This is a genomic window from Limosilactobacillus caviae, assembly GCF_014635905.1.
Taxonomy (GTDB): domain Bacteria; phylum Bacillota; class Bacilli; order Lactobacillales; family Lactobacillaceae; genus Limosilactobacillus; species Limosilactobacillus caviae.
On sequence record NZ_BMDS01000004.1, the window covers coordinates 173,015 to 230,685 of the forward strand.

The 57,671-nt window shown below is 36.7% G+C and carries 57 protein-coding genes and 1 tRNA gene (2 of these 58 running past the window's edge); 46 read left to right on the forward strand and 12 right to left on the reverse strand.

Annotated elements, in window-relative coordinates; translation table 11 throughout:
- On the reverse strand, positions 1-662 hold the 5' portion of the coding sequence (locus tag IEU90_RS06980; protein WP_153709968.1) for an AraC family transcriptional regulator. It extends 226 nt beyond the left edge of the window; only the first 662 of its 888 coding nucleotides appear in the window; its start codon is at positions 660-662; the stop codon falls past the left edge of the window.
- A gap of 97 nt (positions 663-759) precedes the next feature.
- Here IEU90_RS06980 and IEU90_RS06985 point away from each other — a divergent pair, with 97 nt between their 5' ends.
- Positions 760-1,389: a sugar O-acetyltransferase gene (locus IEU90_RS06985; RefSeq protein WP_188357914.1), complete on the forward strand. Its 630-nt coding sequence runs from the start codon at positions 760-762 to the stop codon at positions 1,387-1,389.
- A 318-nt stretch (positions 1,390-1,707) separates the two neighbouring features.
- Here IEU90_RS06985 and IEU90_RS06990 read toward each other — a convergent pair whose 3' ends face one another.
- A complete protein-coding gene (locus IEU90_RS06990; RefSeq protein ID WP_153709970.1) occupies positions 1,708-2,277 on the reverse strand; it encodes a sugar O-acetyltransferase in 570 nt (189 codons plus the stop codon).
- Positions 2,278-2,369: 92 nt separating this feature from the next.
- On the opposite strand from IEU90_RS06990, the gene IEU90_RS06995 reads away from it, so the two are divergent.
- From IEU90_RS06995 to IEU90_RS07020, 7 genes are all read left to right on the forward strand, one after another.
- Entirely contained in the window at positions 2,370-2,864 is a 495-nt protein-coding gene (locus tag IEU90_RS06995; RefSeq protein ID WP_188357915.1) for a MerR family transcriptional regulator, read from the forward strand.
- Positions 2,865-3,226: 362 nt separating this feature from the next.
- Complete coding sequence (locus IEU90_RS07000) at positions 3,227-4,108, forward strand: ABC transporter ATP-binding protein (protein ID WP_153709972.1); 882 nt, start codon at positions 3,227-3,229, stop codon at positions 4,106-4,108.
- Complete coding sequence (locus tag IEU90_RS07005) at positions 4,105-4,863, forward strand: DUF2705 family protein (RefSeq protein ID WP_153709973.1); 759 nt, start codon at positions 4,105-4,107, stop codon at positions 4,861-4,863. The genes IEU90_RS07000 and IEU90_RS07005 overlap by 4 nt, the downstream gene beginning before the upstream one ends.
- A gap of 16 nt (positions 4,864-4,879) precedes the next feature.
- Positions 4,880-5,089 (forward strand): hypothetical protein, encoded by a 210-nt coding sequence (locus tag IEU90_RS11315; protein WP_229723622.1) that lies wholly within the window; start codon positions 4,880-4,882, stop codon positions 5,087-5,089.
- A gap of 120 nt (positions 5,090-5,209) precedes the next feature.
- On the forward strand, positions 5,210-5,650 hold the full coding sequence (locus tag IEU90_RS11320; RefSeq protein ID WP_229723628.1) for a hypothetical protein: 441 nt from the start codon (positions 5,210-5,212) through the stop codon (positions 5,648-5,650).
- Between the two features lie 167 nt (positions 5,651-5,817).
- Complete coding sequence (locus tag IEU90_RS07015) at positions 5,818-6,108, forward strand: hypothetical protein (RefSeq protein ID WP_153709975.1); 291 nt, start codon at positions 5,818-5,820, stop codon at positions 6,106-6,108.
- Positions 6,109-6,185: 77 nt separating this feature from the next.
- Complete coding sequence (locus IEU90_RS07020) at positions 6,186-6,824, forward strand: GyrI-like domain-containing protein (RefSeq protein ID WP_153709976.1); 639 nt, start codon at positions 6,186-6,188, stop codon at positions 6,822-6,824.
- Between the two features lie 183 nt (positions 6,825-7,007).
- On the opposite strand, the gene IEU90_RS07025 is transcribed toward IEU90_RS07020, so the two are convergent.
- The gene (locus tag IEU90_RS07025) at positions 7,008-7,772 is read right to left on the reverse strand and encodes an Rpn family recombination-promoting nuclease/putative transposase (protein ID WP_229723630.1); all 765 of its coding nucleotides are present in this window, start codon (positions 7,770-7,772) and stop codon (positions 7,008-7,010) included.
- A 122-nt stretch (positions 7,773-7,894) separates the two neighbouring features.
- Here IEU90_RS07025 and IEU90_RS07030 point away from each other — a divergent pair, with 122 nt between their 5' ends.
- The 3 genes from IEU90_RS07030 to IEU90_RS07040 all read left to right on the forward strand — a co-directional run bounded on the left by IEU90_RS07030 (position 7,895) and on the right by IEU90_RS07040 (position 10,699).
- Positions 7,895-9,220: a dihydrolipoyl dehydrogenase family protein gene (locus tag IEU90_RS07030; RefSeq protein ID WP_153709978.1), complete on the forward strand. Its 1,326-nt coding sequence runs from the start codon at positions 7,895-7,897 to the stop codon at positions 9,218-9,220.
- Between the two features lie 83 nt (positions 9,221-9,303).
- Positions 9,304-9,957: a nitroreductase gene (locus tag IEU90_RS07035; RefSeq protein WP_153709979.1), complete on the forward strand. Its 654-nt coding sequence runs from the start codon at positions 9,304-9,306 to the stop codon at positions 9,955-9,957.
- 217 nt (positions 9,958-10,174) lie between these two features.
- Positions 10,175-10,699 (forward strand): helix-turn-helix domain-containing protein, encoded by a 525-nt coding sequence (locus IEU90_RS07040; protein WP_188357916.1) that lies wholly within the window; start codon positions 10,175-10,177, stop codon positions 10,697-10,699.
- 27 nt (positions 10,700-10,726) lie between these two features.
- Here the strand turns inward: IEU90_RS07040 and IEU90_RS07045 are convergent, their stop codons facing one another.
- Positions 10,727-11,812, reverse strand: a complete 1,086-nt coding sequence (locus IEU90_RS07045; protein WP_153709981.1) for an LLM class flavin-dependent oxidoreductase — start codon at positions 11,810-11,812, stop codon at positions 10,727-10,729.
- A 192-nt stretch (positions 11,813-12,004) separates the two neighbouring features.
- Here IEU90_RS07045 and IEU90_RS07050 point away from each other — a divergent pair, with 192 nt between their 5' ends.
- On the forward strand, positions 12,005-12,943 hold the full coding sequence (locus IEU90_RS07050; RefSeq protein ID WP_153709982.1) for a peptidoglycan recognition protein family protein: 939 nt from the start codon (positions 12,005-12,007) through the stop codon (positions 12,941-12,943).
- A 121-nt stretch (positions 12,944-13,064) separates the two neighbouring features.
- A complete protein-coding gene (locus tag IEU90_RS07055; protein ID WP_153709983.1) occupies positions 13,065-13,616 on the forward strand; it encodes a hydrophobic protein in 552 nt (183 codons plus the stop codon).
- A 62-nt stretch (positions 13,617-13,678) separates the two neighbouring features.
- On the opposite strand, the gene IEU90_RS07060 is transcribed toward IEU90_RS07055, so the two are convergent.
- On the reverse strand, positions 13,679-14,386 hold the full coding sequence (locus IEU90_RS07060) for a Bax inhibitor-1/YccA family protein (protein ID WP_153709984.1): 708 nt from the start codon (positions 14,384-14,386) through the stop codon (positions 13,679-13,681).
- A gap of 261 nt (positions 14,387-14,647) precedes the next feature.
- Between IEU90_RS07060 and IEU90_RS07065 the strand changes: the two genes are divergently transcribed.
- From IEU90_RS07065 to IEU90_RS07090, 6 genes are all read left to right on the forward strand, one after another.
- Complete coding sequence (locus tag IEU90_RS07065) at positions 14,648-14,947, forward strand: MGMT family protein (protein ID WP_188357931.1); 300 nt, start codon at positions 14,648-14,650, stop codon at positions 14,945-14,947.
- Positions 14,948-14,975: 28 nt separating this feature from the next.
- Entirely contained in the window at positions 14,976-15,992 is a 1,017-nt protein-coding gene (locus IEU90_RS07070; protein ID WP_153709986.1) for a DUF3114 domain-containing protein, read from the forward strand.
- Positions 15,993-16,017: 25 nt separating this feature from the next.
- Positions 16,018-17,211, forward strand: coding sequence for an amidohydrolase (locus IEU90_RS07075; RefSeq protein ID WP_188357917.1), 1,194 nt, complete (start codon positions 16,018-16,020; stop codon positions 17,209-17,211).
- Positions 17,212-17,343: 132 nt separating this feature from the next.
- Positions 17,344-18,867: a glutamate--cysteine ligase gene (locus tag IEU90_RS07080; protein WP_153709988.1), complete on the forward strand. Its 1,524-nt coding sequence runs from the start codon at positions 17,344-17,346 to the stop codon at positions 18,865-18,867.
- A 104-nt stretch (positions 18,868-18,971) separates the two neighbouring features.
- Positions 18,972-19,895 carry a lactate/malate family dehydrogenase gene (locus IEU90_RS07085; protein WP_153709989.1) on the forward strand — a complete coding sequence of 308 codons (924 nt, stop codon included), beginning with the start codon at positions 18,972-18,974 and terminating at the stop codon, positions 19,893-19,895.
- A 3-nt stretch (positions 19,896-19,898) separates the two neighbouring features.
- Positions 19,899-20,477 (forward strand): LOG family protein, encoded by a 579-nt coding sequence (locus tag IEU90_RS07090; protein WP_153709990.1) that lies wholly within the window; start codon positions 19,899-19,901, stop codon positions 20,475-20,477.
- A gap of 31 nt (positions 20,478-20,508) precedes the next feature.
- Here the strand turns inward: IEU90_RS07090 and IEU90_RS07095 are convergent, their stop codons facing one another.
- Positions 20,509-20,871, reverse strand: a complete 363-nt coding sequence (locus IEU90_RS07095) for a DUF4828 domain-containing protein (RefSeq protein ID WP_153709991.1) — start codon at positions 20,869-20,871, stop codon at positions 20,509-20,511.
- Positions 20,872-21,030: 159 nt separating this feature from the next.
- Here IEU90_RS07095 and IEU90_RS07100 point away from each other — a divergent pair, with 159 nt between their 5' ends.
- From IEU90_RS07100 to wecB, 4 genes are all read left to right on the forward strand, one after another.
- Positions 21,031-22,050, forward strand: coding sequence for a Gfo/Idh/MocA family protein (locus IEU90_RS07100; protein ID WP_153709992.1), 1,020 nt, complete (start codon positions 21,031-21,033; stop codon positions 22,048-22,050).
- A gap of 11 nt (positions 22,051-22,061) precedes the next feature.
- Entirely contained in the window at positions 22,062-23,369 is a 1,308-nt protein-coding gene (locus tag IEU90_RS07105) for a DEAD/DEAH box helicase (protein WP_153709993.1), read from the forward strand.
- A 59-nt stretch (positions 23,370-23,428) separates the two neighbouring features.
- A tRNA-Arg gene (locus tag IEU90_RS07110) sits at positions 23,429-23,501 on the forward strand.
- Between the two features lie 107 nt (positions 23,502-23,608).
- On the forward strand, positions 23,609-24,730 hold the full coding sequence (gene wecB / locus IEU90_RS07115; protein WP_153709994.1) for a non-hydrolyzing UDP-N-acetylglucosamine 2-epimerase: 1,122 nt from the start codon (positions 23,609-23,611) through the stop codon (positions 24,728-24,730).
- Positions 24,731-24,799: 69 nt separating this feature from the next.
- Here wecB and IEU90_RS07120 read toward each other — a convergent pair whose 3' ends face one another.
- Complete coding sequence (locus IEU90_RS07120; protein ID WP_153709995.1) at positions 24,800-25,237, reverse strand: GtrA family protein; 438 nt, start codon at positions 25,235-25,237, stop codon at positions 24,800-24,802.
- Positions 25,230-25,688 (reverse strand): flavodoxin, encoded by a 459-nt coding sequence (locus tag IEU90_RS07125; protein WP_188357918.1) that lies wholly within the window; start codon positions 25,686-25,688, stop codon positions 25,230-25,232. Before IEU90_RS07125 ends, IEU90_RS07120 begins: the two co-directional genes overlap by 8 nt.
- Before the next feature lie 116 nt (positions 25,689-25,804).
- Here IEU90_RS07125 and map point away from each other — a divergent pair, with 116 nt between their 5' ends.
- Positions 25,805-26,659, forward strand: coding sequence for a type I methionyl aminopeptidase (gene map / locus IEU90_RS07130; RefSeq protein WP_153709997.1), 855 nt, complete (start codon positions 25,805-25,807; stop codon positions 26,657-26,659).
- Positions 26,660-26,718: 59 nt separating this feature from the next.
- Here the strand turns inward: map and IEU90_RS07135 are convergent, their stop codons facing one another.
- Both IEU90_RS07135 and IEU90_RS07140 read right to left on the reverse strand, forming a co-directional pair.
- On the reverse strand, positions 26,719-27,840 hold the full coding sequence (locus IEU90_RS07135) for an aminotransferase (protein ID WP_153709998.1): 1,122 nt from the start codon (positions 27,838-27,840) through the stop codon (positions 26,719-26,721).
- Between the two features lie 13 nt (positions 27,841-27,853).
- Positions 27,854-29,275: a basic amino acid/polyamine antiporter gene (locus tag IEU90_RS07140; protein WP_188357919.1), complete on the reverse strand. Its 1,422-nt coding sequence runs from the start codon at positions 29,273-29,275 to the stop codon at positions 27,854-27,856.
- 317 nt (positions 29,276-29,592) lie between these two features.
- On the opposite strand from IEU90_RS07140, the gene yjeM reads away from it, so the two are divergent.
- The 4 genes from yjeM (at position 29,593) to IEU90_RS07160 (ending at position 33,536) form a co-directional block, all read left to right on the forward strand.
- Entirely contained in the window at positions 29,593-31,098 is a 1,506-nt protein-coding gene (gene yjeM, locus IEU90_RS07145) for a glutamate/gamma-aminobutyrate family transporter YjeM (RefSeq protein WP_153710000.1), read from the forward strand.
- Positions 31,099-31,283: 185 nt separating this feature from the next.
- Positions 31,284-31,712 carry a DUF6978 family protein gene (locus IEU90_RS07150; protein WP_153710001.1) on the forward strand — a complete coding sequence of 143 codons (429 nt, stop codon included), beginning with the start codon at positions 31,284-31,286 and terminating at the stop codon, positions 31,710-31,712.
- 11 nt (positions 31,713-31,723) lie between these two features.
- On the forward strand, positions 31,724-32,497 hold the full coding sequence (locus tag IEU90_RS07155) for a DUF1828 domain-containing protein (protein ID WP_153710002.1): 774 nt from the start codon (positions 31,724-31,726) through the stop codon (positions 32,495-32,497).
- Positions 32,498-32,657: 160 nt separating this feature from the next.
- Positions 32,658-33,536 (forward strand): YihY/virulence factor BrkB family protein, encoded by an 879-nt coding sequence (locus tag IEU90_RS07160; protein ID WP_153710003.1) that lies wholly within the window; start codon positions 32,658-32,660, stop codon positions 33,534-33,536.
- Between the two features lie 61 nt (positions 33,537-33,597).
- Here IEU90_RS07160 and IEU90_RS07165 read toward each other — a convergent pair whose 3' ends face one another.
- Together IEU90_RS07165 and IEU90_RS07170 are read right to left on the reverse strand one after the other, a co-directional pair.
- Entirely contained in the window at positions 33,598-33,825 is a 228-nt protein-coding gene (locus tag IEU90_RS07165) for a DUF2922 domain-containing protein (RefSeq protein WP_153710004.1), read from the reverse strand.
- 19 nt (positions 33,826-33,844) lie between these two features.
- Positions 33,845-34,060: a DUF1659 domain-containing protein gene (locus tag IEU90_RS07170; RefSeq protein WP_153710005.1), complete on the reverse strand. Its 216-nt coding sequence runs from the start codon at positions 34,058-34,060 to the stop codon at positions 33,845-33,847.
- A gap of 102 nt (positions 34,061-34,162) precedes the next feature.
- Here IEU90_RS07170 and recX point away from each other — a divergent pair, with 102 nt between their 5' ends.
- The 18 genes from recX to IEU90_RS07255 all read left to right on the forward strand — a co-directional run.
- The gene (gene recX / locus IEU90_RS07175) at positions 34,163-34,954 is read left to right on the forward strand and encodes a recombination regulator RecX (protein WP_153710006.1); all 792 of its coding nucleotides are present in this window, start codon (positions 34,163-34,165) and stop codon (positions 34,952-34,954) included.
- Positions 34,955-35,032: 78 nt separating this feature from the next.
- Complete coding sequence (locus IEU90_RS07180; RefSeq protein ID WP_188357920.1) at positions 35,033-35,800, forward strand: DUF4422 domain-containing protein; 768 nt, start codon at positions 35,033-35,035, stop codon at positions 35,798-35,800.
- 17 nt (positions 35,801-35,817) lie between these two features.
- The gene (locus IEU90_RS07185; RefSeq protein WP_153710007.1) at positions 35,818-36,747 is read left to right on the forward strand and encodes a glycosyltransferase family 2 protein; all 930 of its coding nucleotides are present in this window, start codon (positions 35,818-35,820) and stop codon (positions 36,745-36,747) included.
- A gap of 11 nt (positions 36,748-36,758) precedes the next feature.
- A complete protein-coding gene (locus tag IEU90_RS07190; protein ID WP_153710008.1) occupies positions 36,759-37,406 on the forward strand; it encodes a sugar transferase in 648 nt (215 codons plus the stop codon).
- Between the two features lie 228 nt (positions 37,407-37,634).
- Positions 37,635-40,355 carry a M23 family metallopeptidase gene (locus IEU90_RS07195; protein WP_188357921.1) on the forward strand — a complete coding sequence of 907 codons (2,721 nt, stop codon included), beginning with the start codon at positions 37,635-37,637 and terminating at the stop codon, positions 40,353-40,355.
- A 66-nt stretch (positions 40,356-40,421) separates the two neighbouring features.
- Complete coding sequence (locus tag IEU90_RS07200; protein WP_188357922.1) at positions 40,422-42,977, forward strand: C39 family peptidase; 2,556 nt, start codon at positions 40,422-40,424, stop codon at positions 42,975-42,977.
- 85 nt (positions 42,978-43,062) lie between these two features.
- Positions 43,063-43,620 carry a CDP-diacylglycerol diphosphatase gene (locus IEU90_RS07205; protein WP_153710011.1) on the forward strand — a complete coding sequence of 186 codons (558 nt, stop codon included), beginning with the start codon at positions 43,063-43,065 and terminating at the stop codon, positions 43,618-43,620.
- 118 nt (positions 43,621-43,738) lie between these two features.
- Positions 43,739-43,843, forward strand: a complete 105-nt coding sequence (locus IEU90_RS11510) for a KxYKxGKxW signal peptide domain-containing protein (RefSeq protein ID WP_371868198.1) — start codon at positions 43,739-43,741, stop codon at positions 43,841-43,843.
- Positions 43,828-48,816, forward strand: a complete 4,989-nt coding sequence (locus IEU90_RS11565; RefSeq protein ID WP_443093931.1) for a glycoside hydrolase family 53 protein — start codon at positions 43,828-43,830, stop codon at positions 48,814-48,816. Before IEU90_RS11510 ends, IEU90_RS11565 begins: the two co-directional genes overlap by 16 nt.
- Before the next feature lie 194 nt (positions 48,817-49,010).
- The gene (glf, locus tag IEU90_RS07215; protein WP_153710013.1) at positions 49,011-50,129 is read left to right on the forward strand and encodes a UDP-galactopyranose mutase; all 1,119 of its coding nucleotides are present in this window, start codon (positions 49,011-49,013) and stop codon (positions 50,127-50,129) included.
- A 5-nt stretch (positions 50,130-50,134) separates the two neighbouring features.
- Positions 50,135-51,565 carry an oligosaccharide flippase family protein gene (locus IEU90_RS07220; RefSeq protein WP_153710014.1) on the forward strand — a complete coding sequence of 477 codons (1,431 nt, stop codon included), beginning with the start codon at positions 50,135-50,137 and terminating at the stop codon, positions 51,563-51,565.
- A 15-nt stretch (positions 51,566-51,580) separates the two neighbouring features.
- On the forward strand, positions 51,581-52,495 hold the full coding sequence (locus tag IEU90_RS07225) for a glycosyltransferase (RefSeq protein WP_153710015.1): 915 nt from the start codon (positions 51,581-51,583) through the stop codon (positions 52,493-52,495).
- 17 nt (positions 52,496-52,512) lie between these two features.
- Positions 52,513-53,463 carry a glycosyltransferase family 2 protein gene (locus IEU90_RS07230; protein WP_153710016.1) on the forward strand — a complete coding sequence of 317 codons (951 nt, stop codon included), beginning with the start codon at positions 52,513-52,515 and terminating at the stop codon, positions 53,461-53,463.
- Between the two features lie 16 nt (positions 53,464-53,479).
- On the forward strand, positions 53,480-54,685 hold the full coding sequence (locus IEU90_RS07235; RefSeq protein ID WP_188357924.1) for an ABC transporter permease family protein: 1,206 nt from the start codon (positions 53,480-53,482) through the stop codon (positions 54,683-54,685).
- Complete coding sequence (locus IEU90_RS07240) at positions 54,654-55,277, forward strand: YveK family protein (RefSeq protein WP_153710017.1); 624 nt, start codon at positions 54,654-54,656, stop codon at positions 55,275-55,277. The genes IEU90_RS07235 and IEU90_RS07240 overlap by 32 nt, the downstream gene beginning before the upstream one ends.
- Positions 55,278-55,289: 12 nt before the next feature.
- Positions 55,290-56,264 (forward strand): glycosyltransferase family 2 protein, encoded by a 975-nt coding sequence (locus tag IEU90_RS07245; protein WP_153710018.1) that lies wholly within the window; start codon positions 55,290-55,292, stop codon positions 56,262-56,264.
- The gene (locus IEU90_RS07250) at positions 56,261-57,010 is read left to right on the forward strand and encodes a glycosyltransferase (RefSeq protein WP_188357925.1); all 750 of its coding nucleotides are present in this window, start codon (positions 56,261-56,263) and stop codon (positions 57,008-57,010) included. The genes IEU90_RS07245 and IEU90_RS07250 overlap by 4 nt, the downstream gene beginning before the upstream one ends.
- Positions 56,986-57,671: the 5' end (the start) of a DUF6020 family protein gene (locus tag IEU90_RS07255; protein WP_153710020.1), read on the forward strand. Its footprint extends 1,327 nt past the window's final position; 686 of the gene's 2,013 nt are visible here — the first part of the coding sequence; its start codon is at positions 56,986-56,988; its stop codon lies beyond the right edge, outside the window. The genes IEU90_RS07250 and IEU90_RS07255 overlap by 25 nt, the downstream gene beginning before the upstream one ends.

The window sequence follows — 57,671 nt, forward strand, 5'->3', positions numbered from 1 at the left end:
TGAAGGTATCGATTAAATAATTTAATGATTTTACTTTTGCTTATGCCGAATTTTTTTACTAGGTCAGATAATGTTAATCTATTTTGATAATTATTTTCAATAAAGGTAAGAATTGACTTTAATAGTGAAAAATCATTATTTTGTTCTGAAAGTTTTTGGGGGGATTTAGGAAGAATTTGATATAAATTGTTCCAAATGGCGAATAGTATAGATTGAATTGCTAATTTGGAATGTGTAGATTTTTTTATCTTTAGTAAAAGTGACAAAATTTCCCCTTGTAGTGGGTCTTGATTATTTAATTTTAGAAATGGTAGTCCATTGTTAATGATGGGCTTAACATACTCTTTTTCAATGATTGAATTGATACATAATAAAGTTGGCTTAAAAACGATACATAAGAATAAACAATTTTGATGTCTTGCGCTAAAACCAAAATGCATTTGTTTAGAATTAACAAAAATTCCGTTTCCTTTGGATAAAGTAATAATTATTCCGTTAATGTTATAGTCCATTTGGCCATCAAAAATATATGTGAGTTCGAAGTCGTCATGCCAATGGTTGATTGCGCGAAAATCTGGGTAAGATGATAGATTATCATATTCAATTAATACAGGATAATCACTGAAACTATAATTGACATTTTCTAAATCTTTTAAATCCATAAACAATTTCCTTATATTTTTAGATGATATTTTAATAGTTTTCAGTTTTATTAGCAAATATAATTACATTATTAAATGATGTAGGGGAGTTATCAAAATGGATAATTTTTATCGACGTGACAATGAGATGGCGTATATTTCGACTAATGAGATTATGCAGGAGCAGCTAAAAGTTAAGAAGATATTTCGTGAGTATAACAGTGTAATGCCGTTTGACATAAAAAGAGGACGAGAGTTAATCGCTAAGTCTGGGATAAAACATGGAACAGAAATATACCTAGAGCCACCATTTTATTGTGAGTATGGAAGTCATATTGAAATTGGGGATTATTTTTATGCTAATACAGGGTGCCTCATATCTGACGTTGGGAAAGTTGTAATTGGTGATCATGTTATGTTTGGTCCTCGAGTATGTATTATTACGGCAGGGCATCCTATCCATCCGGTGAGCCGTAATTCAGGATATGAATATGGAATTCCTATAACTATTGGCAACAATGTCTGGATAGGTGGGAATGTTACTGTATGTCCAGGAGTTACGATTGGCAATAATACGGTGATTGGGGCAGGAAGTATTGTCACTAAAGATATTCCTGATAACGTGGTCGCTGTGGGAAATCCGTGTCATGTTTTACGGAAAATAACTGAAGTAGATAAACCTTATTACTTTAAAAAAAGAAGATTTGATGATGCTGTTTGGAAAATTATTCAGCACAAGGAGGATTGAAAGTTCATGAAGTATTTTTTGGCGTTATTAGTAGTTGTTTTTATTATTGGATTACTTTCTTGGTATGATAGTAAACTCTCTAGGAAATAGTAGTTTATCTTATAATGATGGTTCTATTGTCATGATTAGTGAATTACATTAATAAGTATCTAAAAAGGATAATAAGATAGGAATTATTAAATCTCATCTTATTACCCTTTTTATTGCTATTTTTAGACCTAGTACGCAAGAGAAGAAAGTGCATGAAACAAATAGCCAATTGCCTAACAGAGATGGGCTGATAAGTTATAGCAGGACAAAAATACTTACACTAATAATCTAATCCTCTTGTTCAATCTTCTTAATTACTTTTGCGGGCACGCCACCAACGACAACGTTATCTGGAACGTCTTTTGTAACGACAGAACCTGCTGCCACGACGACACCATTCCCAATCGTTACTCCGGGACAGATTGTTGAATGACCACCAATCCAAACATCATTTCCAATTGTTACTGGCTTACCGATGCCGAGACGTTCTTGTCGTCCTTTAGCGGTCAGCGGATGGTTAACGGTATAAATGTCAGTGTTTGGACCAATCCAAACGTTATTACCAATCTTAACCGGAGCAATATCCAAAACGGTTAAGTTGTAATTAGCGAGGAAATTATCACCAACATGAATATTCGTCCCATAATCAACGTTTAGTCGGCTGTGAACGACTAAGTTCTTTCCTGCTGAGCCAAATATTTCACGAGCTTTTGCTTCCTGTTTTGCTGGTTCATTTTCGGGAATATTATTAAATTCTTGACAGAGGACTGCTGAGTTAATCTTTCGACTAGCCACTTCTGGATCGTTGACCTTGTACCATTCACCATCAATTAACTTTTGTAATTCACTTTTTGGCATTTGAATATCACTCCTTGTAATTTCTTTTAATTTCATGTGCTATCATACAAGTTAAACCATGGTTTAAGTCAACAGGAAAAGGAGAAAAATTTATGCGTTACTCAATTGGCCAAGTTGCTGAAAAATTAAATTTACCGACTTCAACCCTTCGCTTTTACGATAAAAAGGGTCTGCTACCATTTGTTGACCGTGATGAAGCAGGACGACGAAGTTTCAAAGAAAATGATCTGAATTTTTTAGAAGTAATCGAATGTATGAAGAAATGTGGAATGTCGATCAGCGAAATCCGCCATTTTATTGATTTATGTATGGCAGGCGATGTAACTTTAGATGCACGTTACGATTTGTTAGCTAAAGAAGAGGCAACAGTAATGAAGCAAATTGCTGAGTTGCAAGAACAATTAGACTTCCTTCACTATAAGATGTGGTATTTTAAAACTGCTCTTGAGGCGGGAACTGAGGAGATTCATATGGTTGATACTGATGAAGGTGAACGGGTAGCTCCTGATATTCAGGAACAATATCAAGAGGTCCTCGCAAAGTGTCATGATATTAAAGAGTTAATTGATTACCAAAATAATAATTGACTTTTAATAATTGTTAGGATGAAATAATGGTGCTTCAACAAATTTCTGGACTTTAGAAAACGGATCGAAAAGGAGAAATCTCCAGATGCTATTACCGAAGTATGTCGTAGTAAAGGGGCTTGATTTGCTAGACGAAAGGCTTAGGCGATTTTAGCGAGGAGTTGAAAGGCGCTATTAATCAAATTAGACAGCAAAACTAAATTATTACATCGCATATTTCCCAGGAAATATTAATCTCATAGGTCACTAGTTATGGTGAAATTCCAGGCTAGTGGCTTTTATCGTTAAACCATCATTGTACTTTTACCCCCCCCATTTTATAATTAGGTTGTAAAACGGTTACAAAATTAGGGGTGATGAGAATGTTACAGGTTAAAAACCTCAATATCTATTACGGGCGCCATAGAGTTATTAATAATGCATCATTTAAAATTCAATCTGGTGAAATTATTGGCCTAATTGGACCTAATGGAGCTGGTAAGTCTACAATAATGAAAACAATTCTAGGATTAACTAAGTTTACTGGAACGATTATTTTTAATGGACAAAAGATTACGCCGACTAAACATACAGCGCTTCAACATGTTGGTGCTTTAATTGAAAACCCAGCCTTATATCCTTTTTTGACGGGCCGTGAGAATTTATCACTTTATACTAATGACCAGACTGAGCTAGAAAAAATAGTTTCAATGCTTGAAATGGATCAATATATTGATCGACGAGCAGGCGATTATTCGATTGGAATGAAGCAAAAGTTAGGAATTGCATTAGCGCTTTTAAATCATCCCCAATTAGTTATCCTTGATGAGCCAATGAATGGGCTAGACATTGAAGCAACCATTTTAGTCCGCAAAATTATTCATCGTTATGCAACGGCGGGAACAGCTTTCCTTATTTCAAGTCATGTTTTGAGCGAACTTCAAAAGGTGATGACCTCAGTAATTATCCTTAACCATCATGAAATTATTATGGATGTTCCAATTGATCAATTTAAGAATACTCCCGTAAGCAAAGTTAAGTTAAAAGCTACGGACAATTCCGCTGCAAAAGTAATTTTGACTAATAGCGGGCTTGATGTTCATCAGAATGATAACTATTTAATTATTAATATTACTGACGTTGATCAAGTACAAAATTTACTTTACCAGCATCAGATCATGTTACGCGAACTAACTCCGGTTCACCAAAATTTTGAACAAGTAGTTGTTAATGTTCTTAAAAAGAATCGGAGGGATACACAATGAAAACAAATCTTTCCCACGAATTCTATAAGATGATCCACCAGCGGTCTTCTTGGGTGGCGGTGATTGTCCTTTTCGGCTTAATGCTATATTCAGCAACGCCGACTGCTTATATTACTAAAAATCTCATTTCTCAAGGCTTTGGCACTGGTCAGTGGGTGATTATTATCATGATTACGTTAAGCGCTAACTTTATTGCAATGGAATTAAAGAATAATACAATGACCACGTTGCTATACAAGAGTCCCAATCGTTGGGGAGTTTTTGTCGCAAAATTAATTGTCCTAATCGTATATAGCATTATTCTTTTAATTGCCGGATTTATTTTTACTTTAATCATTAAAGCCGTATTGGTTAATAGTCATTTTGCCTGGCAATCGATCTACCACCAGCATACCCTGTTCAATTCCCTATTGCTTAACCTATTAGGTGTTGGAATCTACTTGCTATTTATAATTAGCTTGTCAATGCTCTTAATTTCATTATTTAAATCGAGTGCAGTTGTGATTGTAATTGGTTTATTTATTGGCTTTCTCGGTGCTAATATTTCAGGACTTATAATGCAGACATTTCCTGGCATTAAACCAATAATTGCTTGGAATCCGCTTAATATGATTAATATTATTACCCAATTATCGAATTCGAGCGTAATCCAAAGTTCTGCATTAACGAATAATGAACTGATTATTGGCAACTTAATTTATGTAGTTGTTTTCCTCTTAATTGGGATCCTAGTCTTCAGAAAGATTAGATTATAGGAAAGGAGGGAGACGAATGAGTACTGAGCTATATCGAGAATTATATAAACTTAATCATCGGAAATTACCCTGGTTAATGGTTATTGTCATGGTTATCGTGATGATTATTATTGGGCTGGCAATGGGACGGACCTATAGTAATTTGTTAGTGATGACCTGCTATGATTCGAGTACTATTATCATGCTATTATTAGTGATTGTTGGTTCGACAATCTTTTCTTTATAGTTTCAAAACGGAACGATTATTCCTTTAATATATCGATCACATAGTCGGTCAGTGGTCTTTTTTGCTAAGTTCATTACCTTATTCTTATATAATTTGTTTTTACACGGGATTGCAATTTTGGTGACGGTTCTTCTTAATATTTTTCCAATTATTAATAATCCGGTCTCATGGACTGCTACCTATCAATATCATCAGCCATTAGTTATTAATATGATTGCTAATACTGGTGTGGATTTAATTACTTCCACCTTAATCATTAGTTCAATTTGTTTAACTTCCTGTATAATTAACTCTAATACCGTGGTGATTGCAACTAATGCTTTAATTATTTTTATGGGTAGTGGTTTATCGGCTAATTTATTGTTAGCTCATGTGGGACCTAGTGCGATTATTCGATGGAATCCATTTAATATGTTGAATTTAACTACCCAGTATTATAATTATGCGACTTATCATCAATCATCATTACTTTCTAATCAACAGCTGTTGTGGGGAACTATCATCTATACTATTTTATTTACGCTATTCGGTTATTGGATTTTTCAGCATAAAAAACTATAAACAAGATCAATCTAGAATCCAAGAAACGTTATCGCAAAATGAATACGAGCCTACATATAATTTGTAATCAGGGGCGAAAACTAAAAATAGAGCCTTACAGGACGGAAAATAATGTTAACTGATGATAAAAATTATAGTTTTAACAAAGCGGTAAGGAGAACACGCCAATGAAACTAAGGACACTTCACGATACCATTAAGAAGAAATACGAAAATGGTGATTATAACCACCAAAATAATTTAGGAGAAAACCTAAAATCAAATAAGGAAAAGCAGTATGAGCAGATGCTCGCCAGCACAATGAGTGTTACTTCGCTATTTTTAATTCTTCTTTGTACAGAAATTCCGAACCGTTACGATTGGCTGGAGGATATTTTGATCTTTTTGACGATTGCCAATGGAATTGCTTGTATTTTTTCTGCATCAAAGTTAATTCAACTGAAGAAGTCACCAAAATAGTATCGGATCAGATTAATCTTAAAATGATTTTCAAAGCCTGCAATCACTTATTAATCAGCAAAAAGGAGAAATCAAATATGGCTTATGATTTTAAGAAAGAAGAGAAAAAATTCTATCGACCGAGCAAGAAACCTACTCTAATTGATGTTCCAACTATGACTTATTTAACGGTTCATGGTAGTGGTGACCCTAATCAAGCAGGTGGGGAATACCAACATGCACTCGAATTACTTTATAGTCTCGCCTATACTATTAAGATGAGTAAAATGGGTGAATATCAACCAGGTGGTTACTTTGATTTTGTGGTTCCGCCACTTGAAGGTTTTTGGTGGCAGCCGGGAGTTAAGGGCGTTGATTATCAGCATAAAGAGGCTTTTCACTTCATTTCAGCGATTCGGATGCCAAGCTTTGTAACTTCAGAAGTTTTTCAGTGGGCTGTTAAGGAAGCAACTGCTAAGAAAAAGTTGGATTTTACACCAGTCAAATTAACTTCAATCGAAGAGGGACAGTGTGCACAAGTTATGCATGTTGGTCCGTATGATAATGAGCCAGTAACTGTTGCTAAACTTTATGATTTTATTAAACAAGCAAGGTATCAACTAAATTACACGGATCAGCGTCATCATCATGAAATTTACCTATCCGATCCTCGTCGAACTAAGCCAGAAAATTTGAAAACGATTATTCGGATTCCAATTAAACAGAGTAGTAAATAAGTACGATCAATCATTGGTAAAGTAAAAAACGTCTTTTTAGCTCCAAAGCAGAGGGAAAAGACGTTTTATTCGTTTATCCTTATTTTAAAAATTTTTCAACTTCTTGCTCAGTTAAATGATATTTTTCACTGACTTTTTGTTTAATCACTACAGGCTCTATATTCAGTTCTTGAAGGGTGCTAATCAAAGTCTTAATTCCATCCGATTTTGCTGCTCTTTGTCCTTCTTTAAGCCCTTCTCTAATTCCTTCTTCTTAGCATCCATCAAATTGATTTCGTACTTCATAAAGCCATTTCTCCTTTCTGGATCGTCTTTAATCTGCTTAATCTCATTTTGGATTTGCGCAATAAATCTACTATTATTGTTACTCTTATTACGCATTAAAGCAAGGAAGCTTTTGATTGCTTGGTCATCTTTATCGAATTCGTTGGCAAGAGCGTTGAGGACAACGACTGTTCGTTTATCATTAAACTTTAAATGCTGGTCCTTAGTACAAGTTAGTTCAAATTCATAACGTGCCCATCCTCGACCAAAATAATCAAAATTACAGAACATAATAATATATGTGGGATACTGATTAAGAATTGAGTAGTCTTCTCCTGGATGTAGCAATCCATGGTCAACTTGTTCCTGATAATAACGCAATCGTGCCGGTAAATTTTTTTGATCGTTGACCTGCATTTCAATGACGACGATATTATTTTGGCTATCACGGACATAGACATCAAAGCGAACCCGATGAGAGTTGACAGAATTGACATCTTTTTGAGTCTCTAATTGGACAATTTCCTTAGCCTTGAGATTTGGCAATGCGCGATTAATTAGTTCAAGACAAATTTTCTTATTTTGCATTACCAATCCAAACATAGGATCACTGGTAATAGTCATTTTCTGCCAACAGTCATAGATTAGTGCAATTTGCTGCTCACGACTTAAATTTTTATTCATTTTTTCGTGTCCTCCTTGATTGTTTTTGCAACCTCTATAATATATATACGTAAAGAATCAGATTTTACATTTTTTAATAAGCAATAGTAACGTAATGGTCCGTGTTTTTTGGAGGGACGAGCATGAAAGAATATAATGAAATTTTAATTGGTTCTGGTCCAGCAGCATATAAAATGTCAAACTTATTAGCAAAAACGAATCACAATGTATTAGTCATTGAGGGCTTTGAATTTGGCGGAACCTGCCCGAATTATGGTTGTGAGCCCAAAATCTTTCTTGAAGGCGCAGCACGAACGGTTCTTCAATCACAGCAACTAATGGGACGTGGCATTAGTCAGCCAGCAAAATTAGATTGGCAGGCACTTATGAAAACGAAACTTAGCCGATTCAATCCATGGCCAGATGAAACGCGCTCAATTATTGAGAAAAGTCATGATGTTGAGGAAGGCTATGCTCACTTCATCGGTGACAAAACGGTGAGCGTTAATGGTCGTCAGTACCAGGCTGACCATATTATTATTGCAACAGGACAAACACCCAACATTTTAGATATTCCGGGAAAAGAGTATTTACACACAAATTATGATTTACTATCCTTGAAAACCCTGCCATCGCGAGTTGCTGTTATCGGTGCGGGGTTCGTTGGCCTTGAATTAGCAACCCTAGTGGCGGCTGCCGGTGCGGATGTAACGATGATTATTCACTCTGATCGTGTATTGCGAGAATTTACTCAAGCAGAAGATGAAATGCTTGTTGAGGCAATGAAGGAGCGGGGAATTAAGTTTATTTTTAATGCAAACACGCAAAAAGTTAGTCAATTAAAAGGTGAGTTGATCATAGCAACCGACCAGGGAGAAGTTAGAACTGATTACATACTTAATGCAACCGGGCGCCATCCTAATATTGAGAAATTGGCATTAGATAATACAAATATTAAATATGATCATCATGGCATCAAAGTAGATGACCATATGATGACTTCAGTTGATGGGGTATATGCGATTGGTGATGTAGTCAGCCGCCAAGAGCCTAAGTTAACACCGGTTGCTGAGTTTGAAGGACAGTATCTCTTTGATTATTTAACAGGTGAGACTACCCAGCCAATTACGTACCCGTTGATTGGTCAAGCTGCCTTTACTTTTCCTGAGGTTGCACGTGTTGGTGTTAATGCAGATAGTGTTGCAGATGACTCTCAGTACCAAATTAAGCGAATTCCCCTTAAATATGGAAGTTTATACGCAGGACAAAATGACCAAGTTAGCACCTTAACACTGGTCTTTAAGGGAAGACAATTGGTAGGAGCTAGTGAAATAGGTGATTACGCTGCAGACGATATCAATAACTTTATTCCAATTATTGGTTTACAGATTGATGGTAATGAGTATCGGCAGAAGATAATGGCAATTTATCCAACTTTAGGCGACAAAATAGCAGGACTGTTGCCATAAGTTTTGAAACGGTAGATGTTAAAAATTATTTCCTGAATTATGCTAAACTTTAGTAAGAGCTTTAATTAGGAGGTAATCAAACTATGGAATTACAAGAAGCGATTAATCAACGCCACTCGGTTCGTGAATTTCAGGACAAGCCGGTTGAACATGAAATTATTACTAAAATTGTTCAATTAGCACAGCGAGCACCATCATGGGTTAATTCACAGCCATGGCAGGTCTACTGTGCAATGGGTGATTCTCTTCAGCAAATTAAAAATGCTTATCATGAACAAGATAAAGCGGGGAATCATGGACAGCCAGATCTATCGGTGATGGGGCGTGAAGAATGGGCTCCCCAAGCGCAAGTAAATATGAAACAATGGCGCCATGAGATTGTTCACCACTTTGCTAGTTTTGATGAAGCTCATGAAAAAATGACCAATGCCAGCGATACCTTATATCATTCACCGGTTATCCTTTATATCACAATTCCTAAGGCATCCCCTGATTGGTCGGTCTTTGATGCGGGATTGTTCGCGGAAAATCTTATGCTAGCAGCTACCGATAATGGATTAAGCACTATTCCAACATATAATAGTGTCCGCTTTCCCGCGATCCTTCATCAAATATTGCAGGTTCCAGAAGATGAACGTTTTATTGTTGGTATCTCACTAGGTTACCCAACTGCCGATTCAATCAATACCTATCAATCAAAGCGCCGGCCGGTAAATGAAGTTCTCCATTTCAATTAATAATAAAAAGGATTAATCAGTGATTTATAGCTATTCACTGGTTAATCCTTTTTAGTTATCGAAATACAAAATTCATAAGAGAAAATAGCGATATTTGTATTTCCCGGGAAATTAATTTGCTGACGGCTAATTGACGGGTTATTGTCGCCTAAATGACGTGGCAAGAAAAAATATGAAAGGGTATTATCGAGAGTAAAATTAGAAGGGAGGAATTAAAATGGTTAATAAAATTAAGCAGCTACGAATGGAGAAGCACCTTTCACAAGAGCAGCTTGCTGAAAAGGCAAAGGTTTCTGTAAGAACGATTCAGCGATTAGAAGCTGGCGAAGATGCTAGTATTTCAACCCTAAACTTAGTGGCAGGAGTACTCGGTGTTGAGGTCGGTGACTTATTTCCGCAAACAGAATCAACAAAGCAGAAAGAGAAAATTCAGTCCGCAGATGAGTTGTTACAATCACAGCTTCAGCAACGACACGAAGAATATAAAACTTTCAAAAGAATTTATGATATTTGTTATATTATCTTTATGATGCTCTGGGGATGTCTTTTTTCTGTAATTAAAAATGTGGTGCTATCCTCAGTTATGGGTGTTTTGTGGTTTGAAGGCTGGATGATGTTTGGTCCATTAAGGAAATGGATTGAGATTAAGAAAATTACTCCTAAACTAGATGCAAAATATCCGTTAACAGTTAATCGTATTGATAAGAATCAAGATGAAATATCTAAAACGCGTAATAAATAAGGGACCGAGAAAATTCTCAGTCCCTTATTAGCGTTCCTTCCACTTAATCGAGAAGTCATTTAATTTGCTTTTATTCTTAAAATAATCTTTTACTCGTGGTACTACTTCTTTGCCATAAATCTCGATAGCCTTCATGATATCTTCATGCGGCATGGAAGCAATTGGTAAGTGAAGATAGAAACGCTTTAAGCCAAGTGTTTCCATCATTTTAATGATTTTGTTAGCAACCGTTTCAGCATCACCGACAAAAATTACCCCGTCGTTACCAATGCTTTCGAGGTATTGGTCGTATGTCATGCCATTCCATTGTGGCCGTTCTTTGCTAATAGTATCAACTAGTAATTTGGTTGGGTAAAAGTATTCCTTGATTGCTTTTTCATTATCATCACTTAGCCATCCCCAGGAGTGAGCAGCAACCGGCATCTTCCCCAGATTATGGCCAGTCTTTTCTGCAACGACACGATAGAGTTGAATTAGCGGTTTAAAGTCTGTTATTTTACCGCCAATAATTGCGTAAACAATCGGCAGTCCCAATTCAGCTGCCCGAATTGTTGAGTTAATATTGCCACCGGTAGCTAGTGAAATTGGCAATGGCTTTTTGGCACGAGGATAAATCCCAACATGATCAACTGCTGGGGTAAAATCACCCTTAGACCAATCAAGAATTTCATTGTTGTTAATTTTTAATAACATCTCTAATTTTTCTTTGAAAAGAGCGTCATAGTTATCTAAATCATAACCAAATAAGTCGAATGCCTCAGTAAAGGAACCGCGACCAGCCATAATTTCAACTCGTCCATGAGCAATCGCATCAATTGTCGCATATTGTTCATAAACGCGGATTGGATTAATTGTTGGCAAATTAGTAGTGGCACTCGAAAGATGGATTTGTTTTGTCCTTGCAGCTCCCATTGCGAGAACAATTTCTGGAGCAGAAACGGCAAAATCTTTTCGATGGTGCTCACCAATAGCAAAAGCATCAATTCCCACCTTATCCGCAAGAATAATTTCTTCTAATAGGTTACGAATTCGTTCATCATGGTTGATTGCTTTCCCCGTTTTTTCAAGCGGGGTAGTTTCGCCAAAAGTTGAAATGCCTAATTCAATTGTCATAATGGTATTCTCCTCTCTTACTTACTTTTTACAAGTAATATCTTATCATAAATTTTTTTATTTAACAATCATTTATATTTTAGAGGTAATACCATCTAATTTAGGTCACTATTGGTGAAAATTATCGGTCCTATGAATTAGTGTTTTGTATTTTTCCTAACAAATTTCAAATTCAGCGGTTACAATAGTTATATGCGAAAAAGAAAAAATAAACAGCAACGACAAAAGCAAACATATTTTATAATCGGATTATTATTAATAGTTGGTCTTGCATTTAGTGTGTACCATGCTCATCAAACAAAGACTGTTAGCAACTCCTATCCCGTTGATGAGACAGTGACGCTTACTAATACTGCTAAAATATATGATTCTCTTTCAGCAATAAGGGAAACGAATACTAAATTTAACACTGCCTCAACGTACAAGGTTAACCGCTATTATCTGATAGATAAAGATCCCCATAAAGTATATGCCCAAATCATTTATAGTGGGAAAAACTACTTTGTCCGCTCTACTGATACCAATATCGTAATGACCAACGCCATCAATAAGTATATTGCGCAAGCAGGCTATCCTCATGCGGATATTGAGCATCAGGTATCTTCGCGCTTTACTCAGCAGCAGTATGGGACGACATCGGGTAAACCGCGGGGAGTAATTATTCACGATACGGGGAATGAGAACTCAACGATTAATAGTGAGGTTTCATATATGGAGAAAAATTATGGTACCACCCGGGTATTTGTTCATACCTTTATTGATGCCCAACAGATTTTGAATATCGCTGATACCAAATATATGGCTGAGGGAGCAGGCCCCAATGCCAATCCATACTTTGTTCAATTTGAAATGCCGCATGAATATACCGCCACTGCATTTGCTAATCAAGTTGCGAATGCTGCTTATTATACTGCCTATAATTTAAAGCAGGGCAATCTTCCGGTAACAAAGGGAAATAAGGATGGTGGCGGCACGGTTTGGACTCATGCAATGGTCTCAAGTTATTTGGGTGGTACTGACCACCAAGATCCAATCTCATATTGGTCGACATCAGCTAAAAAACTTTTTGACACCTCATACACCATTAATGACTTTATTGTATTAGTACAAGCTTATTACAATAAGATGTAAGTAATTAATAGCAATGTTGGATAGCATCTAATGATAAATCTTTTTACGGTAAATCACTCATAAGTATAATGTTGGAGAGTCATGCCCATCTATCGTATAGTTACACTAGGAGGGATAAATCATGACTCTCTTATTAATTTTTTGTTTATTAGTTATGTATAGTTTCATCAAAGGGACCTTTCAACTTGAACCCGTAACTAAGACTAGTTTCATTATTATTCCGATTTATGCTGTTATAATGACGATAATCTCGATGTTTACTGAATCAAACGAATGGCACTTATCTGTTACGATTATCTTAATTCTGATTGGAATTATGCTAGGCTGGTTTCAGACTTTCAGTGTCCGCGTTGTTAAAACCGCCGCGAAGGATAAGTATGGTAACCATATTTTCAAGTATTGCCGGGGATGGGCTTATTTGTATGGCTTTGGACTTGTTTTTGTTGTTGAAATTGCTACCAATTATTTATTAGGATTAAAAGTTACTTTTAAAAGTGTTTTATTTGAACTCTTAAATGAGGTATTGCGGGAACGGTTTAAATTCTTGCCTGATAACGGATGGATAATTTGGCTATTGCTTGCTGTAACGACGAGTGTATATACAATGATCCTTGTTCGTCGTTATCCCTGTATCAAAGAAGCACTGTATTGGAAAAAATATAAAAAAGAATAATTATAAGCAAATAAAAAGCGCCTAGTTATAGATGGTATTTACCACATGACTAGGCGATTATTTTAACGTTCGCTATCAGAACCAAAGATATCTAAGAAGCTAACAAAAAGATTAATAAAGTCGAGATATAATTGCAAAGCACCTAGAACCGCGAGACCGTTAGAAGATATCTGACCGTCACATTCAAGGTAGATGTTTTTCATTCGCTGAGCATCCCAGGCTGTTAATGCGGTGAAAATAATTACTGCAATTATTGATAAAATATAACTAATCATCGGACTTTGAACGAAGAAGTTGACAAGCAATGCGATAATTAAACCAATTAAAGCAGCACTGGCATATGAACCTATTCTTGTAAAGTCACGGTGAGAGAAGGTGCCGATTATTGCCATCGTTAAGAATACGCCGGCAGATGAAACAAATGCAGTAGCAATATCTGTTCCGGCATAAGCTCCTGCAATAAATGCAAACGAAATTCCATAGATAATTGCGGTAAGAATAAGTAAGAAGAAACAAAGTCCTGGACTCCGTGTAGCGTTAAAACTAATTCCAAAAGTTAGAATAATAGGCAGGAGGATAATTAACCAAATCCCCCAGCGATTATTAACCATAAATGCAGTGAATTGTTTAGCAAAAACATTCATTACAAGCCAAGCGGTTAGTGCTGAAAGTAGTACCGCCAGGGTCATTAAACCATACATCTTTGTTAAAAACCGGTTTAAGCCTGTAATATCAGCAACGTTTCTACGATTAGGTGAGAAATCATCCATAATTAAGCGCTCCTTTCCATAGTAACTAGTTGCCTACCTTTATTATATTCCATAACTTTAATAATAAAATTAATTTGCAATAAATTAGCAATGACGGCTTCTATGAAAAACTTGTAGCACTTGTTATTATTCTTTATTATAATTAGCAAAAACAAGGGGGCTTTTTGTAATGTAGTGGCATGATGAGCAATTTAGGGAATTAATAGTTGATAATTCATCATTCACTAACTTCAAGTAAAGAGGTGACTAACAACGACTAAAATAGATGAACAGTTTGTTCACGCGGTTTTGAATATTGTTGATATAATTCCGAATGGTCGCGTGGCTACTTATGGACAAATTGCACGGATAATTGGTCGTCCTCGTAATGCCCGTTTAGTAGGGAAAGTCCTTGGTAAATTTGGCGGTCGCGGGCACCATCCTTGTCATCGGGTTGTCACTGCTAATGGGCGCTTGGTTCCGGGATGGTTTGACCAGCGTCCAATGTTACTAGCAGAAGGTATTCCATTTAAAGACGAAAATCATGTTGATATAAAACGTTGTTACTGGAGAGGAATATAATTTCCTGGGAAATAAGATGGAGAAGGTAATGAAAAACGATCAAATAGGATCAGTTGATTATATGAGATCACTAATAAATAGCGGGTTAACTGCTCGTGATCAATTAGACTTAATCCTTAATCACCACCTGAATGCTGAAATTGATGAGAATCGCTTCCTGCAGTTATTAAGTAAGAAATATCAGTTAGCACCACAATTAGCGCCAATTAGTTACTTTTATCCTTATTTCCGTGACTTAGTGGTAGATGCTTATGACTCTCCTGAGGGACTGTCAACTGATTTATTGGGGAGAAAAATTCACCTATTTCGTAGCTATCTTGACCGGCAAAATATTGCTTATATTCGTAATTATCATAGCCCGCGACTTGATTCTAATGCGAATGACCTTCAGCGATTACTTTGCTATTTGCATGATAACCACTTAAGAGCTGATTTTAATACAGGGGCAAACTTTCATAACCGTTATCATCAGTCATTTACTTATCCTCACAACATGAAAATTCAGTTATTTCGTAATTCAATTCGTTATAAAAAGAACCCGGCAAGAATGATTGAATTTATTATTGATATCGACAGTGGCAGTTTTGTTAGTCAATGGAATATTTATCGTCAGACTGCCACCGGGCTAATTGATACTAATCCTGATCATTATTCACTTAACCAGTTGCAACAGGTTGCTAATACTGAATCCTTTAATTATGGTATTCCCTACGGCGGACGATTGGTTGTTGGGAAATATCGTCATACGCACCAGTACCTGGATGTTAATCAACCGTTAAATAGCAAAGTTCGTCGTGTAGCAAAGGATTATTGGCGATTTCCTCATGACTATGACCATAATGGTAACTATGCTGACTTGATTAAAAGACCGCAAGACATCATTGCTTGGCGTAAGGTCCCTAAAAATCAACGGTATTCGATCTATATGAATTATGTTGAGTATTTGAAAGAACAACGTTTAAAAAATAAGGGGATTAATTCTTATTTTTCAGCTACTCCAAAATATCATCAATTCTGTGCTCATTGGAAAGCGGGGTTGCTATAATGGTAACTAAAGGGAGAGCGATATTATGAATAATGAGCTTCAAATAGCATTGATGAAGAAATTGGATGAACATGAGGATGAAATTATCAAGATTCGGCGCTATTTGCATGCACATCCAGAAACTTCCTTTCACGAAAAGAATACAGCGCGATATATTAAAGAATTTTATCGGCACTTGGACTGTGATTTACGAGACTGTGGTGATGGCTATGGAATTCTTGTTGATATCCACGGTGCGCGCCCTGGTAAGTGTTTGGCTTTGCGTGCCGACTTTGATGCATTAGCAATTCAAGAGGATAACAACCTGCCATTTAGATCACAAAATCCTGGAGTAATGCATGCTTGTGGTCATGACGGTCATACAGCATATATGATGGTTTTGGCTAAGTGTTTGATTGAATTAAAAGAAATGCTAAACGGAACTGTGCGGATTATCCATCAACCAGCAGAGGAAGTTTCGCCAGGCGGTGCATTATCAATGATTCAAGATGGTGCATTAGATGGCGTTGATAATGTTGTCGGTATCCATGTGATGAGTACGATGCCAACAGGAATAATTCAGCTTCATCCAGGGCCAACCCAAACCGGGCGCGCTAATTTTGATTTGACTTTTGTAGGTAAGGGCGGTCATGCATCAATGCCGCAACTAAGCCATGATGCAATTGTAGCAGGAAGCTATTTCGTTACTACCGTTCAAACTGTAGTGTCGCGACGACTAAACCCATTTGATGTTGGCAGTGTTACAATTGGTTCCTTTGACGGCGCTGGATCATATAACGCAATTAAAGAAAGCGTCAGTTTAAAAGGTGACGTTAGGATTATGGATGAAAAAACACGGGGGATTATTAAGTCATCAATTCAAAAAGTTATTAAGGGGATTGATGATTCCTTTGACGTTCATAGTAAATTAAAGTACGATGATAATTATCCGGTTTTGGACAATAGTCGGTCCTTTACAGCTGAAATTGAAAAATGGCTTAAAGAAGCGAAACTGCCACGAGTAACGGCAATCAAAGATAGTGGTTTTGTAAATGCATCAGAAGACTTTTCTTATTTTGCCCAGGTTGTTCCGAGCTGCTTCTTTTATGTGGGCTGTCAGCCGGCTGATGGTGGTAGCTATCCCCATCACAGTCCAGAATTTATGCTGAATGAAAAATCACTTTTAATTTGCGCTAAGGCAATGGGGACAGTAGTAACAAATTATTTTGCCCTTCGTTAACAAAAACTAAACATTCTTTGATATATGTTAAAGTGATTATCTGGATAAAATAATTAAGTAATTATTGTCTATTATGTTTCAAAAGTGTTATGGTTGATTTTGAATAAAATGAATGATTGGAGGGATTCTTGGATGGGAACCGATTATGATCAACTTAAAGCAGCTTTAAAACAGCCGTCATTAAATGCCAAACTCTTTTCTTCAAAGTTTGGTTTAGAGGCAAAGAAGCACCGAATCTTGACTAATGGGCGGGCAAGTCGTTATCCATATCCTGAAAATCTGCGTTCACGGCAATATAATATTTATTTGAACTCAGGCTTTACAGATGACATGATGGATTTTGAAACTGCGCCAGTTGTCGGAGCCAAGAATGCAGTACGTCAGTTAAAAATGCTAGAGCAGATTGCAATTTCAAATTTACGAAGCGACGAACGATTATGGCCGCTAAGCATGGCACCAGGCCCAACTTATCAGCATGATTTGGAATATTTACAAACTGCTTTCACTAAAACATGGGATCAGCAGACTCATGATTATTTAGGTAAAAAATATGGTATTGTTCAAGAAATTTTAGGAGACGTTCATGTTAACTTTGGCTTAGATGATGAGCTAATCAACGAACTTTACCAGCGCTTTTATGTGGAGCAGTATCCTAATCGCATTGACTTTCAAAATCACCTATACTTCAAATTGGCACAAAACTTTTACCTTTACCAATGGTTGTTTACGTACTTATATGGGGCAAGCCCGGTTTCAATGGATATGCCGCACAGTATTCCTGAAGACCTGCAGTTGCCTGTTCGGAGTTTGCGTTGCAGTGACTATGGGGATGACAATTTTGCTGATGAACAGGTTACCTATGCTTCATATGATCAGCATTTTGCAGAACTAAAACAGTTCATGAATGATGGGACCTATTATAGTATGAAGGAATTCTTTGGCCCGGTTCGTTTACGACGTCATAATACACGGAATATCGATGATGCTTTGCGTGAGGGAATTAACTATCTTGAATTTCGTAACTTCGACCTTGATCCCTTATCACGAACGGGAATTAGTGATGATACGATTAATTTCCTTGAATTGCTGCTTTTAAATAGTATCATTTCACCATTACCGGATGATTTACCTGCAAGGCTGGCAGAAGTAAAGAAACGCAATAATGAAGTGGCGTTGCAAAAGCCGAAAGATCAACTGCCATGGATGCATGAAGCTGCGATAAAATTAATTGCAGAATTACAAAATTTCATTATTGAATTTAATGCGCCTCGTGAGTATCAGCTTGCTTTAAAATTTGTTCGTCGCCGTGTAGATGACCCGTCTTTAACAATCAGTGGCCAGTTGGCAGACCAACTTGATGATGGAGATTTATTATCCTTTGGTTTGAAGATTGCAAATGACCGTTATACTAAAAATATTAACTTCCAGCATCCGCTACAAGCCATTAGCGATGCATACTCTGATGATGTTCAACGGCTGGTTAAAGCTGCAATTGAGTTAGGAGTTCAAGTAGATTTGCAGCCCGGTCAAGTGATCTTACATGTAGGTGATCATGAGGAAAGTTATGATGCACAGGCAGACTTTGATTTTTCAAGGGGCGCTCGTGATGTAATTATTAGTGATTTTCCAGAAGTTAAAGATTTTCAAGAAAAATAATAATGTAAAAAGGTCCAGATTATTGATGATTCAATGCTCTGGACCTCATTAGCTAGAATTTTAATTTTAGATTATTACCCGGGAAATAGAAAGAAGATCTAAAGATGAGAAAAATTGGAATCATTGGCCTTGGACACGTGGGACAAATGCTTGCCAATCAACTAGTCATGAATGGAAAAGTCGACGAACTAGTATTAATTGATGAAAAAGATCAATTGGCAGTTGCTATTCAAGCTGATTTAAATGATGCCCAAACAGTGCTTGCCGTACACACAAAGATAATCATTCAGGACTATGCTGCCTTGGCAGATGCAGATATTCTTATTACGGCCTTTGGTAACAGCGCCTTATTAAAGCAGCAACCAATGGCTGAACTGGAGACCAGCTATCGTCAGGCAAAAGAGATCGGCAATAAGATTTTTAAAAGTGACTTTAGCGGGATCCTAATCAACTTAACAAACCCTAATGAAGCTATTACCGCCGTTCTCCAGCAGTCAGTTGGCTTACCGCAAAAGCAAGTGATTGGGATTGGCACCGTAGTTGAAACATCCCGCCTTTATCGTGCAATTGCGGAGGCAGCAAATGTCGCGGCTGCGAATGTTACTGGCTTTGTTTATGGACAACATGACGGACACCAGGTATTTGCATGGTCAACAGTGCGGGTTAACGGACAGCCATTAACAGCTGCAATTAATGGCCACCATCTTGACCAAAGCCAGTTAAAGATTAAGGCTAATCTTAGTAATTGGTACACACTTGATGGTTTAGGCTATAATGTAAGTGCTGTGACAGCGTGGACATTACGGATTGTAACGGCTATTTATGCTGATGAACAGTTGGCTTTACCAGTTGCAATTTATCAGCCGCAATATTCCACGTATATTAGTTTTCCCGCGTTAATCGGTCGTCAGGGAATAGGCAATTTGTTACTGTTGAAGCTTTATCCTTTAGAAGATGAGGAAATAAAAAGCGCCGCAGCAACAATCAAGCATCAATTAGATTCCCTAAAAAATATTGAAGGAGAATAATTAATGATCAAACGAATTGCAGTATATTGCGGAGCACGCGATGGAAATGATCCTGTGTTTAATCATGAAGCTCAACGTTTGGGTAAATGGTTAGTTAGCCATAACATCGAATTAGTTTATGGTGCCGGCGCCTTTGGCTTAATGGGGACTTTAGCACGAACCGTTTTACAAAATGGCGGAATGGTTCATGGGGTTATTACCTCAGAATTAGCTGAGCGTGGTGCTATTTATAATGAGTTGCCGGATGTAAGAATCGTCCCTAACATGGATATTAGGAAACAAACGATGATGAGCCTTGCCGATGGATTACTGGCGTTTCCTGGTGGCTTTGGAACGCTTGAGGAGATTAGCGAAGCAGCTTCATGGACAACGGTTGGAGATAATAACAAACCAGTTACGTTTTATAACTTTAAAGGATTTTATGATCCGTTATTGGACTTGTTTAAGCAAATGAATAAGGCGGGTTTTGTTGAAGATTCTTATTTGAATAGTGTTTATTTTGGTGATCAATTTGACCAGATTTTAGCATTTATGCAGTCTTATAAGGCCCCTGCCCATCGGCAATATACTAAAAAAATTTAAAAATAAAAAACGCTGAATCACAGCGCCAACATTATTTTAAGGGGTGAATGGTGTAAACTTGATCATCAGCTTCATCAGTTAGTGAAACTGGTCGTTGTTCATTTGCTCGGATAGTAATATGATAACCAAATCGATCAAGGAAAACTAACTTATCGGGCTTGATCTGTTGAACCGTTGCTGGAATGATTTGATTATCGATACCGAGCTTTAATTCAGGAGAGATTGTTATTTTATGAGAGCGATCTCGTTCTTTATCATAATATTGCCATGTGCCGGCATAAAAGATAGGCAACGAAATCGTACTATTGCTTTTCTTTGCACGACTGAACCCTAAAGTACTAGTGAGTCCAGCCATTAGTCCCGCGCCGAAAAGTAACATTCCTTTTTTCCTCATATTTTATCAGTCTCCTCAATTAAGTGATAAGTCATTTATAACATAACTAATTATACACACATTTCTATTATCAGAAGATTTCATTTCTGTTAAAAACGCGCAATAATTGTTAAAATTAGATGTAACCAAAGAAATAATTGAAAAGGAAGAGTTGATTTTATGCTAAAACTTGGCGTTATTGGAACACATATTATTACTGATCAGATGCTAGATGCAGCAAAGACGACTGGTAAGTACAAGTTAACAGCAGTTTATTCGCGGACATTACAACGGGCTGAAGAGTTTGGTAAGTCTTACGGTGCTACCGAGTTTTATGATGATCTTGACCGTTTCTTTGAAGACGGTGACTTTGAAGTAGTGTACGTTGCTTCACCAAATAGCCTGCACTATCAACAAGTACGAAAAGCAATCGAAAATGATAAATTTATTATTGTTGAAAAGCCGGCTTTTGTTAATCCGAGTGAATACAGTGCGATTGAATCTTTGCTTGCTGCCCATCCTAAGGCACGGTTGGTGGAAGCGGCTCGGCATATTCATACAAAGATCTACCAAGCTGCTTTGAAGAAAGTAGATGAGATGAAAGACCACCATGTTCAGGGTGCAACCTTGACTGTAATGAAGTATTCTTCACGTTATGACAAGGTCTTAGCTGGCGAAGAACCGTACCCGAATATTTTTACTCTTAAGTATGCGGGTGGAGCATTGATGGACCTAGGAGTTTATGCTGTTTACGGTGCTGTAACGATTTATGGCGAACCTGAATCAGTTGTATACTTCCCAACCCTTGCTAAGACCGGGGTAGATGCAAAAGGTGTTGCAATCCTTAATTATGATAAATTTACCGTTACATTAAACTTTGGGAAAACTGCCAACTCCCACCTTGATTCTGAAGTTTACGGATTAAAGGATACATTGGTATTTGATAGTATTTTTAATACTACTAAAGTAACTTACTATGATGCAGATCAAAATGCGCACCCAATTGAAGCACCAGTTGAAAAGAATTCAATGACTGATGAGATGAACGATTTTGCGGATCTTTTTAACAATCCTGACGATGAAGAAGAAATGAAGAAGTACAAGCACTGGTTAGAATTATCGAAGACTGTAAACTCAGTGATGTATTCCTTACGCCAGTCTGCCCAATTAGTTTTCCCCGCTGATAACGATCAAGAATAGGATGGTTTAATTTGATCGAACAATTTCAAAAACACTTTGATGAAAAATATAAGCAACCGACAGCAATTCAAACTGCTGTTGCACCGGCATTACAAACCGACCAATCTGTCCTTGGAATAGCACCAACTGGTTCAGGCAAGACCCTTGCTTTTACGTTACCGCTTTTGCCTAAGATTATGCCAGGCGAAGGAACCCAGCTATTGGTTCTTGCGCCTTCACAAGAATTAGCGATTCAAACGACAAAAGTAATGCGTGAGTGGGCATCCTTAATTGGAGTTAGTGTTCAATCTTTGACAGGGGGTGCTAACTTACGCCGGCAGGTTATGAAGCTTCATCAGCATCCTGATGTTGTTGTTGGGACACCAGGACGAGTTCTGCACATGCTTGATAATCATCATTTGAAACTTGGGCATTTAATGACGATGGTGGTTGACGAAGCTGATGATATGCTTCAAGATGATACGCTTGCAGTAGTTGAAGATATTGAACGTGCGACGCCATTATCCGCTCAATTAGCATTCTTCTCTGCTACTAAGTCACCGGTTTTAGATGAATTAAATGTGATGTTTGGTCGGGACATTGAGGTTATCGATGTTCGTGATGAAGATACATCGCAGGGGCCGGTTGAACATGGTTATTTAAGTGCTCGGACCAATGCGCAAAAAGCGGCAACATTACGGCGATTAACCAGCATTAAGGACTTTCGTGCATTAGTATTTTTCAATAGCACGCGTACGCTTAACTATGCAGCTAGTCGTCTTCGCCATGAACACATTCCCGTTGCAACGCTTGGTGGTAAGCAAAAACAAACGCAACGAGAAAAAGCAATGCGGATGTTTCGGAAACGCCAAATCAAGTTATTGTTAACTACTGATTTAGCAGCTCGGGGGATTGATATTCCTAAGCTACCAGCAATAATTAATTTTGACTTGCCAACCGCCTTGAATACTTATATTCACCGCGTTGGCCGAACCGGACGGCAGGGTGAGCCGGGATTAGCGCTTAGTCTAGGTGATGATCATGATATCCGTGACCTTAAGAAATTGCTCGCCGACAGCGATTATGAGCTAACAAAATTATATGTCGGTGATAATAAATTAACGAAGCAAAAGCCGGAAAAAGGGCAGCAAGTAGTTTCAATTAATAAACAAGCTAGTCGCCATTTGCAAAAAGAACAATTAACTGGTGAACCACGCTTGCAAAAGAAAATGGATAAGACGCTTAATGGCTTTTCAAAACCGAAAAAACGACGAAAAAAGAAGAACCGGAAAAACAAGGGGATTCGACTAAAACACCGTCGTCAAAATGGAGAAAATTAAAAAAGAATGATTATCGTCTTTACGAAGCGCTTCGTAAATGCGATAATATTCTTTGACTTGGTCCTATAGTATAATTGGATAGTACATCCGCCTCCTAAGCGGTCGATTCCGGTTCAAATCCGGATGGGACCATTAATTGCTGACGTGGTTGCTTTGTAGAGTGATTACGTCTTTTTTTATTGCAGAAAATTATAAAGTTTCTTAAACTGGGAGTATGACAGTAGAAAGGGGAGTGGAGGATGCAACCGCCATATAAGGTTATGTTTTTATTCGGCACGCGGGCTGAGGTTTTGAAGTTGGCGCCAATTATTAACCTCATGCACCGTGATACCGAGACGTGGCAAACAGTGCTTGTTTCAACCGGGGATTCTCAGCTATTAAACGATACGTTAGCATACCTGAATTTTAAGATTGATTTTAGTGTTGACGCATCTAATATCGCCAGCACCAATGAAGTTGAGTTATTAAGTCAGCTTTTGCATAATTTAAATAACGTTATTAATGCTGGACAGCCTGATATGATTCTTGTAGCTGGTGACGCGACAACGAGTTTAGCTGCCAGCTTGATTAGTTTTTATCATCATATCTCACTTGGGCACGTTGAGGCTGGTCTGCGTACTTATGAACGATATTCGCCTTTTCCAGATGAGATGCATCGCCGGCTTACTGATAACCTAGCTGACCTTTACTTTGCGCCGACTACAAGGGCACGGGATAATTTGTTACAGGAACATCATCCAGCTAAACGGATTTATGTCACTGGTAATACTTCAATTGATAATGTTAACCATACTCTACAAGGCGATTTTACGCATCCTTTACTTCAGAAAATTCCAGAAGATCATCGCATTTTATTGATGACGATGCGTCGTAAAGATAATATGGGATCACCGATGAAACGGGTTTTCCATACGATGCGTGACATTGTAGAAACAAATAGTAATGTTGATTTGATATTTCCTATTTATCCTTATTCAGAAGAGGTATCGCTTGCCAATGAGATTTTAGGTGATCATGAACGAATTCATCTCATTGAGCCGTTAAATCATCATGATTTCTTAAATATTGCTGCAAGGAGTACGATTTTACTTACCGATTCAGGTGGTTTACAGGAAGAAGCGCCAGCATTGCATCGTCCGCTTTTACTCTTACGGGATGAGACAGAACGACAAGAAGCAGTTAGCCTTGGTGGGGTAAAGATTGTTGGGACAGACCCGACCACAATTCAACAAGCAGTTTTTGAATTGTTAAATGACGAAAAAAAGTATCGGCAGATGGAACAAGCAGAAGTACCATTCGGGGATGGTCACGCCAGCGAGAAAATCCTTAAGATCATTGCAAAATATTTGCAGCTTAAATAAAAAGCTTTCATTATATAAAAATGGCATCTAGAGTCCAATACTGAACGCTAGATGCCATTTGTGCATACTCTATTTATCTGCAATGTCACGGTTATCTTTGAAAATTAACCACTTTGAGAAAACATAGTTAGCAATTACAACAATTACGTTATCAATAAACTTAACGATAAATTGTTGGAAGGGAGTATCAAATTTAAGAACTTTAATACCAACGTAAGTAATAATTAAGTCAATTACCAATGTTAGTCCCCGATAGAAAAAGAAGCGTAAAATTTCAACGATAAAGTCACTTATGGTCGTATAATGTGAGCCGAATACCCAGACCTTATTAGTAAAATATGCAACTAAAACGGATGCAAACCAAGCAATTACGGTAGAAAGCGCAACGTTCCAGTGTAACCCTGGACTTAGGATCTGGAATACTGCTAAGTTAACCACCGTTGTTACAACGCCCCAAAATAGGTAGGCGATGATTGACTTATACTTTTCCCATAAATCCTTAATCATTAAGTTTAGCCGCCTTTTCTACTAATTGCTTAGCGAAAGCATCAAGTTTTTGAATATCTTCCTCGTCAGGTGCAAGGTTGACTTTAACATTTTCTGCGCCCTTAATTGCACCGGTTCTTGCGAGTGCATCGCCAAATTTATCAACAGCAACACAGAAATCGTCGCCATAGAAAGTATCGCCTGAACCAGCGACTCCATAGACTTTACCTGCTAATTGTTCTTCTTGCAGGTCTTCGTAAAAGTCAAGGCCTTCTTCTGGTAATGCTCCTTCATCATAAGTATAAGGGCAGATCACACAAATATCAGCGTCTTCAAAGTCAGCTGGATCAGCCATGGTCATTTCAACTTCATCGACTTCCGCACCTAAATCTTCTAGTGCGTCCGTGATAATATCCGCAACGTCTTCATTATTACCAGTAATTGTTGCGTATACTACAAGTGCTTTTGCCATTTTATAACCTCCATTTAATTCTTAACGTTCATATAGTATAGCACGGTTTACGATATCACGGCAGACAAGTGGTATACTATTAATGTTAGATTGTAAATAAGGAGCAGATTGCGAAAATGATTAGTTTAAAATCACCTCGAGAAATCGATGCAATGGAAAAAGCTGGGGCAGCCTTAGCAGGAATGCACCTTGGCTTACGAAAAATTATTAAACCAGGCATCTCAAGCTGGAAAATTGAAGAATTCGCGCGGAAATACTTCAAAGCAGCTGGTGCTAAAGCAGAACAGATTGGTTTTGAAGGCTACAAGTATGCTACTTGTGTCAGTGTTAATGATGAAATCTGCCATGGCTTTCCCCGCAAGAAGTTAATTTTAAAGAAGGGTGACCTTGTTAAAGTAGATACTGTTGTCAGTGTTGATGGTGCTTTTAGTGATTCTTGCTGGTCCTATGCCGTTGGTGAAGTTTCCCCTGAAATCCAAAAATTAATGGATGTAACCAAGAAGTCATTATTCATGGGAATCGACCAATGCATTCCTGGCAATCGGATTGGTGATATTGGTGCTGTTATCCAACATTACACAGAAGATGAAAATGGGTACGGGGATGTCCGTGAATTCGTTGGCCATGGTATTCAACCAACAATGCATGAAGATCCAATGGTTCCGCATTATGGTGAGCATGGTCAAGGCATTCGGCTTCGTAATGGGATGACGATTACCGTGGAACCAATGATTAATACTGGTACTTGGGAAGCAGATACTAGTGATCCGAGCGGCTGGCTTGCAAAGACGGCTGATGGTGGTTGGAGCTGCCAATATGAACATACCTTGGTTATTACCAACGATGGTCCTAAGATTTTGACTTCTCAAGATCCAGAAGCAGATGCTGATTACATGTATGATGATAATTATGCTAAGTACCTTGAACATTACCGTGAGATTGCGGAAAAAGTGGCAAAACAGTTTGAATAATTTAAATTAACAAAAGGGTTAGGAAACTACTATTGGTCTTCTAACCCTTTTATTAATACTTAGTCATATTGGTGCATGTATTTTGAAAGACGCTTCAATCCTTCTTTTAGTGTTGCTTCAGGAGCACAGTAACCAAGGCGAACATGCTCAGGAGTATCAAAGGCGGTTCCCGGAACTAAGAGAACTCCCTCATCGTGTAGGAGATTCTCACAGAAAGTATGAATATCAACGGGAACATCAAGCTTAGGGAAAGAAGTTGAGACCGCTTGTGGCATAACAACGCTTGCACGGTCTTCATGTTCAACCCAATCCCTGTAAATTGCGAGGTTGCCAAGAACTAGCTTTCGGTTGCGGGCCAGGACTTGGTCGCGGTGACGGAGAACATAAGTAGCGAGCTGGTCGTTAAATACCCCGCCGCAAATCATTGTATAATCACGGAACTTGCGGAAAAGCTCTGCTAATTCAGCGTTAGTGGCTGTCCAACCAATTCGCACGCCAGGAACGGAATAGGTCTTAGAAAGCGAATTAGTTGAAATTCCTTTATCATAAAGATCAATGATTGGTGTGAACTTTTCTGGGTGGTCAAGTGGTAAGTAGACTTCATCGACTAAAATATAAGCACCGACAGACTTAGCAATATCGACAACCTGCTCAAGAAATTCCTTATCAAGAACAGTCCCGGTTGGATTATTGGCATTGTTTAGACAGATCATCTTAGTGGTTGGTTTAATGAGCTTCTTTAGTTCTTCAATTCGAGGGTACCAATCATCCTCTTCATGAATATGCCAGTAGTCAACATCAGCGCCCAATGACTTTGGAATATCATACAATTGCTGATAGGAAGGGTACTCTGCGATTACATGGTCGCCAGGATTAATGAGGGCATAAAGGGCTAAGATATTGGCACCGGTTGCCCCATTAGTCTGTAAGACGTTTTCCGGGTCAACATGTTGATAAAGTTTGGCAACTTCTTTCTTGAACTCCGGTGATCCTTCAATCCAGCCATAATTCATTTGCTGCTTATCGAGCATCTCATAAAATTCTTGGCCATTATTTCCGTCAAGATTTAATAAATCATGCATACTAAGAGAAGCAATTGTACTTTGTGAGATATCATAAGTTGCACTTTTTTCCCATTTGTTTAACCATGCTTCAACGCCAAAATGTGCTATTTCAACCATTTTTGTGTCCTCCTTAATTAATCGAAATTGTGCCGTTAATAACCAATACTAAGGAAATTACAGCAAAGATTGCGATAATTCCCATTGCCCACTTTTCCTTTTTGGAAATTACGTGGTTGAATTCTTTACATGCTTGGATATAGAAGAAAAAGCCAGGAATGAATCCAACTGAAACGACCATTACTTCTTTCCACCCTGAAAGAACCATTGCCATCAATTCAAAGAGGGTCGCAATTAAACCAATAATGAACTGACCCCATTCTTGGTGTTGCCAACTGTACATCATTTGATAGATTCCGACGAGTAGGTAACAGATCAAAATTGCTGCAGTACACAAGGTGTAGGCGAAGTTGTAAGCATATGATGTGAACAGTAACGAAAAGAGGAAAATTGATTGCAAAATTCCCGTGATAACCAAAGCACGAGTTGGTGCCTTTTTATCGTTTACTTCACCCCATGATGTTGGAAGGGTTTGATCGTCTGCCATTAGCATTAGTGATTCAGCTGGAAGCATTGTCCATGAAAGCCAGGAGACTAATACAGAAATAATTAAACCAATACTAATGAGGGCTGCACCCCATGTTCCGACAAGGTGTTGCATGATGGCACCAAGGACAGGTTGTCCGCCAGCCGCTAACTGGGCCCGCGTCATGACTCCATATGGCAAAATTGAAACGACAATGTAGATAACAAGCAAGCTAATTAGACCAAAGATTGAAGCTCGTTCAGCATCGGTCCGTGTTTTAGCCCGGCTGGAAAGAACTGAGGCACCTTCAACCCCGACGAATAGCCACATCATTACCATAATGGAGGCTTTTATTTGGTCAAAGATTGAGCCGGTTTCAACTTTTGATCCTAGGTTTTCTGTCACATTACCCCAAAAGTCAGCCGTAAAGATTCCGGCCTTAAAACCGAGAATGACACAAATAACAAAAACAACTAAGGGGATGATTTTACAGATTGTTCCGATTGAATTAATGAAGGCAGCTGATTCAATCCCACGGTTAACTAAAAATGTTAAGAACCACGTTAAAATAATTGCAACAATAATTGAGAATAAGTTCTGTCCATTTGTAAATAAACGTGGGAAAAATGTCCCCAGGGCACTCATCGTAATCGTAGCAAAAGCAATATTACCAAGCCACGCGGAAAGCCAGTAAGCCCATCCGGAGATAAACTCACCTAATGGGCCAAATGCGGCAGCTGCATAGCTAAAAATACCTGAATCAAGGTCTGGCCGCTTTTGGGATAGGTTTGTTAGCGATAAGACTAGGGTTAAAACACCAATACCAACAATTACCCATGCAACCATCGCTGGTCCGGGAGCGGCCGCACTAGCTAAATCACTCGTTATTCCAAATACTCCGGAACCAATTGTTGAGCCGACAATCAAAAGGGTTAGTTCCATTGTATTAATACCTTTTTTCTCACTCATTTACTCCACCTCACAATCATATATTAGAGTGAAAAAATCACGGCTTAATTATATCAATGCTAGAAAACGCTATCAATACTATTAAGGTTAAATGTGAAATTAATTATTAATTGGTAAAAAGGGCATACATCATTTACCGTTAAATATACAAATGTGCAAATAAATTCGTGAAAAATAGCATAAAAATACAATAAATGGTATGAATGTAATGTGAAATTTTGTAAAAGCCTTTTCTTTTTTTTAAAGACGACTATACTAATAATTATTAAATAGTTTCTTATTTTTATTTAAGAATTTTAAGCTTTGGAGGCATTATTTTGGACGAACAGAGTGGTAATAAGAAAATGATTACTACCTTTGGACTAGTGACGATGATCATTACCGCCATTTTTGGCTTTGGGAATGTTTCAAACGCCTACTTGCAAATGGGCTATGGTAGTATTATTTGGTATGCACTGGCAGGGATTTGTTTCTTCTTTCCCTGTGGTTTAATGATGGCAGAATATGGTTCAACTTTTAAGGACGCTAAAGGTGGGATTTATTCCTGGCTTGCCGGTTCAGTTGGCGAACGGATTGCCTTTGTCGGTACTTTCGTATGGCTTGCGTCCTGGATCGTGTGGATGGTGTCAACTGCTTCACGGATTTGGATTACTTTTTCTGCATTGCTTTTTGGTAAAGATACGACCCAGCAATGGCATGCATTTGGACTGACATCTACTCAATTGATTGGGGTGTTAGGAATTATTTTAATTCTTGGCGCAACCTGGTGTAGTTCACGGGGAATGACAGCAATCGCCAAAGTTGGTTCACTTGGTGGAATCTTTACAATTGTTGTTAATGTTATCTTTGTAATTGTCAGCATTATCGTTTTAATCGCTGATAAGGGGATTTTAAAGCAGCCGATTCATGGCGCTTCAACTTTTATTACTTCGCCTAATCCACAATTCCAAACACCAATTGCTATTATTTCATTTGTTGTTTATGCTATTTTTGCTTATGGTGGAATGGAATCATTGGGTTCAGTTACGGATAGTATGAGAAACCCTGAACGGACATTCCCACGGGGATTAATTATTGCAAGTATCTTTACAATTGGTACCTATGTCTTAATGATTTTCATGCTCGGCTGGTCAGTCAATTACCAACAAACTTTGACTAAGAGTAGTGTTAACCTTGGTAACGTTACTTACGTTGTCTTTAATCAATTAGGGGTTACCATGGGTGAATCACTTGGCTGGTCTCACAGCGCGGCCCTAACATTTGGGGTCGTTATGACGCGGATCGTTGCTTTTGCACAAACGTTAGGATTCTTGGGTGCATTGTTCATCTTGCTTTATTCCCCAATTAAAGCTTTCATTCTTGGTTCAAACCCTAACTTATGGCCAAAGAAACTGACAAAGCTCAATAAGGCGGGGATGCCTGCTAATGCGATGTGGCTACAGGCTACCATTGTCTGTGTAATTGTCTTCCTTGTTGCCTTTGGGGGTAATGCAGCCCAACAGTTTTACTTGATTTTGACGGATATGGCGAATGTTTCGACTTGTTTCCCATACATCTTCTTAATCGGGGCATTCCCATTCTTTAAGGCTAAGAAAGATCTTAATAGACCATTTGTTGTCTTTAAGAACCGCTTTTGGACAAATGTTTTAGTTTGTTTTGTTGAATTAATCTTGATTGTTGGGATTGTCTTCACATTCGTTCAACCATTGATGGACAAAGATTATCAAACAGCATTCTGGACACTTGCCGGACCAATCTTCTTCGCCATTGTTGCGCTGGTCTTCTACCAAATTTCGGCTAAGCGTAATCATGTTGAAGAATAACAATTAATAATGATATAAAAAATCCTCTAGTCAGTGGTATATAGCCATTGGTTAGGGGATTTTTGGGTATTCCTTATGATAAAATAAGATGCAAAAGATAATTGATTTTGTGTTTTCAGTATGAAATGTCGAGTGTTGCAAATTTGCAAGATAGTATGATCCCTTTAATGAAAGGATAGAAACGAATGAAAGATAAAGAGTATCAGCAGTTACATGATTTACCTAAGGAATTAGATGATTATAATGTTAATATTGCTGCTCAATTTACTCAGTCTAAGATACAGGGCCATGGTAAGTTTACTGCAAATGAAAAATTTATAGTAATTCAAAACCGCAAAGGACATCATAGAAAAGACAACCTGACTTACGTACTGCGGAGTAAGAAGGGGTTGATGATTCGTATTGATATTAATGGGAAAACACATGAGCATATTCCTACACCACATGTTCATATTTTTGATGAAACCCATAATAATGGTATTGATGCTATACCGCTGTCAGTTTTTAAGAACTATCCCGATCTATCTGATGATGCAACGAGATCATTAATAGCATTTTTAGATTATAATAATTTTGAAACTCAAGGATTGACTTTTTCACAGAACCTTGTATAGGAGGTGCAAAAATGCCCCTAAGCACTAAAGAACTACTTAATAATTACTATCGATTTTTAAGCAAAAGTTATCAGATTAATAAGCTAGATGATACTGATGAGATTATTACTCCTTTTACAGATAATATTGGTGATAAGATTACTCTTTATCTGTCGCGAAGCAAGGATAATAAAATTAAATTAGACGATGATGGTTATACCTTAGATAATTTAGAAATGATGAATGTCAATTTATCAGACGCACGTCAACAAGTACTTAGGAAAATCTGTAGTCAATATGAAGTATCGTTGTCCGATGATGGAATTTTATATAATATTGGTACGACTGCAGACTTTCCAAGAATGAAATTAAATATAACATCAGCAATCTTAAAAATTGGTGATCTCTCTTTTACACAACATTCTCAGGTTAAAAAAATGTTTGTTGATGATGTAATTGCTACTCTAAACCAAAATGATCTAGGGGGTCTTCCCAGCTATTTTATGGGACGTAGCGGTGTCAAGTATAATTTTCCGTATGTTGTTGCGCAGCAGAAGACACATCCTTTAAAAATTGTTGATGTTACTAATCATATTAATAATAGAAATATTATGCAGACTGCCTTTCAATTTTCAGATATTAAAAACAATTCATCATTTCAATATAATTCTCCTAAGCTAATGCTAATTTATAACGATAAGATATCTTCACCGAGCGATCAAGCATTAAGAATTGCTAAAGATATAGGCTTTATGCCAATGCCATTTAGTAAATTAAGTAGTATAAAGAAACAATTAACAGCATAAAAGAAGGCGCTAGAGTTCAGCTTTACCGAGCACTAGCGCCTATTTTTAGGTAATATATCATTTGCGAGTTTTAGCAAAACCGTTGCGTAGTAATAATGTAATATTTGTCGGGGAGGCATTTTGTTATAATTGAACCTATAAAATATTTTCGGAGGTTATTATGGACAAGGAACCGGGCAAAGGTAAAACTTTTATTGCGTTATTAATTCAACATATTACAATGGCCCAGATTTCAAGTTCTGCTGCTGTTTTGGCATACTATACTTTACTATCTATTTTTCCGGCAGTGATGGTAGTCGGAAATTTACTGCCAATGATTGGAATTGATGCCAAGACGATCTTAGCCTACCTGTCAACTGCAATCCCTGAGTCGGTTTACGATTTTATCCAGCCGCTGATTTATGATTTCTTACGGCACGGGAGTGGTGGTGTCTTAACAACCGGGGCCTTGATTGCACTATGGTCCACTAGTCAGGGAATTGCCGCTTTTCAGCGAAGCGTTAATCATGCTTATGGAATCGCCGAAAATCAAAATCCCGTGATGAACCGGATTGTTTCATTTATCTGGATGATCGTATTGTTGGTAGTTATCTTTATTATCATTATTTTATACGGTTTTGGGGAACAGGTTCTTAAAAGTATTCAACCGATTTTTAATTTCCGGCGTGATTATATTGCCCTGTTTAGTTCTTTGCGGTGGCCGGTAACTTTTGCGGTGCTGTTCATTGCTTTAACATTGTTGTACTATTTTGTGCCTAATGCGAAGGTGCGGTTACGATATGCCCTGGCTGGGTCGTTCCTCTCCTCATTACTGTGGATGGGATTATCGCGACTGTTTTCTTTCTATACATTAATATTTAGCCATGGGGTTATTTCTTATAAGACGATTGGAGCCTTTATTGCAATGATGGTATGGCTGGATTTTTCCGGTTATATTATCATGTTAGGGGCTGCGTTAAATGCTGCTCTGCAAGAGTGTCATGAGGGAGAACTGCACGCTAAAAAGCACTTTTGGCAGTTGGTGGAAAGAAAAAAATAAAATGGAAACCGGAAAATTTCCAGTCTCCATTATTGAAATCTTTAGTATGCTTACTTAGTTTTTACTTATGTTCATCGTTAAAGATAACAGTTGAAACAGTATCAACGTATTTTGCAGATACGGGTAATTGGTAAAGTTCTTCGCCATCCTTAACGAAAATATGTGTTTGAGCAATTTCTTCCATTGCTTTCCGAACTGTTTTAGCATCGAGATCGCCACTAGCATATGATAGCTTTAATGAATGCTTTTTGCCAAGACTGCCTTTAAAAGTTAAGTTTAATGTACGCATATGTTATTCCCTCCACTGATTACTTGTTCATTGTGACTTGGTTAGTAACGATGATATCTGCACCAAGGCATTTTTCCGCGGTGAGCATTTCAATCGCAGAGCTAAATCGTGCAACCTGATCATTAGTAACACCATCGCTAGCATTATTAAAGGGATGCTTAACGCCTTTGGGATGGTCATTATTAGTGATAGTGAGTTGGATTTTGGCGGATTTGAAATTACGAACCATTTGCATGATAAAAACTTCCTTTGCTTGATTTACTTTGTTAAGTAGCGGCCACTGCTTACACCTTTATAAACGGTTGAGAACAGAAAATGTTAAGGAGAAATTTTAAAAATGGCAAAAATTTCTAAAATTGAAGCACAAAAACGGAAGGGTCGGTATAATGTATATCTTGATGGCAAGTATGCATTTCCGGTTGCTGAAAACGTTTTAATCCAATTTCATTTAATGAAGGGAACGGAATTAGATGAAAAACAAATTGCAGCGATTACGACGGCTGACCAGCAAGCCAAAGCATATTCCCGGATGTTAGACTACCTTTCCTATCAAATGCGGACTGAGAGTGACATTATAAAGAAGCTAAAAGAGATCGATACTCCAGAAGAGTTTATTGAACCAATTCTTAGTAAACTCCGTGCGCAACAATTGGTCGATGATCATGCTTATGCGGATTCTTATGTGCGGACCGTGATGAATACGGAATTAAAGGGGCCGACAGTTATTCGCCAGCATTTACGGCAGAAAAAGATCGGTGAAAATGATATTGATGATGCGTTAGTTCAATTTACTATCGAAGACCAAGCCGAAGTAGCAAAGAAATTAGCGTTAAAGCTTTTTCGACGTTACCGCAATCAACCAGAGCGGCGACGAGCGCAAAAGGTACAGCAGGGACTAATGACAAAGGGATTTGCCAGCAACATTTATGACATGATCAAGGATGAGGTGGTTCCACAGCCGGATACTGAGCAAGAAAATGAATTACTAGTTAAAGAAGCCGAAAAGCAATGGCATCGTGCTCGCCGTTACCAGGGTTATGAACGAGAACAGCACTTTAAACAATCAATGTATCGAAAAGGTTTTGACCTTGATGACGTTCAGACTTGGCTTGATGAGCATGAATTATAATAATCGCTTTCCAAGATAGGGAATAACTGGTATTATTTTAATGATTATGTTTAAAAACTATTAATTAGGAGTACGACAGTGAATATTAAAATCTTAGTGGCTGTCCATAAAAATTATCGGATGCCAGATGATCCCATGTATTTACCAGTCTTTGTTGGTAAAGAGATTCACCCGAGTGTAAACCATACATTTCAAGGTGACAATACGGGAGATAGTATTTCAAAAAAGAATCCTCATTATAATGAATTGACGGCCCTTTATTGGGGATGGAAAAATCTTGATGTTGATGCGTTGGGACTGGTCCATTATCGCCGTTACTTAACGATGGGGCACTCGAAGGACTTATCAACAATCTTGAATAAGGAACAAGTTGAAGAATTATTTAAAGCTGTAGATGTAATTTTACCTAAGAAACGGCATTATTACATTGAAACAAACGAGTCTCACTACCTTCATGTCCATGAACATGAGCCGCTTGAAATAACTCGCCAAGTCCTAAAAGATAAGTATCCGCAATATTTGCCAGCCTTTGAAAAAGTGATGAAGCAAACTTCCGCTCATTACTTCAACATGATGATTATGAAAAAGCAGCCGTTGGATGAGTACTGCACATGGCTATTTGACGTTCTGGGTGAAGTTGAGAAGAAAGTTGATTATTCAGCTTATACTTCATATGAACAGCGGGTTTTTGGCTTTTTGAGTGAACTGTTATTGGATACATGGTTAATGACAAATCCACAGTATAAGACAGTGGAAGTTAACCGGGTATTTCTAGAAAAGCAAAATTGGCCATTAAAGATTGCGAAGTTCTTAAAACGTAAAGTTACCGGCCATGGTGAACATTAACGATTGGAGAAATAAAAATGCCCAAATTATCAATAGTTGTTCCTTGCTATAACGAGGAAGAAGCTATCCCGCTTTTTTATCCAGCTGTTGAGAAAGTGGTAAAAAAAATGCCGGTAGAGATTGAGTATTGGTTTGTTAATGATGGGTCAAGTGATGGCACATTAGCTGAAATGCGAAAGTTGCATAAACAAGATCCAGAGCGGGTTCACTATGTTTCTTTTTCCCGTAATTTTGGAAAGGAAGCAGGACTGTACGCTGGGTTACAGGCAGCCACTGGGGATTACGTAGTTGTAATGGATGCCGACTTACAGGATCCGCCAGAATATTTGCCTGAGATGTATCAGGATATTTCAACTGGCGAGTATGACTGTGTGGGAATGCGGCGGACTGATCGAAAAGGGGAGGCGAAGTTTAAGTCTTTCCTTTCAGATCAGTTCTATAATGTCATTAACAAGATTTCTGATACGAAGATTATCTCAGGGGCCCGTGACTATCGGATGATGACTCGTCAGATGGTTGATGCAGTACTGTCATTGACGGAGTATAATCGTTTTTCGAAAGGAATTTTTAACTGGGTTGGTTTTAAGACCAAGTACCTTCCTTATAAAAATGTTGAGCGAGTTGCTGGAACGACTGATTGGTCGACTTGGAAACTGTTTAAGTATGCGATTGATGGAATTACTGATTTTTCTGAAGCCCCACTGGCAATTGCTACATGGGCTGGCGGTTTTACAGCTTTTGTCTCTATTATTGGGATGATTGTTGTCATAATAAGAAAGATTATTGAGCCTGCTAGTAGTGCTTTTGGCTGGGCTTCAATGGTTTGTATTATCTTATTCCTTGGCGGTATTCAACTGTTGTGCCTTGGAATAGTTGGTAGGTATATTGGACGCATCTATATGCAAACAAAGAAACGACCGATCTATATTATTAAAGAGAAAAAGTAGGATTGAGGATCATGAATGAGAAGGTAAAAATTAAACAACAATCTAAGGGCTACCTTTTCTGGAAAAGGTTCTTTGATATTACGCTGTCGTCATTAGCAATGATTGGTTTTAGTCCAGTTTTTCTGACTATTTTTATAATGAATCGGTTTGGTGATAACAAAGGTCCATTATTTTATAAGCAGGAACGAATTGGTTGGCATGGCAAACCATTTAAGATTTATAAGTTTCGGTCAATGATTGTGAACGCGGATAAGATTTTAGAAAATGATCCAGAAATGTATGCTAAGTATGTTGCCAATAACTATAAACTGGAGCCAGAAGAAGACCCACGGATTACCAGTTTAGGTCGGTGGTTACGAAAAACATCAATTGATGAAATTCCACAGTTTATCAATATCTTGCGTGGCGATATGAGCATTATTGGCCCCCGCCCTATTGTAAAAAAAGAACTTGAAGAATATGGTGATCGGGTTGATAAGTTTTTATCAGTAAAACCAGGTGCAATGGGATTGTGGCAATCGAGTGGTCGGAGCAACATTCCATATCCAGAACGCTGTGATGTCGAGTTAGAGTATGTTGATAAGGCTTCACTTGCTTTTGATACAAAGATAATGTTTAAGAACATTATTAGTATTTTTAAACGTGATGGCGCGTATTAGTTACAAGAAAACGTTTTCTTTGATTGCGTAACGATTAAAAATGAATTATTAACAATTGTTACAATTAAGTTAAATATATATATCCGGATAATTACGAAAGTCTCTAAAGGTTGATTTAACAACCATTTAGAGGCTTCTTTAGTAGGTTGCAACAAAACAATGTAAACAGTATGATATTAATCGTTAGAAAAATTTAAGTATTCAAATTTCAATTCGGTTTTATCTTTAATGGAGGACAAGCTTATTTTTAAACCTAGTCATTTAAAATCAAAAGTTTTATCAACTCTTACTGTTTGTGGGGGAGCATTATTCTTATTAAGTGGGAATGCTGCAGCTGATCAAACCACTGATGCACAACAATCCACTACCCCTCAACAAGCAACAAATGAACAACAAACTAATGCTAAAGTTGATGTTCAAGCACAAAATACATATAACGGTGTAGCTGTCAATCCTCAAGCAGCTACAGTTCAAGAGACAGAAAAGTATAATGTTGTTCCTGCACAGACAAATCAGCAAGAACAACAAGCGGTAAAAAATCCTAATAATTATGGTTATTTAGATTCTGTTAGTTTATCCAATAACCAACTTCAGGTCAGTGGATGGCAAGCAACTAACCAAGCTGAGGATAAGCCATATCATTACGTAATTGCCTATGATAATACTGCAAAGGCTGAATTAGGTCGCCAACAAGTTGAAAATGTAAGTCGCCCGGATGTTGCCAAAGTACATCCTGATGCTACTAATGCTGCTACTTCTGGCTTTAATTCAACAATTAAATTAAATACTGCTAACGAGGATTACACTAACCACTCAATTAGTGTAATTAGTCGTTACAGTGATGCTCAAAACGGTGAGGGTAACCGTGTGGATTACTGGTATCCTGCATTCACTTTTGACCAAGGAAACCATGCATATTTAGATGATATGCATACCGAAAACAACCAATTACATGTTACTGGTTGGAATGCAACTAACCAAGCAAATAATAAAAATTACCACTATGTAATTCTTTATAACAAGACAAAGGGCCATGAACTTAGCCGTCAATTGGTTGATGAAAAGAATAGTCAACGTCCTGATGTTCAAAAGGTTTATCAAAATGTAAATAATGCCGCTAAGTCTGGCTTTAATGTAACATTTGATTTATCAAAGTTATCATTTGACGCTAGTGATCAATTACAAGTAATTAGCCGTTACAGTGATGCTCAAAACGGAGAAGGTAACCGTGTAGATTACTGGTTTGCACCAACAAGCCGTGAAAACCAAGGTAATCTTGATAGTGCTAACTTTAGTAATGGGCAATTAGTTGTTAATGGATGGCATGCAAACGATGCATCAACCATCGCACCTAACCACTTCTTGATCCTTTTTGATCGGACTGCTAACAAACAAGCTGCTTCTCTTTCAGCGGGTCAAGTTAACCGTCCAGATGTTGCCAAGGCATTTGGTGCTATTCAAACTGCAGGTAAGTCAGGATTTACTGGCACATTTAATGCTAATGTCATTATTCCTGGTCACGAATATGCGTTAGTTAGTCGCTATTCTACTTCTGCTAATGGTAACGGGGATCAAGGTCACTATGTAGACTATTGGTTTAATGGCCTTAAGTTCAATCAAGCACGCTACAGTGTAGATTCATTTACTCAAAATGATAAAGGATTCCATGTAACAGGATGGATGGCGAGTGACTTTGCGGTTAATCGTCCAAACGCTTATGTTATTTTACTTAACAATGGTAAAGAAGTTACTCGTAGCAAGGTTACTTTAACTGACCGTTCAGATGTAGCTGCTGTTTACCCAAGACTTTATAACAGTCGTAACAGTGGATTTAGTACTGATTTAATAGTAAATCCAGCAAGTTTAACTGGCGAACTTTCAATGATTCTTCGTTTTACTGGTTCAAATGATGGTAACAGTAATTACACCGATCAAAATACTAATAAGTACGCTACAAATGCGGGTAGTTTTGATACGGTAAATGTTTCTGGTAACCAAATTAAGGTTGCTGGTTGGCACGCAAGTACACAAACTGCCGGAAAGGACTACCAATTTATTATCGTATTGGATCAGAATGGTCATGAATTAACTCGTCAAGCGGTAAACACAAAGAACATCACTCGTAATGATGTTCAAAAGGTATATCCATGGTTAGCTAATAGTGCTAAGTCTGGTTTTGATACTTCTGTAAGCATTAACGATCAAATTAATCATAAAGCTGTTCGCTTGATTCATCGTTACTCTAACCAAGCTAATGGTGAAGGCAGTTATGTAGATTATTACTCAAATCCAGTTTCTATTAATTCAGAATTCCAAAATGAAAATGGTACTACTTTATACTACGATCCTCGGACTGGTGCTAAAAAGACTGGTTGGGCTAACATCAATAATAATAATTACTACTTTGATCCATCTACAGGTGCTATGTTTACTGGTACCCATACCGTTGATGGCAAATCCTATGACTTCGGTAGTAATGGTGTAGCAGTTGAAAATGATAAGTGGGGATGGCCGTTCCCTAACGTTGGTGAAGGTCACTTTGGCGGTGCGCAGTTATTTGGTGTAAATCCTGGTGGACAATTCCGTCGAAATGGCTTCCACGATGGTCTTGACTTTGGCTCAATCGATCATCCAGGCTCAGAGGTTCATGCAATTCACGGTGGTAAGGTTACCCAAATTGGTTATACTGCTGGTTTAGATTGGTATGTATTAGTTGACACTGGTGAATACCTTACTGTTTATCAAGAAGCATTCTCAAACAAGAACAATATTCAAGTTCAAGTTGGTCAACAAATTAACACTGGTGATGTAATTGGTCGTCGTGATACGTCACACGTTCATATCGGTGTTACCCGTCAACATAACTTTAATATTGCTTTAGCTAACTCATTTAACAATAATGGTACTTGGTTAAATCCATTAGACTTAATTCGGAATGGTTCTAAGTAATAAAGAAAAGCTACTTATTGTTAATAAATAAGTAGCTTTTTTATAGGGGAATTTTGGGAGATAACAATGGAAATTAAAAAACACTATAAATTATACAAAGATGGCAAACAATGGTGCTGCATGGCATTAGCTGCCGCTGCCGTATCGGCTGGTTTAATGCTTGGTAACACTAGCGTAAAAGCTGCTACCACAACGACTGCTGATCCACAAACAGAACAAGTGGTAACGCCAGCTGCTGATAGCACAAGTCAGACCACAGACTTAGCTGCTCAAGAAAAGGTAGCCCAAGTAAAGGATAATGGTAATTATGGCTGGCTTGATTCAGCTAACGTGGTTAATAACGGTAACTTACAAGTTAGTGGCTGGCAGGCTACCAACCAAGCGGCTGGTAAAGATAACCGGTATGTAATTGCTTATGATAGTACTACCAATACAGAATTAGGGCGGACCAAGGTAAATAGAAATCTTGCCCGTCCCGATGTTGCGAAGGCTTATCCTAATGTAGTCAATGCTAAGGATGCTGGCTATCAAGCAACGATGAATAACCTTGATTGGAGCAAGGTTAAGAATGTTGATGACCATCTTCAAATCGTTAGCCGTTACAGTAATGCTGCTAACGGTGAGGGAGACCACGTTGATTCATGGTCGCAACCAATCAATTTAGATAAGAGCAACAATGCCTATCTTGATAATTTCAGTATTGTTAATAACCAATTACAAGTAACCGGATGGAATGCCACTAATAAAGCATTGGGCAAGAATAACCATTACATTATCTTATTTGACCGGACTGCCGGTCATGAATTAGCACGGCAAAAGGCAACAGCTGTTGCCCGTCCGGATGTTGCCAAGGTTTACCCGCAGGTCATCAATGCACAAAACGCTGGTTTTAATGTTAGCTTCTCATTGGCTAATGTGGACTTAAATCATGAATTACAAGTTATTAGTCGTTACAGTGATGTCCAAAATGGTGAAGGCAATAATGTTAATTATTGGTATGCTCCAAAGAAATTTACCCCAAACAATACCAGCAATCAAGGCAACCTTGATAACTTTAACCTTAGCAATGGTGAATTAACAGTTGCCGGTTGGCACGCTACTGATTATTCTCAAGTAGAAAGTAACCACTACCTAATTCTTTTTGATAAAAGTAACAATACTCAAGTTGCTTCAATCAAGGTTACTAATGTTGCGCGTCCAGATGTAGCGAAGGCTTATCCCGCCGTTCAAAGTGCTGGTCAATCTGGGTTTAATGCTAGTTTTGGTAAAGTTAGCCTGACTCCAGGTCACGCTTACCAAATCGTTAGCCGTTATTCAACTTTAGCTGAAGGCAACGGTGATAATGGACAAAGCAAGTTCACTGATTTCTGGTCAGCACCAGTAACATTAAACCAGCAGGCTTACAACATTGATAATTTCAGTGCGACTAAAGATGGATTTAATGTAACCGGTTGGGTAGCTAGTGACCAGGCCATTAATAAGCAAAATCCATACTTGATTTTATTAAATAATGGCAAAGAAATAGCGCGGACTAAGTTAAACTTAACTGCTCGTCCAGATGTTGCCAAAGTCTACCCAAGTTTGTACAACTCGCAAAAGAGTGGCTTTAATGTTAATTTAAAGGTTGACCCGGCAACGGCAAATGGTACCTTAAAGATCTTGCTTCGTTTTGCTGGATCAACAGATGGTAATAGTAATTACAGTGATCAAGCTAGTCAAGATTATCCAACAAATATCGGGAATTTTGATAATGTTCAAGTGACCGCTAGTAATATTACAGTGAGTGGTTGGCGAGCAAGTAACTTAACAACGAGCAAGCCATATGAATATTTGATTGTTCTTGATAATGGCGGTAAGGAACTTTACCGTCAGCAAATTACTGATAAAAATATTACTCGTAACGATGTTCAAAGTGTTTATTCATATGTTTTAGGAACTAATAAGTCTGGTTTTCAGGTTACGTTACCAACTCAGGCAAGTATGATGCATAAAGTGGTTAAATTAATTAACCGTTTAACAGATGACCCAAATGGAAACGGAAATTATATTGATGTTTACTCTGGTCCAGTGTCAGTATTTTCTGGTGCCCAAACGGAAGGAAAGAAGACAACTACTTATAATGCTGACGGTCAAATCATTGCAGTATATAATGATGCTGAGGTAATCAGTCAATTGCCAGAATTACCAACAGGGTGTGAGATTACAGCAGTTACGATGATGTTGCGCTATGCAGGATATAATGTAAATAAGGTTCAATTAGCAAACGAAATGCCTCGTAGTAATAATGGTGATTATGGATTTGTTGGAAATCCGTTTAGTCCAAGTGGTTGGTGGATTTTTCCTACTGGTATTGCGCCAGTTGTTAACAAGTATGTTGGTCACAGTGATATCATGACTGGGGCTTCAATGGAACGAATTAAGGATAAGTTAAATCAAGGACACTTAGTTGTTGCGTGGGTTGCTAATGTTAATGGTTTTGTCAATCATGCGTTAGCGTTAACAGGCTATGATGCAAGCCGATTGTTCTACAATAATCCATGGACTGGAAGAAAAGAAAGCATGACTTATGGTGAATTCTATCAGCATTGGAACGCGGATAGACAACGAGCAATTAGTTATTAAGATTAACTTTAATTGGTAGCACAAATAATCAAGATGGTTTACAATAAAGTGTAAGATATATGATCCTAAACGGAGGAATTATTAAATGAAAATAAAACGACTTTTACTAAGCAGCTCTGTTTTATTAATGACAACTTTAGGCTTAGCTGGTTGTGCAAGCAGTACAAACAAATCTGCTTCTAGTGACAGTTCGTCTAAAGTCAAGACTTCAAAAGTAACTGAGAGTCATAAAAACAGTACAAAAGAAAATAATTCTGCAAACTCTAGCAGTAAAAAGAATTCATCATCATCTAAGGTTAGTGATAATGATGTAGCCAAGATTGATTCTAACAGCAATTCAAGTACTTCTTCGCAAGGAAGTAGTGCTAAGTCCAATGCTTCATCGCAAACATCTACTAAGGCTGCTAACGGAACGGCAACTTCTGCTGGTCAACAGTCTACAAGTGGTACTAAGGCCAACCAAAGCAGTAATATTCAACTTGGTCTAAGTGATGTTGCAGTTTGGACAGATGAAAATGGTGTAACTCACCATGTTGATAGTGATGGTATGGATCGTCAGACTACAAATGGAAGTAACCAAATTACTTATAACGACTGGTCAGGTGATTTACCAAGTAACGCAAAAGTTGTTCAAGCACACTAATTTAATATGAAAAGAATGTACAAGTATAATTCTGGTACATTCTTTTTTATTAGATTTAATTTTTGTTACTTGCGTGCTAAAATAAATTGATTTACTAAGAATATAGGAGAACAATTAAATGGAAACAAAAAGACATTTTAAATTGTATAAAAGCGGGAAGCAATGGATAACCGCTGCAATTACTACGGTAGCAGTATCTACTGGAATATTAATGGGGGGGTAGCGAACGCTGACACGGCGACCCCTACAGACGATCAGTCAATTACAACGACGACAAATTCATCAACAGCTAATGATGAAAAGCCGGAGCAGCCATTAAAGACTACTGATTTGGTAAAACAAGATGGACAGCAAGAAAACGGTTCAATAGAAAAAGTAGCATCAAAAGCTAATAATACTGATTTACAAACATCTAATTATGATCATAATGATAATGGTAGCTATGGTGCTTTTGATTCTGTAACAGTTAATGATAACCAGCTTCATGTGGCCGGTTGGCAGGCTACTAACCAAGCTAGTCAGTACGGTAATAAAAATCGTTTCTTAATTGCAATTGGACATAATGAACAGGGACAACAAACAGAATTAGGACGAACAAAATTAGATAGTCAGACAATTGTGGCTCGTCCTGACGTAAAGAACGTTCATAACGTTTACAATGCTGAAAATTCGGGCTTTGATGCTAACATTAAGTTAGATGTAAATAAGCTTCAAACTTACCGTAATGCCATTCAAATTATTAGCCGGTACAGCGGATCAGCTGATGGAAATAGTCAGTATATTGACTATGTTTCAGCACCGGTTGTTTTAAATCGAGATAATAATGCCTGGCTTGATGAAATGAAGGTAACTAATAATCAGCTTCACGTTTCTGGGTGGAATGCTACTAATAAGGCATTAGGTAAACAAAATCACTACCTTATTTTATTTGATCGTACCCTTGGTCATGAGCTTTCACGAGTAAGAGTTAATGGAGTAGCTCGTCCTGATGTTGAGGAAGCATATCCACAAGTAATTAATGCAGATATTTCAGGATTTGATGCGAACTTCTCATTATCAAATATTGACTTAACTCATCAATTACAAATCATTAGTCGTTATAGTGATGTAACCAACGGTGAAGGAAATAATGTTAATTACTGGTTTGCCCCACAACAACTAATGCCTGCTAATCCAGCTAATCAAGGAAGTCTTGACCAATTTAATATTAGTAAAGCGGGAGAAGTAACAGTTACCGGTTGGCATGCGACAGATGCATCGAGTGTAGAGAATAATCGTTTCCTAATCCTATTTGATCAAACGGCTGGGCATCAAATTGCTTCTCTAAAGATTACTAACGTTGCTCGTCCAGATGTTGCTAAAGTATACCCAAATATCAAGAATGCTCAAGATTCGGGATTTAATACAACATTTAAAGTAAATCCTAGTGATATTATTTATGGTCACCAGTATTCAGTTGTAAGTCGTTATTCCACTGATCCTAATGGTAATGGAAACGATGGTAAGCATATGGATTACTGGTCAGCACCGATCACTCTAAATCACTCAGCAAATAATATTGACCAGCTTGGTGTTACTGATAAAGGACTTCAAATTAGTGGATGGATGGCAAGCGATGCATCAGCTAAACAATCCCATGCTTACATTTTAGTAATGAATAATGGCAAAGAAATCACTCGCCAAGAAGTTAAGTTGAGTTCACGTCCTGATGTAGCAAAAGCTTACCCATCAATGTACAACAGTGAATTAAGTGGCTTTAACACAACGATCGCACTTCCTAATGATATTGCTCAACTGAATAACTTACAATTGCTTCTTCGTTTCAGTACCGCAGCTGATGGTAATCCATATCTTAACCAACCCGTTACGGACCAATGGAGTGGGAAATATAATTTAACTGCTAATGAAGGTAGTTTTGATTATATCAAGGTTAATGGATCAACGGTTGAAGTCCAAGGTTGGCATGCAAGTAACTTATCAGCCGCAAAGCCATACCAATACTTAATTGTTCTTAAAAATGGTAAAGAAGCCGGTCGTTCACTAATTATGGGCTCTGAAGGGAAGCTTGGTCGCCCAGATGTTAACCGTGTATATCCTAGTATTTTGAATAGTGGACAATCTGGCTTTGAGGGTTCAGTAGTCTTAGCTAATAACCTTAGAAATACTAAAGTACAATTAATTCACCGCTTTACTAATGATCCAGCTGGCAATGGTAATTATGTTGATTTAACTTCACCAGTGTTAACGATTGATAGTAACTATCAGACTGGTATCCTAAATATTAATTCAATACGTGCTAAGCGTGATATGACTGCTCAGCGGATTGCTCAAAAATTAATGGCTCAGCGTCAAGCAAAAGTTTTATATGATTGGACAAATCAAGATAATAATTATCAGGAATTAGCGATTTATGATATTGCTCAGGAATTAGCACAAGGCGACGTTAATAATGATGCTCAAGTTATTGCTAAAAAACTAAAAAATAATGCCTTACTTGATGGTAAAGTAGTATCTACAGCTATTTTTGATCTTCCCAAGACAATGGATTATGATCAAATTACTGATAACTTTATCAATAATATTCCTAATAATTCAATTGTAAATAATAGTGTTGTTGGTGTTGGAGTAGCTAATAATAACTTAGCAATTGTTCTCTTTGCACCCGGTACCAGTACGGCCACAGAACAAGCTACTTCTAAGTTAACTGCTCAAATTTCAGATGTATACAAACATGCAGGAGTTACTGTTGATGTCAAAAACGGGCTCACAAAAGGGGTAAGTGTTGATAGTACAGATTTAGGAACAGCTCTTATACAACCAAGTGTAATGTTATTAAAGGGTGATAAGGGGACTGTAATTAGTCTTGATACACTTAAGACCATTTTTGCGGCCTTACCAGGAAATACAACCGCCCTAGAAGGAACAAAGAATTATTATAACGGAAATGATGCTTACCATTATCAATTCTGGCTTGATGGTCAGAGTGCAGACGATAAGTTAAATAACTTCCTTGCTTTAAATAAGAATGCTAAGTATGGTGACCAACTAAAGGTAAATTACACGGCAACGCTTGTATATGGTTCTGAGACAGGATCAAATACTGAAAATATTGATGAGACACCAACTAGCAAAAAGTCTGCAGATGAAGTTTCATTAGCTTACCAAAATGGAACTGAAACAGGTGCACGTTATGAGACGGTAAAAGTAAATCCAATTCCAAATATGAAACAAGATACAATTCGTGGTGTTGATGTATCTAGTTATCTTGCATTGGTTAAAAATGGGGTTCAATTCTATGATTTCAATGGTCAGCCAGCGGACTTAATGAAGGTCCTTTCTGATGCTGGAGTTAACTACATCCGAATTCGGATGTGGGTTGATCCATATAATGCTGCTGGTGAATCATATGGTGGTGGAATCGATGATGAAGCGACTGTTCTTCAAATTGCTGAAGACGCTAAAAAGTACGGAATGAAAGTCCTACTAGGATTACATTACTCTGATTTCTGGGCTGATCCTGCAACTCAATTAGTGCCAAAGCAATGGAAAAACTTAGATGATCAAGATTTAAATGCTGAAGTTTACCTTTATACGAAGAAGCTTGTCAATGACTTTACTAAGGCTGGTGTTAATATCGATATGGCCCAGCTTGGTAACGAAATTACTAAGGGGATTCTTGGTGTTCATGATGAAAAATTAGGAGCTAATATTTGGCAAACAGAACCACAGGCAAGTCGAATTACTAGCTTATTAAGTTCAGCTTCCCGTGCTTTTCGTGAGGCTGCTCCAAAGACTCAATTAGCGGTTCATATTGAAACACCTGATATGCATAATTATGATATGATTATGAACTCGCTAAAGATTCATGGTGTTGACTACGATGTATTAGGTTCTTCTTACTATCCATTCTGGGGATGGGGTGGTAATAATCCTGATAATATTGCCAATGTTGAAAAGATGGTCAAAGATAAGTATGGTAAGAAGTTTATGATTGCTGAAAGCGGTTGGCCATTTACCCTCCAAAACTCTGATGGAACACCAAATAATGTTAGCTGGGAGCCAGGTCACTACTCTGTAAGTCCACAAGGCCAAGTTGATGAAATTTCAGCAATGTACAAAGCAGTATTAAGTAACGACAATGGACTCGGTGCCTTTTACTGGGAACCAGCGTGGATTCCGGTAAAAGCCGGTTGGGATAACTGGGAATACAACAAACTGATGGGAGATGTTCAAGGCACTGGTTGGGCATCAATCAATTCTCGTGGTTATTACCCCGACTCTAAGATTATGTACCAAGGTAAGTCTGCTTCAGGTGGTACTTCATGGGACAATAATACGTTGTTTGATGATCATGGCTACCCACTTCAGTCACTAATGATGTACAAGGGCTTCCTAAATGGTTACCAATCTCCAGCAAGTGTTACTAGTAGTTTCACCGCTAAAATCAATGCCTTATATAAGACTGACGGTGTTGAGTTAACTAATCCGCTAAAGATTGGTGATGGTTTAGACATAAATGGTATCTTTAGTAAGGATGGACAGCAACTACTAAATGGAATTGAAAATACTACAATCAGTGATGCCTCATTAAAAGCAATCTTTAATGACCTACAAGAAGGAATTAAGAGTCAAACTTATACTGATAAAGCTGGCAATAAGTATCATTATGAATTCTGGCTTGATGGTAACAACGCTACAGATAAGTTAAATAATTTTCTTACATTAAATAGTAGAGCTAAGTACGGTACTCCACTGACTGTAAATTACAGTGCTACATTGGTTCAGGATGAGCAAGTCGAAATGGCAACATCATTTATCAAAGCAACCGTTTCAGAGGTATATGGATTAGATGGTGTAACTATTGATTCGCCATTAAAGATGGGTGATTCATTACCAAGTACTGATTTAGCAGTCATTCAGAAAGCTGTTGATTCTGCCTTAACTGGTGAAAAAGGTGCGGTAATTAGCAGTCAATCATTTAAAGACTTAGCAAAGGCTCTCCCGGGAATGTATGGTTCTACAGGTGCCTTATCTGGTAGTAAAGTCTATACGATGAAAGACGGCAACCAATATCACTATGAATATTGGCTAAAGACTGATGATTTACAAGGTGCAAATAAAGATGCTAAATACGGTGATCCAATTATTGTAACTTACTCAGCATCATTAAAATGGATTGATCCTAAAACTAAGTAATTGATCAAAGGTAGTTTCTCCTAAAAGGTGAAACTGCCTTTTTAGTAAAATTGCTATATTGCAGGACTTTTACTAAAATGTTACAAGAGTTATTAAATAATCTTAAATTATGGTAAATATTTCTAAGCTTCACAAACACTGTAGTAATGTAGTATTATACAAAAGTATGTAAAAGTTATGATATGGAGAGAACAATGAAAAATTATGACTATCTAGTAGTAGGTGCTGGCCTGTTTGGGGCTACTTTTGCCTACGAAGCAGCTAAACGAGGTAAGCGCGTTAAAGTAATTGAAAAGCGCGATCACATTGCTGGTAATATCTATACAAAGGAAGTAGACGGGATTCAAGTTCACCAATATGGTGCCCACATTTTCCATACATCTAATAAAGAAGTTTGGGAATACGTTAATCAATTTGCGGAATTTAACCGCTACACGAATAGTCCTGTAGCTAACTATAAGGGGCATATGTATAACCTGCCATTTAATATGAATACATTCAGTGAAATGTGGGGAGTTCGTACGCCGAAAGAAGCAATGGCTAAAATTAATGAGCAACGGCAAGAAATGGCTGGTAAGGAACCAAAGAACCTTGAAGAACAAGCTATTTCTCTTATTGGCCGCGATATCTATGAAAAGTTGATCAAGGGCTATACTGAAAAGCAGTGGGGACAAAAGGCAACTGAATTACCTGCCTTTATTATTCGGCGTCTCCCAGTGCGTTTGGTATATGATAACAACTACTTTAATGACACCTACCAAGGGATTCCAATTGGCGGTTACACCCAGATCGTTGAAAAGATGCTTGATAGCGACTTAATTGATGTTGAGACTGGTGTGGACTTCTTTGATCAAAAGGCTAAGTACCTTGAAGATTATCCGAAAATAGTATTTACCGGGATGATTGACCAGTTCTTTGATTATCAATTAGGTGAACTTCAATATCGGAGCCTTCGCTTTGAAACAGAAGAAAAGAATGTCGGTAACTATCAAGGTAACGCGGTAATTAACTATACCGATGCCGAAACACCATATACACGGATTATTGAACATAAACACTTTGAATTTGGCAAGGGTGATAAGGATAAAACGATCATCACTCGTGAATACCCTGCTGATTGGCATCGTGGTGATGAACCATATTATCCAATCAATAATCAACGGAATAACGACCTTTACAAGCAATATACCAAGTTAGCTGACGAAAAGGCTGATAATGTTATCTTTGGCGGCCGTTTAGGACAATACCGTTATTACAACATGGATCAAGTATTACATGCAGCTTTGACAGCTGTTAATAAGGAGTTTGATTAGTAGCCATGAAGGTTATTAAAAATTATTTGTATAATGTGGTCTATCAGATTCTACTTCTGTTAGTACCCTTAATTACAGTTCCATATATTGCCCGTGTATTAGGGCCTGAACTTGTGGGAATTAACTCTTATACAAACAGTTGGATGACCTTCTTCATGCTTGTTGGACAAATGGGAATTGCCCTTTATGGAAACAGGGAAGTGGCCTATCACCGTGATGATCCAATTGATCGGTCTAAGATCTTTTGGGGAATTGAAATGCTTCAGGGAATGACGATTTTAATTGCCCTTGGTGCTTATCTTGCTGCAGTATTACTGTTTAGTACAACCTTTAAGCATTATTTTCTTCTTCAGTCATTCTGGATTATTGCAGCTGGGGTGGATGTCTCATGGTACTTTATGGGAATGGAAAATTTTCAACGAATTGTTTTTCGGAATATGGTTGTAAAACTAGCTTCTGTAGCACTAATTTTCCTCATTGTTAAAGACCATAATGATCTTGGAAAATATATTGCTTTACTAGGTTTATCAAATTTGGTTGGGAATTTAACCTTGTGGCCATACCTTCGTAAAGAAATTAAATGGGTGCCGATTTCCACTTGGCATCCATTTAAGCACTTTTATCCAGCCTTGTTGTTATTTATTCCAACAATTACAACACAGGTATACTTAGTTGTTAATCGACTTATGTTGGGACGAATGTCAACGCAAAATCAATTAGGTCAGTTTCAAAATACTGATCAGATAACTAAGGTTGTTTTAGCAGTTGTTACTGCTTCTGGACAAGTAATGCTCCCCCATATTGCTAATAAGTTTTCTAAAGGGGATGTTAAGGGAATTCGGGAAAGCTTATATAATTCCTTTGATTTTATTACTGCATTAGCTGCACCAATGATGTTTGGTATCATGGCGATTGCTGAACCGTTTGCTCCGTGGTTTTTAGGGGCAGAATTTAATGATGCTGGGCGCTTAATGATGATTGAAGCACCAATTATTTTGTTTATTGGTTGGAGTAACGTTACTGGTACCCAGTACTTAATGCCAATTAATCGAACAAGAGAGTATACTATTTCTGTGACAATTGGAGCTGTTGTCAATATTCTTGCTAATTTCCTGCTCATTGCAAAGTGGGGCGCTAGTGGTGCTGCGTTAGCAACCGATATTTCAGAATTTGCAGTCACTGCGGTACAGTTAATATACATTCGAACGACAATTCGTCGTCGCCGTTTGTTTGCTAGTACGTGGAAGTATTTGCTGAGTGGATTGATTATGTTTATAATTGTGTATCGGTTAGCTGCTATCATTAATATGACAGTAATGAATTTGATGATTGAAGTTATTGTTGGAATAGTAGTATATTTACTTGGAATTATTTTATTGAAAGCACCTGTTGTGGAAGAAGCAATAACATTAATTCAGAAGCGACAAAAAAAATAAGAGTGGAGAATTTATATGAAATATCAATCAGTGATTGTTACGTATAATAGAAAAAATAAGCTTATAGAGGCCGTTAACTCCCTTTTAAATCAAACAGAGAAACCAATAAGGATAATTCTTATTGATAATCACTCAACAGACGGTACAAAACAGTTACTTGAAACTTTGGGCTTCCTAGACAATCCTAGAATTAAGTATCTTCAAATGCCGAAAAATTATGGGGGATCTGGGGGATTTTATTATGGAATTAAAGAAGCAATGAAATATAAAGATTTTGATTTTCTATCTTTATCTGATGACGATGCTATTTATAAGTTCACTTTTTTTGAATTAATTTCTAAATATCAACAAGCGCATCCAAATATAAAAGCCTTTAGTGGAACTGTTCAATACGAAGATGGTACTATTCAGATCGATCATCGAAGAAGAATCTTAGATGATCGGTGGTATCGACAAGATGATATTCCAATTACTGAATATCATCAAAATTTCGAAGTTGATTTACTATCATTTGTGGGATGTGTAATTAGTAGAGATATCCTTGAAAAAATCGGCTTGCCAGAAAAAGACTATTTTATATACTATGATGATACGGAATATTCTTTACGTATCCGAAAATATAGTAAAATCATTAATGTTTCAAATGCGATTATTGTTCATAAAACGCCTAAAAAAGATCCTGCTAAACAGAATGTAATTACATGGAAAAATTACTATGAGTTAAGAAATTCAATGTTGATGAAGAAAAAACATTCTAATTGGAAATGGCTAAGATTTTATTTTTACCAATATTATATAAAATTAAGCATAAGAATTTTGTTTAATAAAGTATATAAAGGACAAAGGAAAGAAGCATTTTATATTTATAATCAAGCTTTTAAAGATGCTTTGAAAAATAGAAAAGGAAAAAATAAACTATTTATGCCCTAATTAATTTGGAGAAAATAATGAATGAAAATACAGTTGCAATTTTAATGTCAACTTATAATGGAGCAAGATATTTAAAAGATCAGTTACAATCTATTATTAATCAGAGCTATAGTAATTGGCATCTGTATATAAGAGATGATGGATCAAGTGATGAAACTGTCGAAATTATTAAATCATATGCAAAAAAAGATAGTAGAATAAGCATTCTTCACGATACCTTAGGTAATATTGGTTCAGTAAGATCATTTTTCTATTTATTAGAACAAGTAGATAGTAATTTCTATATGTTTTCTGATCAAGATGATTATTGGAAACAAAGTAAAATACAGAAAAGCATACTTTTACTAAAACAGCATAATCATAAACGAAAGCCAATATGCGTATATACAAACCTTCAAATAGTTGATGATAATTTAAAAGGAAATGAATTACTATTAACAAAAACTTGGCAAGATTTTCCAAAGCTATTTTTTACAAATAATTTATATGGATGCACAATGTTATTTAATAATTTTTTGAAAGAAAAAATTAAATTCGATCAACTTAACTATGATAATATCTATGTTCATGATTGGTGGTTAGCGTTGGTTTGTGCTATTTTTGGTGAAATTCATTATTTGGATGAGCCAACAATTTTATATCGGCAGCATTATGGTAACCAAATAGGCGCTACTTCAAAAAATATTAGCGTGCTTATAAAAAGATTGTTTAATAAAAGTAAGGATGAAAAGTTATTGCAGAGTACAATTCTTTTTGCTGAAGAACTTGAAAAGTCATATGGTAAGGAATTGAAAAATATTAATATACAGGGATACGTGAAAAATTATGCAATGATTTCGAGTAAAAGTTCTTTCTTTAATAATTTAAAAGTAATACTTAAATTTCCACCTAGATCAGTGCATCTTAGTAAGGAGCTGTTTTATATGTATATTTTAGTCTTTTACTCACGTTTATTTTTCTTGAAATAGGAGAGGGGACAAAGTAGTGGCGTTAAATAAATTAAAGAACAAACGAATATATGGCGAACAATTATATTTCATAGCTTTGTCATTAAGCCTTGTTGCCTCTTTCATAATTAATACGACCTTTATGATTTACTTTAATGTAAAGCATCTGAATTGGATTAATTATTTTTCTTTTGGGCTACTTATGATTAAAATTTTTGTTTTTGATCGTTTTAATATAAAACAGTATTTATCTATTATAATAATTATTTTCTTAGCGGTATTATCGTGGCGAAATACACAAATAAATACAGTTATGATAATATTTGGCTTTATTCTTGGTGCGCAAGGCGTAGAATTTAAAAGGATAATACAACAATACTTTAGAATAAATTTTAGTTTGATTTTGTTGACAATGTTGTATTCTTTGTTAGGTATTATTCGTAATTTAGTTTTCTTTCGAGAAAATATTTTCAGGTATAGTTTTGGAATAGACTATCCTACAGATTTAGCAGCATATATATTTTATTTATGCCTAGCGTATTGTTATTTAAATTATAAGAAAATGAATTTGCAACGTTGGCTTTTGATAATAGGGGTTGCTTTATCCACATACTTAGTTACTAATACTAGACTTGATACTCTATTAATTATACTTATAGTACCAACTATTACTATTGCGAAAAGAGCAAAAGCTACTAGTAATCAGTATTTAAAATTTATTGCATCTTCTTTTTGGTATCTAAGTATAATTCTTCCATATACATTCATCTTATTAACGGTTAATTTTACTTTTAGTAGCCCTATCATGGTTAAACTTAATCAATTTTTTTCAGGTCGACTAACCTATGGGCATCAAGGTTTGAATAGTTATGGAATAACTTTATTTGGTCAAAAAATAGTAGAACATGGTTGGGGAGGAATAAAAGGATTAAAAATGATGCAGCAAAATCCCTTTAATTATTTTTTTATAGATTCATCATTTGTAAGAATGCTATTAATAAATGGAACAATTATAGGAATGATAGCTTTTATCATTTTGATATCTATTTCAATTCATGAAACTTTTAACCATGATTATATTCTACCAGCATGCATATTTTTAGTTGTATTAAGCAGTATAATAGACCAACATATGTTAGAAATAACGTATGATCCATTCATATTATCATTTTTATCGATTGTCAGTAAGAAAGTAAATGGGGGATTTAACCATGACGAAGCAAAGAAATTATACATTGGGTAGTATGAGCAAAATTATAACAAAAAACATTCTAATAATTGGAATTTTAACCATTTTAGGCGCTGTAATAGGTGGCTTATACGCGAATAATAAAAAGACGACGAATTATTTTGCAGACTCTACTGTAATGATAAACGCAGATTTAAACAATACTGATTATAAAAATTCTGCACTTTTAGCAGAAAAAGGAATGATGAAAACATATGAAGAAATTGCAGGCAATCAAGAAAGTATGTTAACAGCCAAGAAGTACTTACCTAAAGAAATGCGTAAATCATTAACTGTTGAGGAAATGATGTCTGCTGTAAAAGTCAATTCTTCACCTGACTCTTTAATACTTAATTTTAGTGTAAAGACAGAAAACAGTACAGATTCTGTTGAAATTGCGAACGCAGTTGCCAAGGCAGCAACACTTATATTGCCAAAATACAGTCAAAATAATAATACTGTCAAAGTTTTAACAAGAGCAAATAAGAAAAACATTAATAGTAATACGACACCATCAGTAAAGAAATATATTGTAATGGGAGCCTCGTTAGGACTATTGGTTGGGCTGATTTTTTCTTTTAGTATTACAACTTGGAAGCATATGTAACTGAGGTGGAAAATGACAACTCCTAAGATTGCAATTTTAATGTCGACTTATAATGGTCAAAAGTATTTAAGTGAACAAATTGAATCAATTCAAAAACAATCCTATTCTAATTGGCGACTTTATATTCGAGATGATGGTTCCACTGATGCTACTATTAATATTATTAAAAGATATACGACTAGGGATCCTCGAATTATATTTTTTAATCAGAACCATATAGAAAATCAAGGTGTTGCTAAATCATTTATGACATTATTAGAGAATATAGAAGCTGACTATTACATGTTTGCAGATCAAGATGATTACTGGAAAAAAGATAAAATTGCAAATACATTAGATGTAATGAAATCCAGTGAGAAAGTGAATGTTAATAAACCGATTTGCGTCCATACTAATTTGACACTTGTTGATTCAAATTTGAAGGGAAATTTATTAATGAATGAAAAAAAAGTATGGTCAACTTTTAAGGAACTTTTATTTGCTAATTGTGTAACGGGATGTACAGTAATGATTAACTCAAAGTTAAAATCATTAGTAGACTTTAATAAATTAAGATTTGTTAATATATATCTTCATGATTGGTGGATTGCTCTAATTGCAGCTGGCTTTGGAAAAGTTGTGTATCTAGACCAGGCAACAATGCTTTATCGGCAACATCCAGGTAATTTGGTGGGAAGTGACAAGCCAGGAACAAAATGGCATAACAAAACCACTAAACATCCATTTAGCGATAGGATAATGCAAACTGTTCGAATGGCTTGGGACTTTTGGAAGGTATATAACGAAAAAATTCAAGGTAGCGATAGACGTTATGTGAAGGAATATGCGAGTCTGGTTAATCACCAAAGTCCATTTTGGAATATGAAAGTTATTTGTATTTGTCCTCCACGAAGACAAACGTTGAAGGGAGACCTTTTTTTTAGCTATTTGATTGTAAATCAATTTAGGATGTTTCAAAGCCTAAATAAAGATGGTGAACAACTTTGAAAAATAAAGTATTTTCAATAATAACGATTGAAAACAATAAGGAAATATTTCAGACATTTAATAAAAATCTAAAGAAACAAAAAGATATAGATTATGAATTAATTGCTATTAATAATGAAAATAATCAATATTCTTCCGCACGTGATGCTTATAGGCAAGCTATATTACAAAGTAAAGGTGAGTATCTTCTATTCTTACACCCAGATATTTACTTTTTAGATAGTTTTGCTTTAAGAGATATAGCTACTAAAGTTTATGAATTAAACGATTTTGGAGTAATTGGGGTTGCAGGCTGTCCTACTGGAAAGAAAAGCTATATAGTAACTTCTATTTTTCAGGGAGAAAGTAGAGAAGCTTTTGGTACAAGGATTAAAAGACCAATAAATGTTCAGACGGTCGATGAATGCTTTTTCATTATGAAAAGAGACATTTATGATAAAATACCGTTTTCTACTATAAAGGGATGGCATTTTTATGCCGTAGAACAATGCTTAAGAGCAATTATTATTGGACAAAAAAACTATGTTATTCCTGCAAGAATATGGCATAAGTCAGCAGGAGCATCTGAAGATAGTAACTATATTAAGACCGGTAAAATAATCGTTAATAAGTATGGTCAATATTTTGATTCAATAAATACTACCATTACTAAATGGTATATTCATGGGTATTTAAAAAAAAATATTTTACCTTGGGTTAAACATTGGAAGAGGATGATGGAATGGAATCTGGGTATAAAAAAATGATATGGAATATTTTTAAAGCATTGTTGATGGCTCTTTTTCTGTCGATTAATTTAAACACAATTGATAAGAATACAGACGCAAAAGCCGACATGTATTTAAAATTAAAACAATATCTTCAACCTTTTTTAGCTATAAATATTCTCACCTATTTAATTTACTTTATAATTTTAATATTACTAATTGCTTATTTAAAAAGAAACTATTATAAAACTAGTCTAGCTTTTAAGTCTTTTTCAGTGCTTTACAGTATAATTTTAGCACTATGTACATGTTATGGTACTATCGCTAGGAAGGGAAACATATTTAATTATTTATATAATCAAAAATATTTAATTATATTTTTGGTCGTAGTAATTACTTGGACTATATTTTTTTATTTAATATTAGAATTCTTAATAACTTATTTTAATAGGACAAAAGCGCAAAAGTTCATTGTTGAAGGTTCTACTATTAACTGGAGAAAATGGTTTTGTATAATTTTGATATGCTGGTTACCATATATAATTATATTATATCCGGGAACTACAAATCCCGATACAATTAATCAGTTGTTAGAATTTTTTAATCATGGTAATTGGGTTCGGGATGATTATCCTATTGCCTGGTATATGGTTCCTAATAATCCATTCACTATTTCTAATCAGCATAATTTTTTAGTAAC

Coding starts and splice junctions, on each gene's coding strand:
- IEU90_RS06985 (WP_188357914.1), top strand. CDS start 760: ATGGATAATTTTTATCGACGTGACAATGAGATGGCGTATATTTCGACT.
- IEU90_RS06990 (WP_153709970.1), bottom strand. CDS start 2,277: ATGCCAAAAAGTGAATTACAAAAGTTAATTGATGGTGAATGGTACAAG.
- IEU90_RS06995 (WP_188357915.1), top strand. CDS start 2,370: ATGCGTTACTCAATTGGCCAAGTTGCTGAAAAATTAAATTTACCGACT.
- IEU90_RS07000 (WP_153709972.1), top strand. CDS start 3,227: ATGTTACAGGTTAAAAACCTCAATATCTATTACGGGCGCCATAGAGTT.
- IEU90_RS07005 (WP_153709973.1), top strand. CDS start 4,105: ATGAAAACAAATCTTTCCCACGAATTCTATAAGATGATCCACCAGCGG.
- IEU90_RS11315 (WP_229723622.1), top strand. CDS start 4,880: ATGAGTACTGAGCTATATCGAGAATTATATAAACTTAATCATCGGAAA.
- IEU90_RS07015 (WP_153709975.1), top strand. CDS start 5,818: ATGAAACTAAGGACACTTCACGATACCATTAAGAAGAAATACGAAAAT.
- IEU90_RS07020 (WP_153709976.1), top strand. CDS start 6,186: ATGGCTTATGATTTTAAGAAAGAAGAGAAAAAATTCTATCGACCGAGC.
- IEU90_RS07025 (WP_229723630.1), bottom strand. CDS start 7,772: ATGAATAAAAATTTAAGTCGTGAGCAGCAAATTGCACTAATCTATGAC.
- IEU90_RS07030 (WP_153709978.1), top strand. CDS start 7,895: ATGAAAGAATATAATGAAATTTTAATTGGTTCTGGTCCAGCAGCATAT.
- IEU90_RS07035 (WP_153709979.1), top strand. CDS start 9,304: ATGGAATTACAAGAAGCGATTAATCAACGCCACTCGGTTCGTGAATTT.
- IEU90_RS07040 (WP_188357916.1), top strand. CDS start 10,175: ATGGTTAATAAAATTAAGCAGCTACGAATGGAGAAGCACCTTTCACAA.
- IEU90_RS07045 (WP_153709981.1), bottom strand. CDS start 11,812: ATGACAATTGAATTAGGCATTTCAACTTTTGGCGAAACTACCCCGCTT.
- IEU90_RS07050 (WP_153709982.1), top strand. CDS start 12,005: ATGCGAAAAAGAAAAAATAAACAGCAACGACAAAAGCAAACATATTTT.
- IEU90_RS07055 (WP_153709983.1), top strand. CDS start 13,065: ATGACTCTCTTATTAATTTTTTGTTTATTAGTTATGTATAGTTTCATC.
- IEU90_RS07060 (WP_153709984.1), bottom strand. CDS start 14,386: ATGGATGATTTCTCACCTAATCGTAGAAACGTTGCTGATATTACAGGC.
- IEU90_RS07070 (WP_153709986.1), top strand. CDS start 14,976: ATGAAAAACGATCAAATAGGATCAGTTGATTATATGAGATCACTAATA.
- IEU90_RS07075 (WP_188357917.1), top strand. CDS start 16,018: ATGAATAATGAGCTTCAAATAGCATTGATGAAGAAATTGGATGAACAT.
- IEU90_RS07080 (WP_153709988.1), top strand. CDS start 17,344: ATGGGAACCGATTATGATCAACTTAAAGCAGCTTTAAAACAGCCGTCA.
- IEU90_RS07085 (WP_153709989.1), top strand. CDS start 18,972: ATGAGAAAAATTGGAATCATTGGCCTTGGACACGTGGGACAAATGCTT.
- IEU90_RS07090 (WP_153709990.1), top strand. CDS start 19,899: ATGATCAAACGAATTGCAGTATATTGCGGAGCACGCGATGGAAATGAT.
- IEU90_RS07095 (WP_153709991.1), bottom strand. CDS start 20,871: ATGAGGAAAAAAGGAATGTTACTTTTCGGCGCGGGACTAATGGCTGGA.
- IEU90_RS07100 (WP_153709992.1), top strand. CDS start 21,031: ATGCTAAAACTTGGCGTTATTGGAACACATATTATTACTGATCAGATG.
- wecB (WP_153709994.1), top strand. CDS start 23,609: ATGCAACCGCCATATAAGGTTATGTTTTTATTCGGCACGCGGGCTGAG.
- IEU90_RS07120 (WP_153709995.1), bottom strand. CDS start 25,237: ATGATTAAGGATTTATGGGAAAAGTATAAGTCAATCATCGCCTACCTA.
- IEU90_RS07125 (WP_188357918.1), bottom strand. CDS start 25,688: ATGGCAAAAGCACTTGTAGTATACGCAACAATTACTGGTAATAATGAA.
- map (WP_153709997.1), top strand. CDS start 25,805: ATGATTAGTTTAAAATCACCTCGAGAAATCGATGCAATGGAAAAAGCT.
- IEU90_RS07135 (WP_153709998.1), bottom strand. CDS start 27,840: ATGGTTGAAATAGCACATTTTGGCGTTGAAGCATGGTTAAACAAATGG.
- IEU90_RS07140 (WP_188357919.1), bottom strand. CDS start 29,275: ATGAGTGAGAAAAAAGGTATTAATACAATGGAACTAACCCTTTTGATT.
- IEU90_RS07150 (WP_153710001.1), top strand. CDS start 31,284: ATGAAAGATAAAGAGTATCAGCAGTTACATGATTTACCTAAGGAATTA.
- IEU90_RS07155 (WP_153710002.1), top strand. CDS start 31,724: ATGCCCCTAAGCACTAAAGAACTACTTAATAATTACTATCGATTTTTA.
- IEU90_RS07160 (WP_153710003.1), top strand. CDS start 32,658: ATGGACAAGGAACCGGGCAAAGGTAAAACTTTTATTGCGTTATTAATT.
- IEU90_RS07165 (WP_153710004.1), bottom strand. CDS start 33,825: ATGCGTACATTAAACTTAACTTTTAAAGGCAGTCTTGGCAAAAAGCAT.
- IEU90_RS07170 (WP_153710005.1), bottom strand. CDS start 34,060: ATGCAAATGGTTCGTAATTTCAAATCCGCCAAAATCCAACTCACTATC.
- recX (WP_153710006.1), top strand. CDS start 34,163: ATGGCAAAAATTTCTAAAATTGAAGCACAAAAACGGAAGGGTCGGTAT.
- IEU90_RS07185 (WP_153710007.1), top strand. CDS start 35,818: ATGCCCAAATTATCAATAGTTGTTCCTTGCTATAACGAGGAAGAAGCT.
- IEU90_RS07190 (WP_153710008.1), top strand. CDS start 36,759: ATGAATGAGAAGGTAAAAATTAAACAACAATCTAAGGGCTACCTTTTC.
- IEU90_RS07195 (WP_188357921.1), top strand. CDS start 37,635: ATGGAGGACAAGCTTATTTTTAAACCTAGTCATTTAAAATCAAAAGTT.
- IEU90_RS07200 (WP_188357922.1), top strand. CDS start 40,422: ATGGAAATTAAAAAACACTATAAATTATACAAAGATGGCAAACAATGG.
- IEU90_RS07205 (WP_153710011.1), top strand. CDS start 43,063: ATGAAAATAAAACGACTTTTACTAAGCAGCTCTGTTTTATTAATGACA.
- IEU90_RS11510 (WP_371868198.1), top strand. CDS start 43,739: ATGGAAACAAAAAGACATTTTAAATTGTATAAAAGCGGGAAGCAATGG.
- glf (WP_153710013.1), top strand. CDS start 49,011: ATGAAAAATTATGACTATCTAGTAGTAGGTGCTGGCCTGTTTGGGGCT.
- IEU90_RS07220 (WP_153710014.1), top strand. CDS start 50,135: ATGAAGGTTATTAAAAATTATTTGTATAATGTGGTCTATCAGATTCTA.
- IEU90_RS07225 (WP_153710015.1), top strand. CDS start 51,581: ATGAAATATCAATCAGTGATTGTTACGTATAATAGAAAAAATAAGCTT.
- IEU90_RS07230 (WP_153710016.1), top strand. CDS start 52,513: ATGAATGAAAATACAGTTGCAATTTTAATGTCAACTTATAATGGAGCA.
- IEU90_RS07240 (WP_153710017.1), top strand. CDS start 54,654: ATGACGAAGCAAAGAAATTATACATTGGGTAGTATGAGCAAAATTATA.
- IEU90_RS07245 (WP_153710018.1), top strand. CDS start 55,290: ATGACAACTCCTAAGATTGCAATTTTAATGTCGACTTATAATGGTCAA.